The organism is Thermosipho atlanticus DSM 15807 (assembly GCF_900129985.1).
GTDB lineage: Bacteria > Thermotogota > Thermotogae > Thermotogales > Fervidobacteriaceae > Thermosipho_A > Thermosipho_A atlanticus.
The window spans coordinates 1-57,671 of record NZ_FQXN01000003.1 but is presented as its reverse complement, the minus strand read 5'-3'; the positions used below and the strand labels follow the sequence as shown (position 1 = coordinate 57,671).

The 57,671-nt window shown below is 31.6% G+C and carries 60 protein-coding genes, 3 tRNA genes, 1 other RNA gene and 1 riboswitch (1 of these 65 running past the window's edge); of the genes, 37 read left to right on the top strand and 27 right to left on the bottom strand.

The genetic code is table 11. From position 1 onward, the window contains the following. The 21 genes from xseA to BUB65_RS04225 form a co-directional block, all read left to right on the top strand. Positions 1-456: the 3' end of an exodeoxyribonuclease VII large subunit gene (gene xseA, locus BUB65_RS04325; protein ID WP_073072645.1), read on the top strand. 1,002 nt of this gene lie to the left of the window's left edge; the window shows 456 of its 1,458 coding nt (coding positions 1,003-1,458); its start codon lies off the left edge, out of view; it ends in the stop codon at positions 454-456. Further along, a complete protein-coding gene (locus BUB65_RS04320; protein ID WP_073072643.1) occupies positions 428-703 on the top strand; it encodes an exodeoxyribonuclease VII in 276 nt (91 codons plus the stop codon). Before xseA ends, BUB65_RS04320 begins: the two co-directional genes overlap by 29 nt. Beyond that, positions 636-1,217, top strand: a complete 582-nt coding sequence (locus BUB65_RS04315) for a chromate transporter (RefSeq protein ID WP_327192015.1) — start codon at positions 636-638, stop codon at positions 1,215-1,217. The genes BUB65_RS04320 and BUB65_RS04315 overlap by 68 nt, the downstream gene beginning before the upstream one ends. 36 nt (positions 1,218-1,253) lie before the next feature. After that, positions 1,254-2,264 (top strand): lipase family alpha/beta hydrolase, encoded by a 1,011-nt coding sequence (locus BUB65_RS04310; protein WP_073072641.1) that lies wholly within the window; start codon positions 1,254-1,256, stop codon positions 2,262-2,264. Next, a complete protein-coding gene (locus BUB65_RS04305; RefSeq protein WP_073072639.1) occupies positions 2,254-2,730 on the top strand; it encodes a DUF3242 domain-containing protein in 477 nt (158 codons plus the stop codon). Before BUB65_RS04310 ends, BUB65_RS04305 begins: the two co-directional genes overlap by 11 nt. Further along, entirely contained in the window at positions 2,727-3,389 is a 663-nt protein-coding gene (locus BUB65_RS04300) for a ribonuclease HII (protein ID WP_073072636.1), read from the top strand. The genes BUB65_RS04305 and BUB65_RS04300 overlap by 4 nt, the downstream gene beginning before the upstream one ends. Continuing rightward, positions 3,367-4,053, top strand: coding sequence for an FAD-dependent thymidylate synthase (gene thyX, locus BUB65_RS04295; protein ID WP_073072633.1), 687 nt, complete (start codon positions 3,367-3,369; stop codon positions 4,051-4,053). The genes BUB65_RS04300 and thyX overlap by 23 nt, the downstream gene beginning before the upstream one ends. A gap of 5 nt (positions 4,054-4,058) precedes the next feature. Further along, positions 4,059-4,412 carry a DRTGG domain-containing protein gene (locus tag BUB65_RS04290; protein WP_073072631.1) on the top strand — a complete coding sequence of 118 codons (354 nt, stop codon included), beginning with the start codon at positions 4,059-4,061 and terminating at the stop codon, positions 4,410-4,412. Between the two features lie 4 nt (positions 4,413-4,416). Further along, positions 4,417-5,244, top strand: a complete 828-nt coding sequence (locus BUB65_RS04285) for a bifunctional 5,10-methylenetetrahydrofolate dehydrogenase/5,10-methenyltetrahydrofolate cyclohydrolase (RefSeq protein ID WP_073072627.1) — start codon at positions 4,417-4,419, stop codon at positions 5,242-5,244. A gap of 11 nt (positions 5,245-5,255) precedes the next feature. Continuing rightward, entirely contained in the window at positions 5,256-5,636 is a 381-nt protein-coding gene (gene yajC / locus BUB65_RS04280) for a preprotein translocase subunit YajC (protein ID WP_073072625.1), read from the top strand. A 12-nt stretch (positions 5,637-5,648) separates the two neighbouring features. After that, a complete protein-coding gene (secD, locus tag BUB65_RS04275) occupies positions 5,649-7,085 on the top strand; it encodes a protein translocase subunit SecD (RefSeq protein WP_073072623.1) in 1,437 nt (478 codons plus the stop codon). Next, entirely contained in the window at positions 7,082-7,990 is a 909-nt protein-coding gene (gene secF / locus BUB65_RS04270; RefSeq protein ID WP_073072621.1) for a protein translocase subunit SecF, read from the top strand. The genes secD and secF overlap by 4 nt, the downstream gene beginning before the upstream one ends. Positions 7,991-8,077: 87 nt before the next feature. Beyond that, positions 8,078-10,027: a sodium-translocating pyrophosphatase gene (locus tag BUB65_RS04265; protein ID WP_073072619.1), complete on the top strand. Its 1,950-nt coding sequence runs from the start codon at positions 8,078-8,080 to the stop codon at positions 10,025-10,027. A 1-nt stretch (position 10,028) separates the two neighbouring features. After that, entirely contained in the window at positions 10,029-11,039 is a 1,011-nt protein-coding gene (locus BUB65_RS04260; RefSeq protein ID WP_073072617.1) for a 6-phosphofructokinase, read from the top strand. Positions 11,040-11,049: 10 nt separating this feature from the next. Beyond that, positions 11,050-11,808: an SAM hydrolase/SAM-dependent halogenase family protein gene (locus tag BUB65_RS04255; protein WP_073072615.1), complete on the top strand. Its 759-nt coding sequence runs from the start codon at positions 11,050-11,052 to the stop codon at positions 11,806-11,808. After that, positions 11,772-12,512: an energy-coupling factor ABC transporter ATP-binding protein gene (locus BUB65_RS08505; protein WP_327192016.1), complete on the top strand. Its 741-nt coding sequence runs from the start codon at positions 11,772-11,774 to the stop codon at positions 12,510-12,512. Before BUB65_RS04255 ends, BUB65_RS08505 begins: the two co-directional genes overlap by 37 nt. After that, a complete protein-coding gene (locus tag BUB65_RS04245; protein ID WP_234946765.1) occupies positions 12,490-13,326 on the top strand; it encodes a hypothetical protein in 837 nt (278 codons plus the stop codon). Before BUB65_RS08505 ends, BUB65_RS04245 begins: the two co-directional genes overlap by 23 nt. 92 nt (positions 13,327-13,418) lie before the next feature. Next, a complete protein-coding gene (locus BUB65_RS04240) occupies positions 13,419-14,555 on the top strand; it encodes a sodium ion-translocating decarboxylase subunit beta (protein WP_073072607.1) in 1,137 nt (378 codons plus the stop codon). 10 nt (positions 14,556-14,565) lie between these two features. After that, positions 14,566-14,799, top strand: coding sequence for a 4Fe-4S dicluster domain-containing protein (locus tag BUB65_RS04235; RefSeq protein ID WP_073072605.1), 234 nt, complete (start codon positions 14,566-14,568; stop codon positions 14,797-14,799). Continuing rightward, complete coding sequence (locus BUB65_RS04230; protein ID WP_073072603.1) at positions 14,789-15,955, top strand: 2-oxoacid:acceptor oxidoreductase subunit alpha; 1,167 nt, start codon at positions 14,789-14,791, stop codon at positions 15,953-15,955. Before BUB65_RS04235 ends, BUB65_RS04230 begins: the two co-directional genes overlap by 11 nt. Beyond that, entirely contained in the window at positions 15,955-16,254 is a 300-nt protein-coding gene (locus tag BUB65_RS04225) for a hypothetical protein (protein ID WP_073072601.1), read from the top strand. The genes BUB65_RS04230 and BUB65_RS04225 overlap by 1 nt, the downstream gene beginning before the upstream one ends. Before the next feature lie 18 nt (positions 16,255-16,272). Here the strand turns inward: BUB65_RS04225 and BUB65_RS04220 are convergent. From BUB65_RS04220 to BUB65_RS04195, 6 genes are all read right to left on the bottom strand, one after another. Continuing rightward, positions 16,273-16,350: transfer RNA gene (locus tag BUB65_RS04220), tRNA-Asp, on the bottom strand. 85 nt (positions 16,351-16,435) lie between these two features. Further along, the gene (locus tag BUB65_RS04215) at positions 16,436-17,143 is read right to left on the bottom strand and encodes a queuosine precursor transporter (RefSeq protein ID WP_084728030.1); all 708 of its coding nucleotides are present in this window, start codon (positions 17,141-17,143) and stop codon (positions 16,436-16,438) included. Between the two features lie 82 nt (positions 17,144-17,225). Then, the gene (locus BUB65_RS04210; RefSeq protein ID WP_073072597.1) at positions 17,226-18,095 is read right to left on the bottom strand and encodes a DegV family protein; all 870 of its coding nucleotides are present in this window, start codon (positions 18,093-18,095) and stop codon (positions 17,226-17,228) included. A gap of 10 nt (positions 18,096-18,105) precedes the next feature. Then, positions 18,106-19,428 (bottom strand): DNA repair protein RadA, encoded by a 1,323-nt coding sequence (gene radA / locus BUB65_RS04205; protein WP_073072988.1) that lies wholly within the window; start codon positions 19,426-19,428, stop codon positions 18,106-18,108. Beyond that, positions 19,421-21,874 (bottom strand): ATP-dependent Clp protease ATP-binding subunit, encoded by a 2,454-nt coding sequence (locus BUB65_RS04200; RefSeq protein WP_073072595.1) that lies wholly within the window; start codon positions 21,872-21,874, stop codon positions 19,421-19,423. Before BUB65_RS04200 ends, radA begins: the two co-directional genes overlap by 8 nt. A gap of 75 nt (positions 21,875-21,949) precedes the next feature. Next, entirely contained in the window at positions 21,950-24,229 is a 2,280-nt protein-coding gene (locus BUB65_RS04195; protein ID WP_073072593.1) for a DUF4350 domain-containing protein, read from the bottom strand. 89 nt (positions 24,230-24,318) lie between these two features. Here BUB65_RS04195 and BUB65_RS04190 point away from each other — a divergent pair, with 89 nt between their 5' ends. The 4 genes from BUB65_RS04190 (at position 24,319) to BUB65_RS04175 (ending at position 26,803) form a co-directional block, all read left to right on the top strand. After that, positions 24,319-24,588, top strand: a complete 270-nt coding sequence (locus BUB65_RS04190; protein ID WP_073072591.1) for an acylphosphatase — start codon at positions 24,319-24,321, stop codon at positions 24,586-24,588. A 19-nt stretch (positions 24,589-24,607) separates the two neighbouring features. Beyond that, positions 24,608-25,084, top strand: a complete 477-nt coding sequence (locus tag BUB65_RS04185; RefSeq protein ID WP_073072589.1) for a metallophosphoesterase — start codon at positions 24,608-24,610, stop codon at positions 25,082-25,084. Positions 25,085-25,093: 9 nt separating this feature from the next. Continuing rightward, a complete protein-coding gene (locus BUB65_RS04180; RefSeq protein ID WP_073072587.1) occupies positions 25,094-25,741 on the top strand; it encodes a class II glutamine amidotransferase in 648 nt (215 codons plus the stop codon). 135 nt (positions 25,742-25,876) lie between these two features. Next, entirely contained in the window at positions 25,877-26,803 is a 927-nt protein-coding gene (locus BUB65_RS04175) for a magnesium transporter CorA family protein (protein WP_073072585.1), read from the top strand. Between the two features lie 46 nt (positions 26,804-26,849). Here the strand turns inward: BUB65_RS04175 and ltaE are convergent, their stop codons facing one another. Genes ltaE through BUB65_RS04140 form a run of 7 tightly spaced genes read right to left on the bottom strand, consistent with a single transcriptional unit; the run spans position 26,850 to position 34,092 of the window. Next, positions 26,850-27,881, bottom strand: a complete 1,032-nt coding sequence (gene ltaE / locus BUB65_RS04170; RefSeq protein WP_073072583.1) for a low-specificity L-threonine aldolase — start codon at positions 27,879-27,881, stop codon at positions 26,850-26,852. Between the two features lie 11 nt (positions 27,882-27,892). After that, complete coding sequence (locus BUB65_RS04165; RefSeq protein ID WP_073072581.1) at positions 27,893-28,831, bottom strand: radical SAM family protein; 939 nt, start codon at positions 28,829-28,831, stop codon at positions 27,893-27,895. 1 nt (position 28,832) lies between these two features. Beyond that, a complete protein-coding gene (locus tag BUB65_RS04160) occupies positions 28,833-29,618 on the bottom strand; it encodes an NAD(P)/FAD-dependent oxidoreductase (protein WP_073072579.1) in 786 nt (261 codons plus the stop codon). Then, positions 29,603-30,169, bottom strand: coding sequence for a cysteine hydrolase family protein (locus BUB65_RS04155; protein ID WP_073072576.1), 567 nt, complete (start codon positions 30,167-30,169; stop codon positions 29,603-29,605). Before BUB65_RS04155 ends, BUB65_RS04160 begins: the two co-directional genes overlap by 16 nt. Before the next feature lies 1 nt (position 30,170). Continuing rightward, positions 30,171-31,070: a LipS2 family lipoyl synthase gene (locus BUB65_RS04150; protein WP_073072573.1), complete on the bottom strand. Its 900-nt coding sequence runs from the start codon at positions 31,068-31,070 to the stop codon at positions 30,171-30,173. Positions 31,071-31,079: 9 nt separating this feature from the next. After that, complete coding sequence (recG, locus tag BUB65_RS04145; RefSeq protein ID WP_073072571.1) at positions 31,080-33,404, bottom strand: ATP-dependent DNA helicase RecG; 2,325 nt, start codon at positions 33,402-33,404, stop codon at positions 31,080-31,082. Positions 33,405-33,408: 4 nt separating this feature from the next. After that, a complete protein-coding gene (locus BUB65_RS04140) occupies positions 33,409-34,092 on the bottom strand; it encodes an ABC transporter ATP-binding protein (protein WP_073072569.1) in 684 nt (227 codons plus the stop codon). A 60-nt stretch (positions 34,093-34,152) separates the two neighbouring features. On the opposite strand from BUB65_RS04140, the gene BUB65_RS04135 reads away from it, so the two are divergent. The 5 genes from BUB65_RS04135 (at position 34,153) to BUB65_RS04115 (ending at position 38,743) form a co-directional block, all read left to right on the top strand. After that, the gene (locus tag BUB65_RS04135; protein ID WP_073072566.1) at positions 34,153-34,761 is read left to right on the top strand and encodes a thiamine diphosphokinase; all 609 of its coding nucleotides are present in this window, start codon (positions 34,153-34,155) and stop codon (positions 34,759-34,761) included. After that, positions 34,743-35,819, top strand: coding sequence for a 1-deoxy-D-xylulose-5-phosphate reductoisomerase (locus tag BUB65_RS04130; RefSeq protein ID WP_073072564.1), 1,077 nt, complete (start codon positions 34,743-34,745; stop codon positions 35,817-35,819). The genes BUB65_RS04135 and BUB65_RS04130 overlap by 19 nt, the downstream gene beginning before the upstream one ends. After that, a riboswitch (cobalamin riboswitch) is annotated at positions 35,816-36,005 on the top strand. It overlaps the preceding gene by 4 nt. 61 nt (positions 36,006-36,066) lie before the next feature. Next, entirely contained in the window at positions 36,067-36,948 is an 882-nt protein-coding gene (locus BUB65_RS04125) for an ABC transporter substrate-binding protein (protein ID WP_073072986.1), read from the top strand. Next, positions 36,948-37,937, top strand: a complete 990-nt coding sequence (locus tag BUB65_RS04120; RefSeq protein WP_073072562.1) for a FecCD family ABC transporter permease — start codon at positions 36,948-36,950, stop codon at positions 37,935-37,937. The genes BUB65_RS04125 and BUB65_RS04120 overlap by 1 nt, the downstream gene beginning before the upstream one ends. Further along, positions 37,934-38,743: an HAD-IIA family hydrolase gene (locus BUB65_RS04115; RefSeq protein ID WP_073072559.1), complete on the top strand. Its 810-nt coding sequence runs from the start codon at positions 37,934-37,936 to the stop codon at positions 38,741-38,743. Before BUB65_RS04120 ends, BUB65_RS04115 begins: the two co-directional genes overlap by 4 nt. Before the next feature lie 31 nt (positions 38,744-38,774). Here BUB65_RS04115 and ssrA read toward each other — a convergent pair. The 10 genes from ssrA to BUB65_RS04065 all read right to left on the bottom strand — a co-directional run bounded on the left by ssrA (position 38,775) and on the right by BUB65_RS04065 (position 46,677). Continuing rightward, positions 38,775-39,136: a transfer-messenger RNA gene (ssrA, locus tag BUB65_RS04110) on the bottom strand. A gap of 65 nt (positions 39,137-39,201) precedes the next feature. After that, positions 39,202-39,289 (bottom strand) — tRNA-Leu (locus BUB65_RS04105). Positions 39,290-39,426: 137 nt separating this feature from the next. Continuing rightward, positions 39,427-39,831, bottom strand: a complete 405-nt coding sequence (gene sufU, locus BUB65_RS04100) for a Fe-S cluster assembly sulfur transfer protein SufU (protein ID WP_073072557.1) — start codon at positions 39,829-39,831, stop codon at positions 39,427-39,429. Next, entirely contained in the window at positions 39,821-41,068 is a 1,248-nt protein-coding gene (locus tag BUB65_RS04095; protein ID WP_073072554.1) for a SufS family cysteine desulfurase, read from the bottom strand. Before BUB65_RS04095 ends, sufU begins: the two co-directional genes overlap by 11 nt. Beyond that, entirely contained in the window at positions 41,043-42,179 is a 1,137-nt protein-coding gene (locus tag BUB65_RS04090) for a SufD family Fe-S cluster assembly protein (RefSeq protein WP_073072552.1), read from the bottom strand. The genes BUB65_RS04095 and BUB65_RS04090 overlap by 26 nt, the downstream gene beginning before the upstream one ends. An 11-nt stretch (positions 42,180-42,190) precedes the next feature. Continuing rightward, positions 42,191-43,582 carry a Fe-S cluster assembly protein SufB gene (gene sufB / locus BUB65_RS04085; protein ID WP_073072984.1) on the bottom strand — a complete coding sequence of 464 codons (1,392 nt, stop codon included), beginning with the start codon at positions 43,580-43,582 and terminating at the stop codon, positions 42,191-42,193. Positions 43,583-43,586: 4 nt separating this feature from the next. Beyond that, the gene (gene sufC, locus BUB65_RS04080; protein ID WP_073072550.1) at positions 43,587-44,330 is read right to left on the bottom strand and encodes a Fe-S cluster assembly ATPase SufC; all 744 of its coding nucleotides are present in this window, start codon (positions 44,328-44,330) and stop codon (positions 43,587-43,589) included. Positions 44,331-44,471: 141 nt separating this feature from the next. After that, entirely contained in the window at positions 44,472-46,091 is a 1,620-nt protein-coding gene (gene groL / locus BUB65_RS04075) for a chaperonin GroEL (protein WP_073072548.1), read from the bottom strand. Between the two features lie 22 nt (positions 46,092-46,113). Next, positions 46,114-46,386 (bottom strand): co-chaperone GroES, encoded by a 273-nt coding sequence (gene groES, locus BUB65_RS04070; protein WP_073072546.1) that lies wholly within the window; start codon positions 46,384-46,386, stop codon positions 46,114-46,116. A 215-nt stretch (positions 46,387-46,601) separates the two neighbouring features. Further along, positions 46,602-46,677, bottom strand: a tRNA-Ala gene (locus tag BUB65_RS04065). Positions 46,678-46,776: 99 nt separating this feature from the next. Here BUB65_RS04065 and BUB65_RS04060 point away from each other — a divergent pair. From BUB65_RS04060 to BUB65_RS04035, 6 genes are all read left to right on the top strand, one after another. Then, on the top strand, positions 46,777-47,157 hold the full coding sequence (locus BUB65_RS04060; protein WP_073072543.1) for a ribonuclease III domain-containing protein: 381 nt from the start codon (positions 46,777-46,779) through the stop codon (positions 47,155-47,157). Then, positions 47,154-48,881: a hypothetical protein gene (locus BUB65_RS04055; protein WP_073072542.1), complete on the top strand. Its 1,728-nt coding sequence runs from the start codon at positions 47,154-47,156 to the stop codon at positions 48,879-48,881. Before BUB65_RS04060 ends, BUB65_RS04055 begins: the two co-directional genes overlap by 4 nt. Positions 48,882-48,894: 13 nt before the next feature. Beyond that, positions 48,895-50,283: a TldD/PmbA family protein gene (locus BUB65_RS04050; RefSeq protein ID WP_073072541.1), complete on the top strand. Its 1,389-nt coding sequence runs from the start codon at positions 48,895-48,897 to the stop codon at positions 50,281-50,283. Continuing rightward, positions 50,280-51,590, top strand: coding sequence for a TldD/PmbA family protein (locus tag BUB65_RS04045; RefSeq protein WP_073072540.1), 1,311 nt, complete (start codon positions 50,280-50,282; stop codon positions 51,588-51,590). The genes BUB65_RS04050 and BUB65_RS04045 overlap by 4 nt, the downstream gene beginning before the upstream one ends. A 50-nt stretch (positions 51,591-51,640) precedes the next feature. Then, entirely contained in the window at positions 51,641-52,588 is a 948-nt protein-coding gene (locus BUB65_RS04040; protein WP_073072539.1) for a dipeptidase, read from the top strand. A gap of 73 nt (positions 52,589-52,661) precedes the next feature. After that, positions 52,662-53,729 (top strand): alanine/ornithine racemase family PLP-dependent enzyme, encoded by a 1,068-nt coding sequence (locus BUB65_RS04035; protein WP_073072537.1) that lies wholly within the window; start codon positions 52,662-52,664, stop codon positions 53,727-53,729. 32 nt (positions 53,730-53,761) lie between these two features. Here the strand turns inward: BUB65_RS04035 and BUB65_RS04030 are convergent, their stop codons facing one another. From BUB65_RS04030 to rpsO, 3 genes are all read right to left on the bottom strand, one after another. After that, complete coding sequence (locus BUB65_RS04030; protein WP_073072535.1) at positions 53,762-54,862, bottom strand: site-specific integrase; 1,101 nt, start codon at positions 54,860-54,862, stop codon at positions 53,762-53,764. Between the two features lie 211 nt (positions 54,863-55,073). Beyond that, the gene (gene queA / locus BUB65_RS04025; RefSeq protein ID WP_073072533.1) at positions 55,074-56,084 is read right to left on the bottom strand and encodes a tRNA preQ1(34) S-adenosylmethionine ribosyltransferase-isomerase QueA; all 1,011 of its coding nucleotides are present in this window, start codon (positions 56,082-56,084) and stop codon (positions 55,074-55,076) included. Positions 56,085-56,138: 54 nt separating this feature from the next. After that, complete coding sequence (gene rpsO / locus BUB65_RS04020; RefSeq protein ID WP_073072530.1) at positions 56,139-56,393, bottom strand: 30S ribosomal protein S15; 255 nt, start codon at positions 56,391-56,393, stop codon at positions 56,139-56,141. A gap of 179 nt (positions 56,394-56,572) precedes the next feature. Here rpsO and BUB65_RS04015 point away from each other — a divergent pair, with 179 nt between their 5' ends. Then, entirely contained in the window at positions 56,573-57,364 is a 792-nt protein-coding gene (locus BUB65_RS04015) for an FTR1 family iron permease (RefSeq protein ID WP_073072528.1), read from the top strand. Between the two features lie 81 nt (positions 57,365-57,445). Here the strand turns inward: BUB65_RS04015 and BUB65_RS04010 are convergent. Next, positions 57,446-57,671, bottom strand: a 226-nt coding sequence (locus tag BUB65_RS04010) for an integrase core domain-containing protein (RefSeq protein ID WP_143606678.1), incomplete at its 5' end; no start/stop codon positions are given.

Here is a 57,671-nt window from a genome sequence, read left to right as displayed (position 1 = left end):
CTAGACAAAACTTCATTTGAAAATGTGAAAAACATATATCAAATGATAAATTTAGCTTTCACTTCATTTGAAAAAAACATATCTGATGATTTTATTACCTATCTTTCTAACAACATAAATAATGAAATTACTAATAATATACGTTCCTTAGACAATTTTAGAACGATTTTCTTGCAAATCTTGACTTCTGAAATGTCAAAAAAAGAAGAAAAATTAAACGAGATTTTTGATTCTTTGTTAAAAAAGAAAGAATATGCGGCTATTCTTTTCGGGGGTGCAATTCTAAGAAATGATGACAAATTTATAAGGAGTGTGAAAGAAGTTAGAATTGGCGAAAAAATAAAAGCTTACCTAAAAGATGGTTCTCTAAATTTAAAAGTTATCAATGAAAAATCTCATACCAAGAAAAAGGAGGAAATAGATATATATGGAGGAAATACTTTATTTAAGTTATGAGGATATGGAAAAATTAAGTTTTAATGAGTTAGTTGGAAAAATTGAAGAGATTAAAAACTATTTTCATCAAAATGATGTCGATATTGAGTTAGCATTAAAACTATATGGTAAAGCAGTTGATCTTTTGGCAATTGCAAGAGCAAAATTAATTAATTTCAAAAAAGAAAAAGAAGAAATTGATGAAAAATACAAAGAATTTTTGGAAAAACTCGAAAAAACTGAAAATGAAACCGAAAACCTCTTTTAAACTCTTTGAATTTTTCTTTATTTTCTTCACCACCTCGTTATTTACTTTAGGTGGTGGTTATGCTATGGTCCCTGTCTTTCAAAAAAGATTTTCAAAATATATTGAAGAAGAAGAATTTATTAAAATCTTGTCTGTAGCACAATCTATGCCTGGTCCAATTGCAGTAAATATTGCAATAATGTTAGGAGAATTCATTTATGGATTTTGGGGGGCACTATTAGCTGTTCTAGGGGTAATAATTCCCCCAATTGGAGCTATTGTCTTATTTGGAAGTTTTGTAAACAAATATTCTGATAATGTTTATCTCTCAGGTTTTTTTAAAGGGGTTTATGGAGCAATTATTGGTTTGATATTTGGCGTATTCTACGCTATAGTAAAAAGGCAAAAATGGAAATTATTAAAAAGTATCATTTTAATTATCTCGGTAATTGTAGCGATATTTTTTAAAAATTTTATTGTGTTTATTTTTTTAATACTTGTCATATGGTGTTACAATACTAAAAGAAACTGTTAAAGTACTCTAAATCATTTTTTAAAGGAGTTACCCAAATTGAAGAAAATATTTACATATGTTTTTATTATTATTTTATTTACTTACGGCTTCAGCATAAAACTATACGAATATAAACTAAACGGAATAACAATCTATAGAAGCCTAGGATCTCCTGTAGATCCTTTTTTTGATTATGACGAAGTATCAATTGTTAATTGGCCACCTTTTCCCGCAGAATTAATTACTCTTCGCGAAGGCACGCCAACTGTTATAATCATTCACGGTATGTCTCCGTCTGAAATTGATACTAAAATCGATTATTACAAGCAATCAATGATTAACACTTTTAAAGAAATTTTTCCAGATACTGTTGGTTTATATTTCTTTTTATATCCAACTCTTTCAGAAAAACTTGAAAAATCTGCACAAAAACTTATTGAATATACTCAACAATTCGATTCTTTTTACATCTATGCTCATAGTATGGGAGGACTTGTTGTTCAATATGCAATTCAAAATGAAGATTTTAGAAAAAAAATTAAAAAAATAATTTTTGCAGGTACTCCTCATTATGGTTCCCCACTTGCGAATTTTATGATGATTAAGAAAAGTATTTTTAAAGTATCTTTTGGTGACAAAATTGAGCTTATAAAATACGCACTATTAATTTCAAATATTTTAAATGCTTCTATTGAAGCACCAAATTATAAATACTTAATTTTCGGACATAAATTCCCAAAAATTCCAAGTGATCTTGAAAGCTATAACTTTGTTGGAATATTGGATTTCGATTTTAAAAAAGAAGATCTAAAAAAAATACTGACTTCATACACTCCAACATTATTAGGATTAATGCTATTAAAATATGTAATCGAAAATATTTATCCAGAAGAATCAATCTTTTTACTCAACGACGGTATGGTCCCTTTATACAGTGCAACCCAAGATGCAAAGTATACTTATATTTTCCACGCGACAAACCACGCTGATTTAGCTATGAGACGTGATATAATAGAAAAGGCAATGGAAGTTTTTGGTCTTGAGAGGAGGAACAAAGATGCTCAATAAGTTATTCATAGTCCTTGTTGTCATTGTACTATTAACTTCTTGCACTATGATTTTCAAAACTCCGGTTCCAAACGGAAGTGCCTCCCTAAAAAACGCACTTTTTGTTTTAGACGGTAAATATGAGCTCAAAGAATATGGGTATATAAATTCCGTCTTTAATGTAGATTTAGGTGAAGGAATTTATGGCATTTTTAATAATTATGAAGGAATGTTATATATATTCAAATATGATTCACCTGAAATAACAAAGGTTAAATGGAAAACTTTCATAAAGACATTTGGCAATCCTTTAAAAATAAATTATGTTAATCTGAACTTCTTTGATCGCGGATATTTAAAAACCAATTTTGAAGGTATTAAAATCATATCTTGGTGGAAAGATAAATGGATTTTTATCCTTTCAGGAAAAAAGCCTGAAGACTTTCTTGAATATATTAATACAGTTTATGAAATGGTGAACATATGATAATTGTGGGTGTTGATGAAGCAGGGCGTGGTCCTCTTTTCGGACCAGTTGTAGCAGCTGCAGTTGTGTTAAAAGAAGATATAGAAAATCTTGACGACTCAAAAAAGCTTTCATCTAAGCTAAGAGAAGAATTATTTGAAATTTTAAAACAAAAAAGTTATTACGCAATAGGAATTGCGAGTCCAGAAGAAATTGACAAATTAAACATCTTGCATGCAACTGAACTTGCAATGAATAGAGCATTAGAAAGTTTGAAATTGAAAGTAAAATTCGATATTGCATATGTCGATGGTAAAAATTTAAAATTGAAATTTCCTAGTAAATGTTTTGTTAGAGGGGATTCTTATATAAAGGAAATTTCAGCCGCTTCAATAATAGCTAAAGTTGTTAGAGATAAAATAATTGAAGGATATTCAAAAGTTTATAAAATTTATAAATTAGATATTCATAAAGGTTACCCTACAAAAATGCATATTGAGTTAATTAAAAAGTTTGGTATTACTCCTCTTCACAGACTAACTTTTAAACCTGTTATTAAAACTGTATCAATTCAAATACTTGAAGAATGGTATAAAAATGGTATCATAGATGAAGAAAGATATCTCAAAATTATTAAAAAAATGGGGGTGCCTCTTTTTGGAATTCAAAATCTTGGATAAAGGTTTCGTACGTTTAGTTGATCTCATGGGGAATGATTTTTCAGCAGTTAAAGCTGCAAGAGTGTCATACGGCAAGGGATTAAAAACTCCCGAAAAAGATAAAAATTTGATTTTCTATTTGATGGAACACAGGCACGAAACACCATTTGAACACATTGTTTTTACCTTTCATGTAAAATCACCTATTTTTGTTGCTAGACAATGGTTTAGACATAGAATTGGTTCTTTTAACGAAGCTAGCTTAAGATATACAGAATTAAAAGACGAATTTTATTTACCAAATCACATACGTATAAATGACACGAAAGACAAACAAAAGGGCGTTATAATCCAGAATGATGAATTAAAAAACAAAGCTTTAGAACTTATACAAGATTCTTTGGAAAATTCTTATAATGTTTATCAACAACTTCTTAGCATGGGAATCGCAAGAGAAATGGCAAGAATTGTACTTCCAATGTCATCTTATACACAATTTTATTGGACAGTAAATGCTAGAAGTTTAATGAACTTTTTAAATTTACGAGCTGATTCACATGCACAATGGGAGATTCAACAATATGCACTTGCTATTGCAAAAATATTCCAAGAAAAATGTCCTTGGACTTATGAAGCCTTTATTAAATTTAGATATACAGGTGATTTATTAAAAAACAAGGAGTGAAAAACATGAAACTTAAAGAAATCATAGAACTTTTAAATGCCAAGGTTGTTGTCGATAACAACATCGATAAAATAGATATTGAAAAAGTTACCGCTTCTGATCTAATGAGCGACGTTTTAGCATTGGGAGAAGAGGGATCATTACTAGTTACAGGCTTAGCAAGTCCTCAATGTATTAGGACTGCTGCAGTAGTCGGGATTCCTGCTGTTGTTATAGTCAGAAATAGAGATATCATGCCTGAAACTATAAATGCCGCAAAAAATACAGGAATTACACTGTTATCTACAAAATATGGAATGTTTGAAACTTGTGGTATTTTATACTCTAATGGTCTAAAACCAATAAAAATTTTGAGGTGATTTTATGTATATTGATATTAAACCAACAGCTGAGAAAATTACAAACAACATTACTTCAAGAATAAGTAACTTGGACATACAACCAAAATTAGTAGCTGTAACATATAAACCAGACGATTCAACAATTAGTTATTTGAAGAGCCAACAAAAAACATCCAGAAAATTTAATATCAAATACGAAATTTTTGAAGCTATATCACCTCAAAATATTTTCAAATTATTGAATGAATTGTCTAAAGATAATACTGTTCATGGAATTTTTTTAACGCATCCGCTTCCTGATGTCAATGAAATTGAAGCGTTAATTCAAATCAATCCTGACAAAGACGTTGAGGGAAGGCATCCTTATAATCTTGGAATGTTGGCTTATGGTAATGAAAAATTTCCACCATGCACAGCTGAAGCTATTATCAAAATTCTTGAGGATATTACTAACATAACTGGAAAAAATGCTGTAATAATTGGAAGAAGTACTGCAGTTGGGAAACCATTGGCATTAATGTTACTTCGTAAGGACAGGAGTGCAACGGTAACAATTTGTCATACAAAGACACAAAATCTCGAAAACATAACAAAAAATTCTGATATTGTTATTGCAGCCGCAGGAAAGGCAAACCTGATTACTAAAAATATGGTGAAGAAAAATAGCATAGTAATTGACGTAGGAATCAATGTCGTAAACAATAAAATTGTAGGAGACGTATCAAAAGACACTTCTGAAATAGCCGATGTAACACCTGTACCAGGTGGTGTGGGAAAAATTACCACACTTTTATTAATGGAACATGTAGTAAAATCAGTAGAATTAATGTTAAAAAACTCAAATAAATAGGAGGTGTTCATATGAACAATTTAATTTACGCTGGTGTTCCTGAAGGGACAACAAGCGAACCAGTAGCAACTGCTGCACCAAGCGCATCAAGTGGACTTTTTCAAATGCTTTTTTTACTTCTCATTTTCTTTGTAATGATGTACTTCTTAGTTATTCTACCGCAAAAAAGGAGAGAGAAACAGTTTAAACAAATGATAGCTTCAATTAGAAGGGGAGATACTGTTGTTACTTCTGGTGGAGTAGTTGGAAAAGTAATCGACGTTAAAAACGAGACCTTAAAAATTAAAACAGCTAATACTACCGAACTTGAAATTTCCAAGGCTTTTGTTGCAAGAGTATTGAAAAATAAAAATGAGAAAACCGAAAAAAGTGAGAAAAATGAGAAAAAATAAGGAGGAATATAAATGCGTGGAGATAAAACAAGAGGAATAATTTCACTAATAGTAATTGTTCTTGCATTTATTGCCCTCCTGTGGCCAACTCCAGGAGGTAAATATTCTGGTATAGCAAGTATTTTTAACAGAATAAAACTTGGTCTTGATATAAGTGGTGGCGCCAGAATAGAATATCGGGTTGATATTGACAAGTCTGTTGAAAATCCCTCAGCTGTTGTTGAAGATGTCTGGACAGTTCTTAGAAATAGGCTTGATATGGCAAATTATACTGAAGCAGTAGTTAAACAAAGTTTTAGAGAAGACAATACTTTCATTATAGTTGAAATTCCTGGAGCAACTGACACTGCTAAAGCAGAACAATTAATTGGTTCTACCGGTGTGCTTTGGTTTGGTCAGGTAATAGATGAAACTACAACTAATCCTAACATTAACCCAGATTTAATTAACGAAGCAAAAAGAGAAAAAGCCCAATGGCTTTTGGATAGAGAAGGAACTAAATGGTACCTTGTAAGGCAAGAAATTGATAAAATTTCCAATCTCAAACTGATTTCTCCAAAAATTGTTGAAGCTTTACCAGAAGTTGATCGAAATAACGTTGCTGGATATGTGGTTTCATTTACTATGGATAAAAAATACGCTGATATCTTTGAAAAAATAACTGAAAAGTTATATGTACCAGAAGAAATTTTAAATCAGGGAGGTATAGCATATACTCAAGCACTTAAGAAAAGACTAGCAATTGTACTCGATAATAGAGTTCAATTTGCAGGCTTTGTTGTTTCAAAAATTACTGATGGTAGAGCTCAAATTAGAGGTAATTTCAATCTTGAAGAAGCTAAACAACTTGCAGCAATTCTCAAAAGTGGTGCATTACCTGCTAGACTTGAAAAAGTTTCATCAGGATGGGTTGCTCCTCTTTTAGGTGCTGATATAGTTTCAGCCTCTTTAAAAGCAGGAATTTATGGAGTTATTATTGTGTTAATTTACATGATTATTGTTTACCGAGTCATGGGAATTGTTGCTGACATAGCACTTTTGTACAATACCTTTTTACTCCTTGGTATACTTGCGGCCACAGGTACAATATTAACTTTACCAGGTATTGCAGGTATAATTTTAACAATCGGAACAACCGTAGATGGAAATATAATCATATACGAAAGAATCAAAGAAGAGTTAAGGAGAGGAAGTTCAATCAAAGCAGCAATTTCAACAGCATTTTCCAAATCTTTCCTCACTCTATTTGATGCAAATTTAACAACCATTATAGCAGGGTTATTTCTTTATTACTTTGGTACAGGTACAGTTAAAGGATTTGCTGTTACATTAATAATTGGTGTTTTAGGTAGTTTGTTTGTAAACTTGGTAGTTACTAGAACTCTAATCGATCTATTTGCTGGTGGAATAAAAGTCAAAGCAACAAAAGAAGGAGGTGCCAGGGCATGATAGATTTTGTTGGAAAAAAGAATTTATTTCTTATAATTTCAATCATTTTAATTGTGGCATCTCTTATAAGTATATTTAGCAAGGGATTTAATTTGGGTGTAGAATTTTTAGGCGGTTCTGAAATAATACTCAGAGTTGAAGCCAATATTAACGAAGCTGAAGTGAGAAATATAATAAAAGACCTGGCACCTGAATTCGAAAACGCTCGCATTGCAAAAATAAAAAGTGTTGATGATCCGGACAATATTTCAAAATTTTCTATTGTTGTATCGCCTAAAGATGAAAATGGCAATTTAAAAATTTACACTGGTAAGGAAAAAGAGCAAATTTCAAACAAAATAATTCAAAAATTTAATGAAAACGGTTTAAAAGCTATAATAGCTGGTTTTAACGAAACAAGTGGTTACGCTGCACAAGAAATTAAAAACTTAACTTGGAAAGCTATTGTTTTTACTCTTATTGCAATCCTTTTATATATTACTATAAGATTCCAATTTGTATTTGGAGTTGGTGCAGTATTAGCACTCATTCACGATGTAATAATAACACTCGGATTTTTCTCTTTCTTTAATTACGAATTAAATGTAGCTGCTATTGCTGCAATCTTAACTCTTATAGGTTATTCACTAAATGATACCATTGTAGTATATGATAGAATTAGAGAAAATTTAAAAAGACTTCGCGGTAAAAATATATCTAATATAGTAAATGAAAGTATAAACCAGGTTATAAAAAGAACAATAAATACTTCACTTACTACGTTTATTGTAGTGTTTGTTCTCCTCTTATTTTCCGGAAATAGTATAAAACCATTTGCCTATGGTATGTCAATTGGTGTTATTGTAGGTACCTATTCATCACTTTATATAGCTAGTCCTGTTGTAATTAAATGGATTAAGAGATAATTTAAATTAATTAATCAAACAACAATAAGAGGAATTATGTTGAGGGCTTTTTAAAGCCCTCAACAGTTATGAATAGGAGGGAAAATTTTGATATATTTTCTTGTCTTTGGGGGAATTTCAATTTTCTATATATTACTCTTGACTTTTAAAATTCTTGATTACCCATCAGGAAATGAAAAAACTACCGAATTATCTTCTATAATTCAAACTGGTGCTAAATCTTTTCTGTTTCAGGAATACAAAATATTCTTTCCAGTAGTCATTGTAATTTCTTTATTAATAAGTACTACTTTTAACTTTGAGGCAGGAGTTGCTTTGATAATCGGTTCTCTTTTTTCAGTTCTCTCTGGATACATCGGTATGAGTATTGCAACAAAAGCAAACGCACGAACAGCATGGGCAGCAACAAAAAATATGGGAGAGGCATTAAAAGTTTCGTTCTCCGGTGGAGCAATTATGGGATTAACAGTTTCAACACTTGGAATAATTGGTTTGAGTATTACATATTATTTAACAAACAATATCACTTTAATTAGCTTCTATTCGTTAGGAGCTTCACTTGTTGCTTTGTTTGCAAGAGTTGGAGGTGGAATATATACTAAAGCTGCCGACGTAGGAGCAGATATAGTTGGAAAAACCGAAGCCAATCTTCCTGAAGATGATCCCCGCAATCCAGCAGTTATAGCAGACAATGTCGGAGACAATGTCGGAGACGTAGCAGGTATGGGAGCTGACTTATATGAATCATACGTTGGTTCAATTTTTTCAGCTTTGGCCCTAGGAACTTTTTACTATAAAGAAGCAGGTTTTACATCGGTGATATTTATCACGATCTTCGGACTTATTTCGTCTATTTTAGGAATTACTTTTACCTTACTAAAATCTAAAGATTCTACTAATCCTGCTAAAACATTAAGAGCAGGAACTATTTTTGCAAGTATTTTAACTCTTCTTCTTACATTGGTATATAGTATATACATTTCTTGGATAAGTATTTTCTTTGTCGTCTTTTCAGGAATTACCGTTGGTGTTTTAATAGGATTAGTTACCGAATGGTATACTTCTGGAAAAAAAATAATAAAACTAGCAAAAACTGCTACAATGGGGCCAGCAAATGTAATCATAAGTGGTACAGCACTTGGTATGGAATCAACGTTTATTATTACAACCTTCATATCACTGGCAGTAATTTTATCATACAAACTATTAGGCCTCTTCGGTGTTGCACTTTCTGGTGTTGGAATGTTATCAACTATTGGAATAAGCTTATCTGTGGATGCATATGGTCCGATTGCTGATAACGCTGGTGGAATTGCTCAAATGGCTGGTCTAGACCCACAAGTTAGGAATATAACTGATGCTCTTGATGCTGTTGGAAACACTACTGCAGCAATGGGTAAAGGGTTCGCTATTGGTTCTGCTGCACTAACTGCTCTTGCTCTATTCTCAAATTTTAGTAACATAGCAGACTCTGATTCTGTTTTAATAACTAATCCGTATCTATTTTTAGGAGGATTAATAGGAGCAATGTTACCATTCTTCTTTTCAGCATTAACAATGCATGCCGTTGGAAATGCAGCTGATGAAATGGTAAACGAGATCAGGCGACAACTTAAGGAAATACCAGGTATACTAACCGGACAAAATAAGCCTGACTATCAAAAATGTATCCAGATTGCAACTAAGGGAGCTTTAAAAAGAATGGTTGTACCTTCATTGCTTGCAGTTTTTTCTCCAGTAATTATATATTTTTTATTTGGAACAACTGGTATAGCAGGATTGCTGATTGGCGCAACCGTCTCAGGAGTAATGCTTGCAATTTTTATGGCAAATTCTGGTGGTGCGTGGGATAATGCAAAAAAATATATTGAAGAAGGCCATTTTGGCGGAAAAGGATCATTAGCGCACAAAGCTACAGTTGTTGGTGACACAGTTGGTGATCCTTACAAAGATACTTCAGGACCTTCAATAAATATTTTGATAAAGCTTATGGCAATAACATCAATTGTCTTAATAACAGTAATAAGGGGGTTATAAAGTGAAAAGAATCGGAATTTTATGTGTCGGAAATGATTCCCCAGGGATAAATGCTGCTATTCGTTCAGCAGTTGTGAAAAGTCTCGATTTAAACATCGAAATAATAGGGATAAAAGACGGTTTTAATGGGCTACTAAACGATGAACTAGATGTACTATTAAGGCCAAATGTATCAAACATACTTCACCAAGGTGGTACTATTTTAGGAACATCCTTATTTATCCCTGAAGGTGAAAAACTTAAAAAAGTAAAGGAAAAATTTGAACAATACGGTTTAACTTCCTTGATACTACTTGGTGGAAGGCTCGCAGCTAAAGCTGCATTAAACTTAATGAAAGAAAACATACCATCAATTATTATTCCAGCAACTATTGATAACGATTTATCATTTACTGATTTTTCAATTGGTTTTTTTACAGCTGTAGAGCAAGTTAAGAAAGCTCTCGATATATTACATTCGACAGCCGAAGCTCATCATAGAGTTATGATAGTAGAAACAATGGGAAAGCCTAGTGGTTGGATAGCTACTATTGGAGGTTTAGCTGGCGGCGCTGACTATATAATCACTTCTGTAGAAAATTTTGATCTTAAAAAAGTTATTGAAATAATCAAAAAAAGATATGAGGGTAAAAAAAGATTCTCACTTATCGTAGTTGAAAGTGGAGTTCCTATACCTGAAAATATTAAGGAAGAATGTGGTTGTACAACTACCAACAATTCCGCTGAAATAATTGGTAAATATATTGAAAAAAACTTAAAAGATGAATTAGGAATAGAATGGAGATATACAAATCTTGGTTACTTACAAAGAGGAGGTTCTCCAACTGCAATGGACAGAATTATTGCTACACAAATGGCAGCTCATTCAATCGAAATGGTAAAATCAGGTAAAAATTACCATGCCGTGGGCGTAAAAGGATTTTCAATTACAGAGATTCCATATTCTGAAACAATAATTAATTACAGACCAGTAGATTATTATTTGAAAGAACTTACAAAACTTTTCTATTAAGGTGATTCCTATGATTGTCTTTTTAACCGACTGGGGAAACTCACACTATGTTGGCATATGCAAAGGTGTTATCAGACAAATAAGCGATTCAGAAATTATTGATTTAACTCACGAAATAAGTTCATTCAATGCTAGAGAAGCGATGTATATTCTCTATAGATCTTTTTATCATTTCCCAAAAAATACCATTTTTTTAGTAGTTGTTGATTACGGTGTTGGAAGTAGCCGAAAAGCTATTGCAGCTAAGACACGAAATTACTATTTTGTTGGACCAGATAATGGTATTTTCACCCTTGTATTTGAAGAAGAACCTCCCATAGAAATCAGGGAATTAAATAATAAAAAATATCATTATTTAAATTCTCAAACATTCCATGGCCGTGATATTTTTGCTCCAGCAGCTGCATATATAACAAATGGAAAATTCAAGGAGCTAGGGGATCTTCTCCCAAATTATGCAACATTGCCTTATATTAAACCTAAAAAATCTAACAAAAAAATCACAGGAGAAGTTGCATATATTGACAAATTTGGAAATATAGAAACCAACATCCCTTTTGAATGGATTAAAGAATTTGAAACCTTAAAAATTAGGAAAAAGAGGAAATATATCGAAATTCCTGTAGTTAACTACTATTCTGAAGTCTTACCCGGACAATTAATTGCACACAATGATAGTACTGATTATCTGGAAATAGCTATTAACCAAGGAAATGCCGCAAATCTTTTGAAATTAAAATCTGGCGACTTTTTGGAGTTGATATTATAGAACTAATTATTGAAAATCTTTCAGTAAATATTGGTAATAAAAAAATAATTGATTCTATCTCAACCACTTTTAAAACAAAAGAGTTAGTATTATTACTTGGCCGTAATGGAAGCGGCAAATCTACTTTTTTAAAAGCCTTAGCTGGTTTAACAAAATACAGTGGTAAAATCTTTACCTCTACTAACGAAAAACACTACTTAGTTACGGGGTATATTTTTCAAAATCCAGAAACCCAAATTATAGGCTCTACAGTTTGGGAAGATGTAATATTTGGGCTTGAAAACATCGGGCTTGCTAGAGATGAAATCAAAAAAAGAGCGGAAAAAGCTTTAAAAATTGTTGGCTTATATAAATTCAAAGATCTTGATCCTTATGTTTTATCAGGTGGTCAAAAACAAAAACTTGCTATTGCTTCTATTTTATCCATGGAACCATATTTTCTTTTACTTGATGAACCAACAGCAATGCTTGATAAACATGATAGAAAAATTATCAAAATTCTCATAAAAGAACTTAAAAAACTTAATATTGGAGTCATTCTTGCAACTCATCATTCAAATTTTTTCTTCGATATTGCCGATCGAATAATTTTTTTAAGTAACGGAAAGATAGTATTTGATGGAAAAACAAACAACTATACGGAATTAATTGGGAAATTGTTTTCCAAAGAAGGTGATGTATTTGGATTTAATCTCTCACATTAAAAAAATTATTAAAAATTCTAGAGGTTTATCAATCGCAATTACTGGGGATAACGAAAGTTATCTTGAAAGGCTTGTAGTTTCTATGATAAAAGAGATTACAAATGATCAAATTGATAAATATATGATAATTAGCACAAAAGACTCTCCAAACATCAAAATTGATGACATAAGAAATTTACAAGAATTTCTTTCATTTAGAGCTGATAGTGGAAAAAAATTTGTATTATTACTTAATGCTGAAAAACTCTTACCAGAAGCGGAAAATGCTTTGTTAAAAATTCTAGAAGAACCCCCTGAATATGCTGTAATCATTCTTGTAACCACGAGCTGGAATTCTCTCTACCCCACAATTAAAAGTAGGGTCTTTAGATATAACATAAACATTCCAAAAGAAATGTTCAATGAAATAGAGGATTTTTTCGCAAAAAAGTTAATTTGGACTTTTCCTGAGAGAATCGATGAAATAAAAAATAAAAAATTTGAAATAGTAAATTTGAATACATTGAGTAAAGAAAAAAACAAATTAAATATTTATTATACACTCTATACTGAAATTAAAAAAAGTTTAGGTGATTATAAACAATTGAATAATCTTGCAAGAAAAATTTGTAAAAACGAAGATTTTGATATTTTGAAAATAGTTGCAAAAGTATCTCTTTGGATAGCCGAAGAGTTTTCAATGAAAAAGGACATAGATTACTCTCAAATAAAAACCATTGATAAAATTCTTTCTTCAAAAGTTGCTAATTATAACTATGAACTTACGTATTACTTTATATTATTGAGTTTAAACGATGCAATTAATAAAAATTAACTCTAATTTTTATTAAACACATTTTTCCTTTCTTTATTAATTTCAAAAACTAATGTATAATAAGGATGATCTATATAAAAGGAGGAAATAACTTGTTAGAAGCACTAACATCTTTTTTTGAAAATACTGCTTTCTTCAATCTGAGTTTTGGAAACATTTTGATGTTTGTTATAGCAGGATTATTGATTTATATAGCTATTGAAAAGGATGCTGAACCTCTACTTTTAATTCCAATTGCTTTTGGTATTATACTTGCCAACATTCCCCCAAATGTCACAGGAATACTTAATCCTCCTTCTGAAAGAACTCCAGGTGGTCTTTTATGGTATTTACAACAAGGACTAAATCTCGGAATTTATCCACCTCTCATCTTTCTTGGCATTGGTGCATTAACTGATTTCTCATTCATGCTGTCATTTCCTCTTACAATTTTCTTAGGTGGAGCTGCTCAACTTGGTATTTTCCTAACATTCATTCTTGCAAGAATATTTGGTTTTTCACTAAAACAAGCAGCATCAATTGGTATAATTGGTGGTGCTGATGGTCCTACCTCAATTTTTATAGCTTCAAAATTTTCACCAGAATTGTTGTCAATAATTGCTATTTCAGCTTATTCATACATTGCTCTTATCCCTGTTTTACAACCTTTTGTTTCCAAACTCTTAACAACTAAAGAAGAAAGAAAAATAAGGATGAAACCTCCCAGAAAAGTTACGAAAAAGGAAAAAATCCTCTTTCCAATAATTACTACGATTGTAGTTGCATTTATAGTTCCAAAAGCACTTCCATTAATTGGAATGCTTATGTTTGGAAATCTTTTAAAAGAATCTGGAGTTGTTAAAAGGTTAGTTGAAGCTGCAAGTAGATATATACTTGACACTGTCACGATTCTTTTATGTATATCAGTAGGTTCTTCTGCAAGAGCTGACGTCTTTTTAACTTCTCAATCACTTCTTGTTTTTGGCATGGGGGCTTTGGCCTTCGTGTCAGCAATTACCTCGGGAATTCTTTTTGCAAAATTTATGAATTTATTTTTAAAAGACAAAATAAATCCACTTATTGGTGCAGCAGGTGTTTCGGCTGTTCCTGATTCTGCAAGAGTTGCACAACGAATAGCTCAAGAGGAAGATCCTGGCAATTTCATCCTAATGCATGCTATGAGTCCAAACGTAGCTGGTGTTATTGGTTCTGCAGTAGCAGCAGGGATATTTCTATCCTTAATTAAGTGAGGTGAAAACAATGCCGAAAAAATCCTATATAGTTAAAATTAACTACAGTTGGTGTAAAAATTGTGGCAATTGTTATCATGTTTGTCCAACGCATACAATAAAACAAGGAGAATTAAATAGACCTATTGTTGAAGATCATTCTACTTGTATTGGATGTTTGTTGTGTGAAAACTTGTGTCCTGACTTTGCTATTGACATTGTTGAAAATGTACATTTAAAAGAAGGTGAAAAAAATGAGCAATAAAAATATAGTTTTTTGGCAGGGAAACGAAGCCGCCGCATATGGTGCAATTAGAGCTGGATGTAGGTTCTACGCAGGTTATCCTATCACTCCCTCATCGGAAATTGCTGAAACTATGGCCCGCGAACTTCCTAAAGTAGGAGGAGTCTTTATTCAAATGGAGGATGAAATAGCCAGTGCAGCCGCAATAATAGGAGCATCCTTAGCAGGAATCAAGTCAATGACGGCTACTAGTGGTCCAGGTTTTAGTTTAATGCAAGAAGCTTTAGGCTATGCAATTATGACAGAAACTCCATGTGTTTTTGTTAACGTCATGAGGGGAGGACCTTCCACAGGACTTCCAACAAAACCAGCTCAAGGAGATATTATGCAAGCAAGATGGGGAACTCATGGAGATCACGCTATAATCGCATTATATCCTTCCACCGTAGAAGAAGTTTATAAATACATAATCCATGCATTTAATTTAGCGGAAATATATCGTACTCCGGTTATTTTCTTAATGGACGAAACACTTGGTCATATGAGGGAAACATTTGAACTTCCATCGTACAGCGAAATAGAAGTCATAAAAAGAATTTCTGAAAAAGACTTGGAGGAAGAAGAAATTTTCGTACCATATGCTGAAAGTGAGTATGCTGAACCCACTCCAACAGCTTTAATAGAAATGGGAAAGACAAGATTTCATGTTTCTGGACTTGTTCATGATGAATCTGGCTTTCCAAATGCATCATATGAAACTGCAGAAAAATTAATTAAAAGATTAACAAACAAAATAAAACTTCACATTGATGAAATTTCACTTTACGATGAGTATCTAACGGAAGATGCTGAAGTTTTAGTCATTGCATATGGAATTGTTGCAAGAAGTGCAAAAGAGGCTGTCAGAATTGCCAGAGAAGATAGAATGAAAGTTGGATTATTTAAACCTATTACTCTTTGGCCTATTCCAGTTCACGAATTAAAGAAGAGATTGTCAAAAGTTGAGGCAGTAGTTATTCCTGAAATGAATTTAGGTCAATATGGTCGTGAAATATTAAGATTAATAAAACCAGGAACAAAAGTAAAGTTTATAAATAAAGTTGGTGGAGAATTGATTACTCCCGAAGAAATTCTTGACGGAATCAATGAAATATTAACTGAAGGATTTGATTTCTAATGAATTGGGAACAACTTTTTAATGAAATAAAAGAAAAATGTCCTGAATGTGTAAAATGTGGTTTTTGTTGTAAACATACACCGTGTTATTATGGTAAGTGGGATGAAGAACAAAATAAATGCATCTATCTTACCGAAGATAATTTATGTGGAATTTACGATCAAATTATTGAATTAGAAAAAAATAAGCCTTCTATGGAAAGAATGTTTGGTTCAGGTTGCTGTTTGAATTATATGAACCCTGATAGATTAAAAATAATAAGAGAAAAACAAAATGAAAAAAACAAAAGAGGAGCTTGAAGCTCCTCTTTTTTATCTTGGCGGGGACGACGGGATTTGAACCCGCGGCCACCGGTGTGACAGACCGGCGTGATAACCAGGCTTCACCACGTCCCCGACTCTCTCATTCATCGACCAATATATATTGTGCCATAAACTCGTTGAATTGTCAATAGTTTTAAAGTTTAAAAATTGTGTTAATTTATTTATCTGTACTTACTAATTCGTTAATTTTTCCTTTATCATGCATATTTTTTGCCAAATACAAAAATGGTGTATCTGCTGCTGCAACAATCCATTTAAAAATATAAGTTGTCCAAAGAATACTCCAAAATACACTTAATTCAAATACACCCCAAAATGCAATAAAACAAAAAACTACACTATCAATAAATTGTGAAACCATAGTGGAAAAATTATTTCTCATCCATAAAAACTTTTTTTGTGGAAATCTATTTTTCCATAAATGATACGCCCAAATGTCATGAAGTTGTGAAAACCAATATGCAGTTAATGAGGCTATTACTATTCGTGGCATAAACGAAAAAATTGTTGTCAAAGCTTCTTGTGAAAAATCAGAAACATCGGGTTTAAAAACAATTGCTATTTGCATCATTATTGTCATCGTAATTAAACTCATAAATCCAACTACTACTGCTTTTCGAGCATCTTTTTTTCCATAATTTTCCGAAAGAATATCTGTGACCAAAAAAGTTGTACCATATACAATATTACCTAAAGTTGCAACAAAACCAAAAAGTTCAACAGTTTTAACAACTTGAATATTAGCAATTATAGCTGCAATAGCTGTCCAAATATACAATCCTGTTTTTCCCATATATCGGTAAAACACCAAAATGCCAATAAAATTCACAATCATCAAAACAAACCACAGAAATTCGTTAGGCAAAGCACTCACCTCCATCTATTTTAAGATACAAAAAAGATACTGCATTACGCAGTATCTTAAAGAAAACAATTTTTTCTTATTCTTATTTTAAAACTTCTACACCAAACCCAGCCATTCCGAGTCCAACGTGAGTAGATATCACTTTTCCCGTATTTGTATACTCAAAGTATTCAACATCATATCTTTCTTTAATTAGTTTTAACATTTCATCGATATTACTTTTCGCATTGCAATGAACTCCTATTATTCCTATTTTTTGACCTATTTTTATACCTTCCTCTTCCATTTTACTTAATATCATATCATACGCTTTTCTAAAGCCCCTAGCTTTATCAAAAGGTATCATTTCACCTTCATCATTAATAAAAATACCCACTTTTATTTTAAGAAGATTACCAACAAAACCAGTTACTCTGTTCACTCTCCCACCTTTTACAAGAAAATTAAAATCTGAAACATAAAAGATAGCATGAAATCTATCATTTTCACGTTCTTCTCTCACTTTTCTGGCAACTTCCTTCACATCCATTCCTCGTTCTAATAATTCTCTTGCATACCTTGCCATATTGGAGATTATTGCCGACGCCATTTTTGTATCAACAACTTCAATTGGAATATCAAATTCGGATGCAGCAAGACTAGCAGAGTTGAAAGTACCTGACATTTTAGTAGAAATAGTCAAAACTAAAATACTGTCATATCCTTCATTAATCACTCTTTCATATGCCTCTTTAAATTGTAAAACAGAAGGCTGAGAAGTTGTTGGAATCGCTTCAATATTTTCAAGTTTTTTATAAAATTCATTCAACTCACTTTCGCTTCTTACATTATCCGGTTCAGATTCTCCATCTGGCCAAACAATATGAAGCGGTACAACATCAATATCATATTTTTTCAACCAATCAACTGGTATATCGGAAGTACTATCTACAATGATTTTTGTCTTTCCCATTATATCCCTCCTACTCGTCTTCAATTACAAATCTATATAATTCTTTTAAAGTTTTTATTTTAATTATTCCATCACCACTCACTTTGTCATATGGAATTATAATCCTTTTGTATCCTGCCTTCTTGGCATTCTCAATTCTTTTTTTCAAATTTTGCACTTTTCTAATACTTCCATCTAAACCTACTTCTCCTATCAATACCGTTTTTCCTAAATATCTATTAAACAACGAAGATAAAATAGAAGAAGCTATTGCTAAATCACATGCCGGATCTGTTATTTTCAAACCTCCTGAAACATTTACATAAATATCATGCAAATCTATTGGTAGATTTAAATGTTTAGAAATAACAGCAGCAAGTATAATAACCTTTCTTACATCTATTCCATGACTTATCCGTCTTGCTGTAGCTATTTTATCCCTTGAAACCAAACTTTGAACCTGTACTAAAATTGGTTTTGTCCCCTCAAACAGTGAAGCAATAACATTACCGGGCATATTACTTTCTTCAACAAAAATCATTTCTTTTAATTCTTTTAAACCCGTACTTAACATTTGGAAAACGGCTATTTCCCCACTAGGCCCAAACCTATTTTTCATTACTCTTAAAATCCTTAAGTCAGTTGTCTTCTCACCCTCAAAATACACAACAGTGTCTACTATATGCTCTACAAGTTTCGGGCCAGCTATATTTCCTTCTTTATTAACATGTGCTATTAATAATGCAGGTATACCACTCTCTTTAGCAAATTTACGAATTTTTTCTACTACTGTTCTTACTTGAAGAACACCACCTGGAACTCCTTCAACAGAATTTGAATAAATTGTTTGAATAGAATCAAAAACAATAAAAATTGGATTTTGTTTTCTAATTGTTGAAATTAAAGTCTCAACTTCGTTATCACTAGTAACATATATGTTTCTACTACTAATATTCAACCTTTTGGATCTCAAACCTATCTGAGCAATGCTTTCTTCGCCACTTATGTACAAAATGTCGCCATATGAAGATAATCTATCACTTAACTGAAGTGCCAAAGTACTTTTCCCTACTCCAGGCTCTCCACCCAAAAGAATTACTTGCCCGGAAACTATACCTCCACCAAGTAATGTATCTAACTCTTCATAATTCGTCGATAAACGTTCGACATTTTTAATTTTTGATGCTTCCTCTAACAAAAAAAATGAAGGCTTTTTTACATTTAATTTTTCTTTTGTTTCAACACTAATCTCCTTTGCAGAATCCCACTCATTGCAGGCAGGACATTTTCCAAACCATCTAGGAGATTCATACCCACAATTTTCACATACATATACTACTTTTTTTCTAGTCATTTTCCACCCTAACTTTATTTCCCTTTTTTCGTTTAAATACAATCTTACCATTGGAATATGTACACACTATTGTGTCACCTTCGTTAAACTTTCCCTTTAATAATTCTTCGGACAAAGGATCTTCAATAAATCTTTGAATAGTTCTTTTTAAAGGTCTTGCACCAAACGATGGATCAAACCCTTCCTGTACTAAGAAACTTTTTGCTGATTTTGTTAAATCTAATTTGATGCCTTTTTCAGCAAGTCTAGTCCTTATATCCTTCAACAAAATATCAATAATTTGTTTAATATGATTTTCGTTCAATTTATGAAATACAACCACTTCGTCTATTCTATTCAAAAATTCAGGTCTAAACGTCTTTTTCACTTCTTCAAGTACTTTTTCTTTCATTTCTTTAAAATCTACCTCTTCAGTTGAATTTTCAACAAAACCTAACGTTTTTTTCCCAGAAACAATTTGAGCACCACCTATATTACTCGTCATAATTATGATAGTGTTTCTAAAGTCAACAACATGTCCCTGTGAATCAGTAAGTCTACCATCATCCATTATTTGTAATAACAAATTAAAGACATCAGGATGGGCTTTTTCTATTTCATCAAACAATATTACTGAAAATGGTCTCCTTCTTACCTTCTCAGTCAATGTTCCACCTTCTTCATATCCAACATATCCCGGTGGAGCACCAATAAGTCTGGAAACAGAAAATTTTTCCATATATTCACTCATATCAAATCTAATCAAGGCTTTTTCATCACCAAACAAGTATTCAGCAAGTGTCTTTGCCAGTTCAGTCTTTCCTACACCAGTAGGTCCGAGAAACAAAAAGACACCAACTGGTCTTTTTGGATCTTTTAATCCACTTCTTGCCCGTCTAATCGATCTTGCTATTGCTCTCACAGCTTCTTCTTGCCCAACAATTCTATTGTGTAATGCCTTTTCAAGATTAAGTAGTTTTTCACTTTCTTCCTCTTCCAATTTCTTTAAAGGTATTCCTGTCCAATTAGAAACAACTTCTTCTATTTCTGGAACGTCAACTATTATTACATTCGATTCTACTTCATTACGCCACTCATTATACCTTTTATTAAATTCTTGTTTCATTTTCTCTTCTCTTTCTTTCAATTGAGCAGCTTTTTCATAATTTTGACTTGCTACGGCTAGTTCTTTTTCAATTCTAGTATTCTCAATTTCCATTTTGAATAACTGTAATTCCGATGGCATAACAAACGCCTTAAGTCTTGAACGAGCTCCAGCTTCATCAATAACATCAATAGCCTTATCCGGCAAGAAATGGTCTGTAATGTATCTTTGTGATAAATAAACTGCAGCTTCTAAAGCTTTGTCTGAATATTTCACTTTGTGATGTGCTTCATACTTATGTTTTAAACCTTTTAATATATTTAAAGTCATTTCAGTAGAAGGTTCTTGAATATAAATTTTTTGAAATCTTCTTTCAAGTGCTGCATCTTTTTCAATATACTGTCTATATTCATCAGGTGTTGTTGAACCAATACATTTTATTTCACCACGTGCAAGCGATGGTTTTAATATATTAGCAGCATCAACAGCACCTTCTGCTGAACCTGCACCCACTATCATATGTATTTCGTCAATAAAAAGAATAATGTCTTTTTCTTTTCTTAGGATTTGCAATAATTTTTTCATCCGTTTTTCAAATTCACCACGATATTTTGTCCCTGCAACTAATGCTGCAACATCTAATGAAAAAATCGTTTTTCCCTTTAAAGGTTCTGGAACTTCTCCCGCAACTATTTTTTGAGCAAGGCCTTCGACTATGGCAGATTTTCCAACTCCTGGATCACCAATTAACACTGGATTATTCTTTTTTCTTCTAACTAACACTTGCATTAATCTTTCAATTTCCGCTTCCCTACCAATAACTGGATCAAGTTCACCTTTTAAAGCTAATTCTGTTAAATTAACTCCAAAACCTTCTATTTGTCTCGTTCGAACAGCAAATTCACTTTTAGGTTCCTCATATATCTCCTCAGTAGACATCGAACCTGACAACTCCCTTCTTAAATGTTGCAAATCAACACCTATTTTTTTCAAAATATGTACAGCAATTCCTTCTCCTTCTCTTAAAATACCCAGCAAAAGATGTTCTGGTTCAATTTTCTCCTCGCCTAATTTTTTTGCTTCTTCATATGCCAACTCAATTACCCTTTTTGCACGAGGAGTCATTTGCGGAGACATTATAAAGCCCCGCATTCCCATACCAACAATAGAAATTATCTCGTTTCTTATACGCGAATAATTTATTCCATAATTTTCCAATATAGATTTTAATTTTTTATCATTCAATTTTAAAATCGCTAAAAGTATATGCTCAGTACCAACATAGGAATGGCCTAATTCTTTTGCTTCTTCCTGAGCATTAACAAAAACCTCTGCGGACCTTTCAGAAAACTTGTCAAACATAATTACACCACCTTTCTCGTCCGCTACTCAGTCTATAAATATTATACCTTATAAGAGCTAAATAATCAATTTTAATTAATTTAAAATAATTGTTTCAATAAATTTTTTGTTAAAATCAAAATCATAATCTGAGAATATTGACTTTCCAAGTACTATAACTTCACCTTTACCAACTCTTGCTTTGGCTGCTAAGACAACCGTTTTTACAGGAATCGCATCATTGTTTCCATCTCTGTCCTCATTTGTCGCTGTATCAGACTTTAATAAAATTTCGACCTTTTCATCATTAACAAGAATGGAACATGGACTATAAAATCTTAAACCATTTACCAACACTTTATAGTATGCGCCATAATTGTTAACTTTATCAACAACTTGATCATCATTAAACCTAACATTTAAACCTAAAAGTTTTAAAATTTTATTCATATCTTCGGTATTACCACCATCAGAATAATCACTCTTACTTGTAAGTATCAACTTCCCACCCTTATTTACAAAATTTACAATATTTTCCAGTTCCTCTTTAGAATAATTTTTACCATTCTGAATAATTAAAACCTCGCAATCCAAATCTTCTATCTTATTTATATACCTAACAGTTAGACCTTTTGAAACTAAAAATCGTTCCAATTTAGTTAATTTATCTCTGCTATAATCATTCAAATGTCCTATATCTATAAACACAGTTTCTATTTTCTTTTTTTCACTCACAGTCAAATTAAAATATTTTGCTATCTCTTCAATATTTACAATCTTTCCTTTAATCTTTTGTGTAAAAATTTTGAAGTATTCCTCATCACTACCAGGTATTAATACTATTTCTCCATCAAATTCTGCCAGTGCTTTAACCTCTTGAGGTAGTAAATCTTTTGAAAAGCTAAATCCACCTTCTTTTGGGGTGGGAATTATTACTATATCTACATTATCAAATTTATTTAACATCCTTTTTGAAAACAAAACTGTATATCCATTTTCCTCAAACACAGGAACCATAGCTTTTAGTCTATCTAAATAGTCATTTTCATGAAGAATATCAATTAAAACTACCTTGTTTGTTTTTTTACTAACGTTAAATTTATAAGATTGAACAACAACATCGTTAATTAAAAATTTTATTACATGTAGCCCTTCTGACAAATCGTTTATTTTCACATTGTATGCCTTTTTTTCATATGGTGAAAAAGAAATTCTTCTTTCCTCTATCAAAGAATTATTATCTAAAACTTTTAGAAGTACGTTAATATTATCAGCACTTACATTATAAACATCAAAAAACACTTTAACATTATCGCCACTGAACAAATTTAAAGGATTTTGTCTTAAATTGTTAACAAAAACCTTAGAATCAGCTTGGAACCATATCGGTGAAGTAATAATCTCATCTTCATCTTGTTGTTTAGCATAAATAAAATACCACTCAAAACCATCGGGAATTTCAACAGATATATCTGTTGAATATTTACTGACATTTGGTGAAAATTCAACAATTGTTCCACTTTGAGAAATTAATGCAAAATATGAAAGGATATCAGTATCCTCATATTCAAAATGAAGCATGGCTTTTTTTGGCACTTCATTAACTATATCTCCCATAATATAATTTTTATATGAAAACTCGATCTTCACATTATTATCTTCTGAACCAAAAGTATGTCTTTTCCACAGTGCATCCATAATATCTTCGTATGTTAATTCATTTGCTATGATTCCTGTTCTACCTTCATTTGCTCCCCCCCAATTTGGCTTATGATTATCTTGATTTACAGTAGCCCCTAAATGCCAACCTTTATTTAGGGCAACAAAATAATTACCAAACATTTCAGGACTTATAACATCACCTAATGCCCAATTCCCATTACCAACTTCTATCAAATTCATATACAAATCTGCTTCTGGAAAAAATTCAAAATCATTAAAAGTGCCAAATGTATTAATAGGATGATTAAACTGGCCCAGTTTTTTGTGTTCAATTAGCCAATTATATAAACCTTTTACTGAACCATCCATATTCCTTGAAAGCCAATCTAACGTTTCATATACGTTTATATGCCCCATTCCAGATGTCCATTCAAAACCTTGAAGCGCAACAAATTTCCCTGGAACTGTTGCATTTTTAGCAGCCAATTTAGTCAGGTAAGGTTTTTCTTTACCATTAACAAGTTGAGTAAAGTAATATGCATGATCAGTAATTGCCTGAACATCTACATAATTTTTAGCGTATGCATATGCATCTTCTGGATATAAACTTCCATCAGAATAGGAAGTATGAGCATGCAAATTTCCATAAAAAATGTTTGAAAATGCTGAAATAAAAACAAAGAATAAAACAAATATAAATAAAAATTTTTTCATGAAACTCCCTCCTAATGCAATTTTTGTTTTCGTGTTATATAATTATACTACACAAATACTTTATGATAAAATATATTTTGGTGATATTTATGATTTGGAAACAATTTAAAATATTTGGATTAGTACAAGGAGTAGGATTTAGATATTTCATAAAAAATATTGCAAAAAAACTGGGAATTGTCGGATATGTGAAAAATGAACTTGATGGTTCTGTTACAATAATTGCCGGTGGAAGCTCAAATCAATTAGAAATGTTTCGCGAATATATAGTCTCAGGCAATGGTTATAGTAATGTAGAAAAAATTGTCGAAGAAAATATCCCAAAACAAGATTTTGAAAGCTTTTATATCCAATTTTAAAATATCAGGGGGGACAACAATGTGGCTAATTTTAAGTGATTCCCATGATAATTTAATCAAAGCAAAAGAAATCGAAAAAATAATCAAACAATTTAAAATTGAAAAAATTTTTCACTGTGGTGACTTTGTAGCACCATTTATTTTACCCTACTTTTTAAAGGATAATATAGACTTTTATGGAGTATTTGGAAATAATGATGGTGAAAAAATTTTATTATCTAAAAAATCCAACGAAAATATTAAACCTGGTCCATATGAAATAAAATTAGGAAAATTCAAAATTCTAATAATGCATGAACCTTTTACATTAGAATCAGCAAAAAATAGTGAAATGTATGATTTTATATTTTTTGGTCATACTCATGAACTCGTTATTGAAAAATATAAGAATACTTTAATAATAAATCCAGGTGAAGCTTCTGGCTGGCTTACGGGAAAAGCAACAGTAGTAATTTTAGAACCTGTTAGTAAAAAATATCAAATTTTAAACTTATGAGGGAATAAAATGTGTAGAATGATTGGTTTTTCTTTTGAGGACGATACGTCGATAAATGAGTTATTTAAAATGCTTCAAGACATGGCCAAAAATGGAATTAAAAGTCCACATAAACATGGTTTTGGGATATATGCAGAAAACAAAAATAAAGAAATCTTATATCACAAATTCGAAGAACCAATCTACGAATTAAATGTAGACTTCCCAAAATTTAAACTCGGAATTATGCATGCAAGAAAGGCTTCACCGAATTTTCCAATTGGGTATTTGCAAATTCATCCATTTTTTGATGAATATGGAAACGCGTTTTGTCACAATGGAACAATATATACTACTCCCAGAAATAACATATTTAAAAGTGATAGTTATGATTACTTTTTAAAAATTAGAGATTTTAATAGCATCGAAAAACTAGCTAAAAAACTGAAAGATTTTATTAACACCAATGATTTTAGTGGCATTAATTTTTTGTTAATAAAAAAACATAAACTGTATGCTTTTTGTTATTTTAAAAGTGAACCTGAATATTACACTATGTGGTACTCTGACAACATAGTTTCGTCAGAGGCTTTAGGAACTCATTTCAAAAAAGTCAAAAAAGGTGAACTTTTAATTTTTGAAAACGGTAAATTAAGTTTTAAAGAATGTATTATATAAAAAAGTTATAAATGGTATAATTAAAAAAACTAATCTAGGAGGTGAAAAAAGGATGAGTAGTGAAAGTTATACTAGTAGTTATTCAGATGAACCTTTACCACGACCACCGTAAATTTAAAAAAAGGAGGTAAAATTATGGTAAAATTTTACACCACACAAGATAACAAGATAGTGGAAGTTGAAAAATTTGTTCCAAATTCACTAATTAGAGTTATTGATCCTTCCGCAGATGAGATTCACATGCTTTCTAGCCTTTTGCAGTTTGATCCAGATTTTATATATGACTCCCTAGATGATGATGAACGCGCACGTATCGAAATCGATGAAGATACAATTTTAGTAATCCTTAAAATCCCCAAAAAATTCAATGGTGATTCAAAAATTCCATATAGAACTGTCTCAATGGGTATCATCATTGGAAAAAATTATACAATTCTTTCGACCCGGGAACCTATTGACTTTATTGAACATATGATAGAAAAAAGTAAATTTGAAATAAATAAAAGAAGCAGGATGATCTTCCAACTTTTCTTATTAAATGCAAAGGTTTTTTTGGGTTATTTAAAAGAAGTTAATAAAACTATCAGTATAATCGAGGAAGAACTGCATAGATCAATGAAAAACAAAGAACTTGAAGAAATGATGTATCTTGAAAAAAGTCTTGTTTATTTCACTACTTCATTAAGATCAAACGAAATAATGATGGAAAAACTTCTTAGAGGTAATATTTTAAAAATATATGAAGAAGATCAAGACGTTCTTGAAGATGCTATCATTGAAAATAGGCAAGCAATAGAAGTTTCAAATATATATAGCGACATTTTAGCTGGTATGATGGATTCGTATGCATCAGTAATTTCAAACAATTTAAATATAGTTATGAAAATACTAACTGTGGTTACTATTTTGATGCAAATTCCAACTATTATTACAAGTTTTTATGGCATGAATGTTGCCCTCCCCTTACAAAATAATCCTTTCACTTATTTATATGTTATAATTTGGTCTATAAGTACTATAATGCTTACCCTTGCATGGTTTAAAAGAAAAAATTGGATGTAATAAAAAAGCTCCAGTCCACACATGCTGGAGCTTTTTTATATCAATGTTATTCCAAAGCCTCAAAAAATTCTTTCATAAGTTCAATCACTCTATCTATATCTTTCCTTTTTATCCAATAGTGAGTCACAAATCTAAAAATTCCATCCTCAGAAGGGTTTATTTTTATTCCATTCTTATATAAATAATCCAAAAACTTATTTTCATCAAATTTCTTATTTATTCTAAAAAATACCATATTTATATCTACTTGTTCGACAATGTTAATATATCCAAACTCCTCAAGCCTTTTTGCCAAATATTTTGCATTTTCATGATCCTCAACTAATCTAGATCTCATTTTCTCCAGAGCTACGATTCCAGCCGCCGCAATAATTCCAGCTTGTCTCAATCCTCCTCCCATAATCTTTCTTTTTTTCCTGGCATCTTGAATAAATTCTTTGGAACCTACTAACAACGAACCAATTGGAGCACAAAGACCTTTGGACAAACATACACTTACTGAATCAGCATATTTTGCTATCTCTTTTGGTTCAACACCCAAAGCAATTGATGCATTAAAAATTCTTGCTCCGTCAAGATGTATAGGTATGTTATAATCATCAGCAATTTTTCTAATTTTTTCAAAGTTTTCCAAAGGAATTGCTCTGCCATTTGAATGTGCATTTTCAAGACAAATTAATCCTGTTTTTGGAAAATGTATATCCTCTACTTTTCTAATCCTTTCCAATACTTTTTCAGGAGGTAAAACTCCTTTATCAGTCTCAATAGTTCTCAGTTGAACCCCTGCAATTACGGACGCTGCACCTGCTTCATGTTGAACAATATGAGTATCATCTCCTAAAATCACTTCATTTCCCCTCTCACAATGAGTAAATAACGCCAATTGATTTGCAAAAGTTCCACTCGGAACAAATATAGCATCTTCTTTTTCCAATATATCTGCAATCATTCTCTCTAATCTATTTACGGTTGGATCATCTCCATATACATCATCGCCAACGTCGGCATTATACATTGCTTTTCTCATTTCCTCTGTAGGCTTTGTCACTGTATCACTTCTCAAATCAATATAATCCACTTTTTCACCTCCTAATCATCGACATAAGTATATGCAAAATCTATTTTTTGAGTTTCCATCAAATGTTTCTTTATATACTGTCCACAATTGCTCCCAATTTGATTTTCTTGGAGTTCTCCTATGCTAATGATGACTGTAAAACCATAGTTTTTAAGTTTTTCAACAAATCGTTTGTGTTTCTTAGGCATATTTTGCCTAATATCAATATCCGAAGTTAATCCATTCCTAATCGCCGAGTAGGTTGGATTAACAGGAGTTATTTTTATTAAAAATTTATCTGGTGAAAATTTATCTTTTATAACACTTGCATCAACAACATTTTCCGTGGCTAATGCGAAATTTAAGGTAATTTTCCTATCACCATTTTTCACAAATTTTTCTCCATATTCAGATATTTTTTCGAAATTCCACTTTTTTATTGGAATAATTTTATCTCTTTGATTTTCATCAGTTGAATGAATTGAAAACTGCAGTTGAAATCTTCCTCTGTAATATTTTTCCTTTATTCCTAACAATTTTTCAAAAAAGCTATCAGCACCTTTTGGAGCAACTGTCGATATTGAAGGCATCAAACCAGGAGCATCTAGTATTTTTGGGAGATCATTTAATACATCCAAAACATTTTCATTTAAAGCTGGCTCTCCCATTCTAGCAAATTGAATTTTAAACTTTTTCACTGGAACTCTTCTTGAAAATCTATTTTCAACTAAAAATAAAATTTGCTCGATAATTTCATCTTTAGATAATTTTCCTTTATAATAACCTCCAGCATCACACATCAAACAACCAATTGGACAGCCATTTAAAGTTGAAACTATTAAAACCCACTTTTTTTCCCTTGGAATTGGCGGTTGCACAGATTCAACAAATTCTACTATATTTCCTTTCGAAGTTTTACCCAAATATACATACGCTATCTCATCTTTCCCATATTTTTTTAAAATTTCCACTTTAATACCTCCCCTGAATTATCTCCATAGCTGCCCTTATGCCATCACCTACTGCAATCGAAGCTTGTCTGTAATGCGGATGCGCAACATCTCCAACTAAAAATACTTTTTCCGTTTTCAATATTTCCAAATTTATTTTTCTCCCTATTGCAATTAACAAAGCATCGAATTTATATTCCCCTTTTGAAGTTTTAATAACAATATTGGCATTTGTATAATCAACACTTAAAATTGGCTCACTTGGATGATATGGTATTTTCAGAGCATTCGCAATATTAATCAACCTCTTCAAAGCCCTTATCTTATTACTTCTATTAAATATATGAACATCTATTCCTTTTAATTTTGAACTTATTGCTTCATCAAATGCCACATCACCTGCGCCATAAATTGCTAATTTTTTTACATTTTGTGGTAAATCACGAAGTTCATAATAAGTCCTTTCTGTCTCAAATGCTTCTATTCTTTTTGGTTCAGTTCCTATAGCAACTACAATATATTCAAAATGGTAAATTTTATCTTTTGTTTTTACAAAATTACTTCTAATTTCAATAACTTCATCGTAAATCACATCAATTTCATATAATTTTACATATCTTTTCATTAAACTTACAATCTCACTTCCAGAAGATGGTTTAATTAGAGGAATGTTTTCCACCCTCCAAGCATTATTCAATAAACCGCCAAGTTCCTTTTTTTCAAAAATTATTACATCAATTCCATATCTTTTTAAAAAAACTGCTGTAGCTATCCCCCCAGGTCCACCTCCAACTACTCCAACGCGCATAGTACTTCCTCCGTTTTTGAAATTATAGCAAATCCATGCGCAAGAGACTTTAAAGAGTTAAAATGATAAAATTCATCTTTATCCCACAAAGCATCTTCTATCATAATCACATTAAATCCCCTCACAAATGCACTTCTTGCAGTTGTCTCACAACAAAGATGTGTCATTACTCCGGTGATTAAAAGATCAGTTACTTTGTTATTTTTTAAGTATTCCTCTAATTTTGTTTTAAAAAAAGCGTCGTAGGTGTCTTTTGTTATAAATAGGCATCTTCTATCATTAAAATAAGGTTTAGTCCATCTTTCAGAAATAACATTATTCCACCAATTTTTCATCGTATTCGAACCACCAAAATGAATAGTACAAATTACTGGAAAATTCCTTTTTAAAAATTCATCTTTTAATTTAATTAAATTCGGAAATATATTCTCAATACCATTTAAATATGCTTTACTATCAGGAGAAAAAAAATAGTTCTGTACATCAACAATCAATAGTGCAGGAGTATCTAAACTTAAATTATGCTTTACCCTTTCCTTGTAGAAAAACATATTAACCCTCCAAAATTTTTTTAGCCTCAACTTCAAGCTTTTTTGAATAAACAAATTGATTAAAAGGTTCTTCACCAGGTTTTTCATTGTAATATGGTCTAGTACAAAAACTACACCCAGATGTCAAAAATGCTTTCCCAACACCTTCAAAATATCCTACTTCAATTTCCTTTAACATCCCTTGATTATCAAAAATAAATTTTTCTGGTTCTATGTTTTTTTCAAAAATCAAAAATCTTGCAAGTTGTATTCTTCTATATCTTCCTCTTGATGGAGGAGGAAATTTTTCAAGTTTAGTTCCTTTAATCGGTGTAAAAGCAAAAAGTGCTACATTTACATTAAGCTTTTTTGTGTAATAAAAAAAATTAATTAGTTCCTTATCCGTTTCTCCCAAACCTACAATCACATGAGTTGTAATCTTTCCTGGAAATTTTGAGGAGCTTTTTTCAATTAATTCCAAAACTTTATCATAATTCCCTCCTCTAATCATTTTAAAAAGTTTTCGATTCACAATATCTACAGCTAATCCTACGCTATCAACACCTATATCAAAGTACATCTTTACTTCATCAAAAGTTAAAGCCCTAACTGAAACAGAAACTTTGTGATTTTTTAAATGTCTTAAAACTTCAATTAAATCTTCCTTATAACCTGGGTAACTTACTACTTGAATACACACTCTCTTTGCATTTGAAAGCTTCTTTAAATCTTCCATTCTAATTTCTTTCCAAATAATTCTCGAAAGAAACTTATTGTGAGCTACTGAAGATCTCGCATGACTACAAAAATGGCAATCAAACACACATTTTCCATCCAACATAAAATATGCTGTATCCATTCTTATCTTACTTTTAGTCAAACCAAGTAATCCTAATGTTCCATATGAAGCTCTTAAAATCAATTTACCACCTCATCCGATTTCTAATAACTTTAATTTCTCTTTATATATTTCTTTTACTTTATTTAATAAATATTCATAATCTTGGGCATTTTCTATTATATGCTTAGCATCTTCACGTGCAATCGCCATAATTTCAGCATCATTTACTATGTCTGCAATTTTAAATTCTGGAAGTCCGTGTTGTTTTACGCCAAGAAATTCTCCCGGCCCCCTCAACTTAAGATCATACTCTGATATTTTAAAACCATCATTCGTTGAAGCAAAGAATTCCAATCTTTCCCAAGTTTCTCTTGAAACATCACCTACTGTTAGATAACAATACGATTGTTTTGAACCCCTTCCAACTCTTCCTCTAAGCTGATGTAATTGGGCAAGCCCAAATCTCTCTGCATTTTCAATTACTATGACTGTTGCGTTTGGAACATCTATACCAACTTCAATTACTGTCGTTGAAACAAGAATCTTTAACTCACCTTTTGAAAATTTGTACATTATATCATCTTTCTCAGAATCACTCAACTTGCCATGAATTAACCCTATTGGTATATCTTTGAAATAATTGTTTGACAAGGATTCATACATTGTAGTAGCAGCTTTAACTGTTAACTTATCTGAATCATCAACCAAAGGATAAACAATGTATGCCTGGCCACCATTTTCAATTTCGCTCCTTACAAATTTATAAACTTCTTCAATTCTTGATTGATGAACCAAAAACGTTTTAACAGGCTTTCTACCTTGTGGCATTTCATCAATAATCGAAACATCCAAATCACCATATATAGCTAGAGAAAGAGTCCTTGGAATTGGAGTTGCTGTCATTACTAAAGTATCAACAACCTTTCCTTTACTTATTAATTCTTTTCTCTGTTCAACTCCAAATCTATGTTGTTCATCTATTATTACCAATCCCAAATTTCTAAAGTAAACATCTTCTTGAATTAAAGCATGAGTACCTATTACAATATCAAGGTCACCACTTTTTAAAGCATTTTTTATTCTACTTTTCTCAGAAGTAGAAGTTGCACCTATTAAAAGTGCTATTTTAATCCCAAATTTAGCTAAATCGTTATACATTTTTTTATAATGTTGAATAGCTAAAATTGAAGTCGGAGCCATAACCGCAGCCTGAAAACCAGCTTCATAATTATCTAATAAAGTTAATTCAGAAACAATTGTCTTACCCGAGCCTACGTCACCTTGAAGCAATCTGTTCATTGGTTTTTCTGATTTTAAATCATCTTTAATTTCCTCATACACTCTTTTTTGTGCATTTGTCAATGTAAAAGGAAGTTCGGAAATAAGTTGCTGAGAAAATCTTCCGGTAAATCTTTTCGATATACCACCTATTTGTTCTGTCTTCTTTCTTGAATATAAAAATGCAAGCTGCAAATACAAAATTTCTTCGTACGCCAACCTAAACCTCGATTTTTTTCGATGAAACAAACTTTTTGGAAAATGCATACCCGTATATGCTTCATATATATCCAATAATTCCCTTTTGGATTTCAAATCGTCAGGTAAAACATCTTCGTAATTGTACACATGGTGCAAATTATCCTTTATCAGTCCCCTTAACACATTCTGATTAAGTCCTTCCGTTAACGAATATATAGGAAATATTTCTCTTACATTATCTTTTAAGATTTCTATTTCAGGATTTTGGATCTCAAGTGCTCCGTAAAAGCCTCTTTTCACTGTTCCAAAAACATAAACTTCTTTTCTCAAAAAAGTCTTCAAAATATTTTCCATATAATCTTGATTAAACCACTTTAAAAGAAGTTGATAAATGCCATCTGAAAGTACAGCGCTTATAATTGTTAAATTTCCACGTTTTGTTTTTTCAATACTTGTTAACTTTCCTTTTGTTACTACTTTATCTTCTTCTTTTAAAAGAGAGAGAGGTATTAATTTCCTTCTATCTTCATAATCTCTTGGAAAAAATTGAAGTAAATCCTCTAATGTTTCTATACCTAGTTTTTTTAATTTTTGTGATCTTTTCGGCCCAACACCTTTAATATATTTTATTGGAGTATCTAGCGGCTTTAAATTTCCAATTTTTTCTACTTTATATACTAAATGTGCTAATTTAAATCTTTTTATCATTCCTGGAATATATTTCATCCTCTTCATAATTCTCTTTTCTGGTAATTTCCTCATATCAATAATATAATTGTAAAAATCCTGAAGTTTACTTCTAACTTCAGGATCATTCAACAAAGGATCATCTAATCTTTTAAAATTGTCTTCAACAAACTCGATAAGAGCATTGTAGTCATTTAAAAAATGAGAAACTTCATCGATAAAATCTTCGATAAGTAAAGGTATGTACATTAATTCACCCCGATTTTTGGCCACTTATAATTAATCCACTGTCCATTTTTATTATTCTATGTGCTTTTTGAGCCACGTTTGGATCATGAGTCACAATTACAAATGTAGTTCCAAGCTCTCTATTCATTTCCAAAATTATATTCATTATCTCTTCACTATTTTTCGTATCCAGAGCTCCAGTTGGTTCATCCGCCCATACAATTTTTGGATTATTTATTAACGCCCTTGCAATAGCTACTCTTTGTTGCTCACCACCTGACATTTCGTTTGGATAAGCTTTTGCTCTATGACCTATATGAAGTCTTTCAAGCCACTCGTATGCCTTTTTTCTTATTTTATTTACAGGAAATTTTTTAGATATCAAAAGTGGAATTTCGACATTTTCAACAGCAGTTAAAACGGGAATAAGGTTAAAAAATTGAAAGATAAATCCCATATTTTCGGCCCTGAATTTCGTTTTTTCTTCTTCACTCATATTATTCAAATTTTTACCCAAAACAAAAATTTCTCCATCTGTGGGAGTATCAAGTCCTGAAAGACAATTTAAAAGGGTGGTCTTTCCACAACCTGATGGCCCTAAAATTGCTAATATTTCACCTTCATCTACTTCCAATGAAACTCCTTTTAGTGCTTCAAATGGATCCTTTTTTCCATATATTTTCCTTATTTTCACAGCTCTAACTATCATTTTACCAACTCCATGATATAATCTAATTGTATTATATCATGTTATATGGGGGTAAAAAAGTTGAAAGCTTCTATTGTATTAAATGGTGCTTCTAAAGAATTAAATATTTTAAATTCTGATCTTATAATCGCAGTTGATGGTGGAGCAAATCTTCTGAAAGATAAAGGTATATTACCTCATGTGATTATTGGTGATTTAGATTCGATAGATAAGAAAACTTTAGACTATTTTAAAACTAAAAATATTAAAATTTTAAAGTTTCCAGTTGAAAAAGATGAAATTGACTGCGAATTAGCAATTAAGTATGCTATTGACATTGGAGCAGATGAAATTGAAATCCTAAATTTCGATGGTGAAAGATTAGATATGATTCTTGCACTATTTGGATTAATGAAAAAATATAAACACAAAATTGTTGCCCGTTCTAAAAAAGTTGATATTGGAGTTCTAAGAAATTGTTCTGAAATAATAGTCGAAAAAAATGAAGTATGGTCATTTATAGCTCTTTGTAAAGCAAAAATTTCTTTAGACGGATTTAAATACAAATTTAATGGATATATGGATATAACTAACCCCATAGGAGTAAGTAACGTAACTATATCAAAAAAAATAAAAATAAATGTTTCGGATGGTGAGGTGATTTATTTTAGATGGAAAAAAAATCCATAGTAATTTTAGGAGCAACCGGTTCAATTGGAACACAAACTTTAGAAGTAATACGTAACTTGGATGATTTTTACATTGGTGGCATTGTATTTGGAAAAAATATTAATCTCGCAAGAGCTTTAATAAAGGAATATAAAATAGAAAACTATTTTTCTCCGTTCTTTCCAAATTATAAGTTTTCCTCATTAGATGAATTTTTAGAAAAAACCAAACCAGATATAGTTGTTTCAGCAATACCAGGATTCGATGGAATGATTGCAACACTGAAATCTATTAAATATACGAAAAGATTAGCACTTGCAACCAAAGAATCCCTTGTATGTGCCGGTCCTTTTGTGAAAAAGGAATGCAAAAATTACAATACAGAATTGATTCCTATTGACAGTGAGCACTCGGCAATATTCCAATTATATGATAATTTTGTTGAGAAAATCATAATAACCGCTTCTGGAGGAGCTGTAAGAGATAAAAAAATTAGTAAACTAGAAAAGTTATCACCAAAAGATATATTAAAACATCCTGTTTGGAACATGGGAAAGAGAATTACAGTAGATTCTTCAACAATGGTAAATAAAGCCTTCGAAGTTATTGAAGCATACGAATTATTTGGAACTAAAAATATTGACGTATATATTCATCCAACAGGAACAGTTCATGGAGCTGTTTTATTAAAAGATGGCACAATCAAAATACATTTTGGTTATCCTGACATGAAAATACCAATTGCCTATTCTTTAACACATCCTGAAAGAAAATATTCAAATCCAAATTGGCCAAAATTTGACAACAAAAATTTTATCTTTCAGGAAGTTGATAAAGAAAAATATCCCGCTTTTTTCTATGGAAAATCAATAATGGAAAACTTAGCAAAAAGAATAGCATTTAACGCTGCTGACGAAATTGCAGTCGAAAGATTTTTAAAAGATGAAATAAAATTCACAAAAATTTCTGAAATTATCATCGAAACATGCGAAAAAATAGATGGAAAAGTTAATTCAATTGAAGATATAATTGAAATTGATAAATTAGCAAGGGACTTTGCAAGTAATTATAAGGTATGATATAATCTTTTAAAAAGTAAATATACTCCACCTTTTCACAAGAGGGAAGCCGGTGAAAATCCGGCACGGGGACGCCACCGTAACCGGGGACGAAACCTGCATTGTTGCCACTGGGCTTTGCCTGGGAAGGCGCAGGGAGTAGGATGATCCGGAAGTCGGGATACCTTTTGTGAAAAGGACGGAAACCACCTTTACGGTCCCTAAAGGTGGGCGTTTTTCTTTAAAAAAAACTTTTGGAGGTGAAACTATGAAAAAGTTATTTGTTTTATTTGGGTTACTTATGTTAATTTTAAACATTTTTGCCTTAACGATTGTAGATGATGCAGGGAGATTAGTCACAATCAATAAAGTACCACAGAGGGTTGTTTCAGCTGCCCCAAATGCCACAAAATTTTTAATCTCTCTTGGTGTTGAAAACACAATTGTCGGTGTAACTGATTGGGATAGTTTTGAATCTGAAAAAATCGGAAATTTAGTACCACTCAATATCGAAAAAATCTTATCACTCAATCCTGATTTGGTAATTACTTTTGGTGGTTTCCAGTTACCCGAAGTTGAAAAATTAGAAAAGTTTGGTTTAAAAGTTTTAGTATTAAATCCTCTTACTTTAAATGATATTGCTAAAGACATCTCTTTATTGGGGGCAATATTTGATAAAATGCCTGAAGCAAAAGAATTATCAAAAAAAATACAAGAAAAAATTGTAGAATTTGGTGTAAAAAGTTCAAAAATCCCACTTGAAGACAGACCAACTGTATTTTTCACTATAACCACTCCAAATGATGAAGCAAAAGAATTATGGACAGCTGGAACTGGATCGTATATAAATGAATTGATTACAATAGCTGGTGGTGTAAACATCACTGCCCCATACACTGGCAATAATGGATGGTTACCAATAAATTGGGAATTTTTAATCTTTAACGATCCAGATGTAATAATAATTGCTACATATGGAGATCCTGAACAAACATTAAAAATAATTAAAAGTAGTAAAATTTTCGGAACATTAAAAGCTGTAAAAAATGGTAAAATCTTAATTGTTGATGGAAATGAGATTAGCCAAATCTCACCAGATATTATAAAATATCTCGAGATTTTCTACGACTTCTTTTATGGAGGTAACTAATGTTCCAAAAATGGATTTTTAAATACGGAAGAATAATCATTCCTATTCTTTTTGTTTTTTCAATAATACTTAATCTGTCATTTGGTAGTGTAAAAATATCGATTAGTGAAATATTCAAATCTATAACAGTTAACAACCAAATCCATTTTTTAATTTGGAAACTCCGTTTTCCTAGAATTTTAATGGGAATAATTACAGGAGCTGGTTTAGCAACAGTTGGAGCAATTTTTCAGACAATCATGAAAAATCCGCTAGTTGATCCTTACTTAATCGGAACTTCTGCTGGAGCTGGATTTGGTGCAGTCTTAGCAATATATATCGCAACTTCATTTAATAAACTTTTTAGTATAACTTTATTTGCTTTCCTATTTTCATTTCTTGCTTCTTTTCTTACAGTTCTTTTGGCAAAAAGAAAAGGAATTATACCAATAACACATTTAATTTTATCTGGTGTACTTATTAGTACCATTTTTTCCTCTGCAACCATACTTTTAATAAATTTTTCTAGAAGAAATATTACAAATGCATATGTCTGGCTATTTGGAAGTTTATCTGGCATTACGTTTAATGATCTATTAATTCCTTCTATTTCTGTCCTTTCTTTTCTTCTTTTTTCACTATTAAAATCTCGAGAACTTGATACAATAGCATTGGGTGAAGATGAAGCAAAATTATTGGGTGTAGAAGTAGAAAGAGAAAAATGGATTTTTTACCTATTTGGTGCATTTGTTATTTCAACAATAGTTTCAAAAACTGGTATAATTGGTTTTGTAGGTCTTATAATACCTCATGCCGCGAGAATATTAACAGGCAGTAATCATAGATACAGCATCTTGGGTAGTTTTCTACTTGGAGGCATTTTTTTGTCTTTTTCAGATACTATTGCTAGAACAGTAGTATCACCTATCGAAATACCTATTGGAGTAATCACCTCTTTTGTAGGTGCACCTTTAATGTTTATATTATTAAAAAGAGGTGTCACAAAATGATATTTCTAACAGATAATTCAAGAAAAAAGATAAAAAACGTAAAATTATTCATTGTAGATATCGATGGAACATTCTCGTTAAGTGGAAAGCCTTTGCTTGGTTCTGAAAAATTTGCAACAGCCGTTAAAAATGCAAATAAACACTATGTTTTTTTGACCAACAACTCCAATAAGTCTATCGAAGAATATATTAAAGAATTTGAAAAACATAATATTCAAATCTCCCAGAATCAAATTTTTACTGCCGGAATTGAGACGGCAGAGTATATTCTTAAAAAATTTGGAAAAAAGAAGATATATGTAATAGGAACAAAAGCCATCAAAGATATTTTTACAAAATTTGGACATAAAATTGTCGAAGATGAGGAACCAGACATTGTCGTTGTAACTTTTGATAAAGAACTAACATACGAAAAACTTGCAAAAGCATCTATCTTTGTATCAAAAGGAAAATTGTTTGTTTTAACTAACCCAGATCTAAATTGTCCTACAAAAGAAGGACCAATTCCAGATACAGGAGCAATTGCTTCAGTTATTACAAAAACTACTCATAGAAAACCTGATATCATATTTGGAAAACCCGATCCATTAATTTTAGAAATGATAATTGAAAAATTCAAAGTAAAAAAAGAAGAAACGTGTGTTATTGGAGATAGGTTATATACAGACATATTATTAGGTATAAGAGCTGAAGTAATGACAATTCTAGTACTAACAGGTGAAGCAAAAAGAAAAGATGTTGAAAAATCAAACATAAAACCTGACATTATAGCAAATGATTTAGGAGAAATATCAAAATATATTTAAAAAATGGGAGCAAATGCTCCCATTTTTTCTCTGGTGGAGGCGGCGGGAATCGAACCCGCGTCCGAAAGTAGGTACCTCCGAGCTTCTCCGAGCGCAGTCTGTGTTTTAACTTTCGGATTTGAAGCGCCCACAGACAGGCTCTTCAAATCCTATCCTTCCTCAGATTTCACAACTTTGGGCGGAAGGAAAACCCAAAGTTGCTAGGCTGGTTATGTCACGCCCTATCTAGAACCCCAGCCAAGTTCTAGTAGGACGGCAGCTTTTTAATTAAGCTGCAAGAGCAAGTTCTTCGTTGGCACTTATCTTTTCCCTGGACTTTTGATAACAGGGAGTCCAGGCAACCCCGGCTCGCTTCTCGGAGACACCTACCCCCGTCGAAACCAGTTCGCCCCCGTATATATTAGACTAAAAATCTTGTTTCAACGTTCTCAAAAAAAATGGTCCCTACCTGGGACCTTTGGTGCCGAGGGCGGGACTTGAACCCGCACGGGCTATATGCCCACATGGCCCTCAACCATGCGTGTCTGCCAATTCCACCACCTCGGCATCAATTATAATTATACCATATTTCGGAAGTTCCGTCAACGGTCTATTTTACACATTTTACGCAGCAATTTAATTATACCATCCATACAAAATATTTCAATATCTTTTTCAATACTCAATAAAAAAACTTTATTTACCTATTTGGATTTATTTAACAAAAGCTCTAATGTTTTCCAAGAAAGGAGGAAACATTTTATTCTCATTGGATAATTTTTTATATCTGAAAATTCTGAAATCAGACCAAGTTTTTCCTTATCATATTTTTCGCCTTTTGCCATAGCTAAAACATGTTTTTTTATGACCTCAATTTCTTCTAAAGTTTTACCCACAATATTCTCAATCATCAAGTTTGCTGAAGCTTGACTAATTGCACATCCTATTCCTTCAAATTTTGCATCTACAACTTTGTTTCCCTCAATTTTTAAATATAAAATTATTTCATCGCCACAGGACAAATTCTTACCTTCTTGAACTATTGCATCATCAAGTTTTCCTTTATATTTTTGAAGCTTTGAATAATCCATTATAAGTTCATTGTACATCAAACCACTCCTTAATCTTTTTTAAACCTTCAACGAATATTTCAATATCTTCTTTTGTATTGTAGATATAAAAACTTGCTCTACAGGTTCCATTAGGGAATAATGAAAGTTTGCTTTCATTTTTTAACACTGTCATAAGAGGTTGCGCACAATGATGACCACTTCTCACAGCTACTCCAAAGTGTTCATCCAGCAAATGTGCTACATCATGTGGATGAATACCTTCAAGATTAAAACTAATTATTCCTAAATGTCTTTGATCTGTTGGACCATAAATTTCGATACCATTTAGTTGTTTCAATCTCTCCAAAGCATAATTTGTTAAGTCATAAATATGTTTTTTTATTTTTCCAAAATCTAAATTTTCTAAATATTTTATAGCTTCACCAAAACCTACTATTCCAGCAATATTTGGAGTTCCAGCTTCAAACTTGTATGGCAATTCATTAAAACTTACATCTTCAAAACCTACTTTATCTATCATCTCACCACCGTACATAAACGGTTCCATTTCTTCTAAAAATTTTCTTTTACCAAATAATACTCCTACTCCAGAAGGCCCCAACATTTTATGGGCTGAAAAAGCCAAAAAATCTATATCTAAATCTTTAACATCAATCTTATCATGTGGAATCAACTGCGCTCCATCAACTATAAAAATGGATTTTGGAAATAAATTTCTAACCATTTTTAAATTAACTACTTGACCAGTTACATTGGAATGACCAGTGACGCTAACTATTTTTGGACTAGAATTTTTATATTTCAAGAAATCTTTTTCTTCCAACGTACCAAATCTTCCACTAGGCATAATAAACTCTACTTTAAAACCATGTAACTTTGACAATCTTACCCAAGGCACAAAATTTGCATGATGTTCCACTGCGGTAACCAATACAGTATCATCTTTTCTTAAATAGCCACACCGTAACATACTTTCAACAATCGTATTCAAAGACATTGTAGTACCACTGGTAAAAATTATTTCTTCAGGATTTACATTCAAAAAAGACGCAATAATATTTCTAGCTTTCTCAACTCTTTCTGTTGATTCAGAAGACAAAGTATGCACAGCCCTATAAACATTAGAATAATGATTTAAATAAAAATCATGTATTTCATCAATTACCTGTCTTGGTTTTAAGCTACTTGCTGCACTATCCAAATAAACTATTCTATGTCCATTAACTTTTCTAGAAAGCACGGGAAAATCATTTTGTATATTTGTCAAGAACACCCTTGATCAACCCCTCAATGTTAAAATTAGATAATTCAATTATTAATGATTCAAAAATACCGTTAATTATGTACTTTTTAGCTTCCTCTTCAGAAAAACCTCTCGACATCAAATAAAAGATCGATTCACTATCAATCGGTGCTGAACTTGCAGCATGAGATGCAACAATTTCATTCTCGTCAACAAGTAAACTAGGAATTGCTTCCATTGTTGAATCTTTAGACAATAAAACACACTTTTCTTCCTCTTGTGCTTCAACATTTTTTGCTCCTCTTTTAATATCTAGTATACCACGAAATATTATTTTTGCTTTTCCAGATAATGCTCCTTCTGCTTTTACTTTACCTATATTTTCTTGACCTACAAATCTTAAAAGATACAACAAATCAAAAATTGCGTTTCCATCTCCAAGAAAGTAAGGCTTTATATCTATATTAGCTCCCCTACCATTCATTTTCATTCCTAAATAATTTGCCAATTTTCCTTTACCTGCAAAAAAATCTCTTACCTTTACTTTTGCATTATTTTCAGTCCAAATAAACAAATTACTGTTTCCAAACGAATTTTCCTCAGTTAAGTATAAATTATAAAGATTCAAATCTGCACCATCTTTCACAAGAATTCTTACAGTATTATTACTAAAACTTCTATTTCTTATAATTCTTACAAGTGTTAAAGAATCTGAAATCTCGTAGAAATCATTCGTTATTTCATCTGAATACTCACTAATATGCACTTCAGAACTATTTATTTCGTAAAATTTTCCCTTAGAAGAAAACACATCAGAAAGAAGTACATACTTTCTATGACTTCCTTCAAAATCATATTCCAAAATAGTTCGAAGTTGTTTCTCAGTTAACGATTCAAAGTAATTTTCATATTTATAATTTGGCAATTGTATATTATCAATTTTCATTCTTTTCCATATAGGAAAACCATACTTTATATATTCTCCATATTTTTCCACCAAATATTTTTTAGCATAACTATTTTTTAACGATTCAAGTGCATTAATAAAGGTTTTTTCATCATAATCACCATCGAAAACTTCTTTAGGTGGTGTCAATATTGCTTTCTCATGTTCTAAAATAAGTTCAAGATTTTTTTCCATTATATTCCACCTCACCCTATTGATGATTCTATTTCCATTTCAATAAGCCTATTTAACTCTACAGCGTATTCAAATGGTAGGCTCTTCACTATCGGTTCAATAAATCCTTTTACTATAAGACTTTTTGCTTCAGCTTCAGTTAGCCCTCGAGACATCAAGTAAAAAATCTGATCATCTTTTATTCTTCCAATTCTCGCTTCGTGCCCAATATCAGAATTACTGTTATATACCTCTATAATTGGTACTGTATCACTTTTCGACTTATTATCTAACATCAAAGCAGAACATTGAACATGAGATTTACTTTTTTCGGCATCCTTTCCTATTCTAAGTAATCCTCTATAAAATGCCCAACCACCACCAACACTTATACTTCTTGCATCAATTGTGGAACTTGTATATGGAGCCAAATGCACGACTTTTGAACCCGTGTCCATATGTTGGCCAGGTCCAGCATATGTTATTCCTAAACTCTCTGATTTTGCTCCTTTACCTTTTAATATAGTCATGGGATATAACATTGTTTTCATACTGCCAAGTGAACCTGAAACCCAAGACATAACTCCATTTTCTTCAATTATTGCTCTTTTAGTATTCAAATTGTAAGTATTCTTACTCCAATTTTGAATGGTCATATATTTAACTTTTGCATCTTTTTTTACATAAATTTCAACCATTCCAGTGTGAAGGTTGATTACATTATACCTTGGTGCTGAACAACCTTCTATAAACGTCACCTCTGAACCTTCGTCTGCAACAATAATTGTATGTTCGAGTTGACTCATTCCAGGATTACTCATCAAAAAATACGCTTGAAGTGGCAAAGGAACTTTCACACCCTTTGGAACATACAAAAATGTTCCACCACTCCATATTGCCCCATGCAAAGCTGCAAATTTATGATCATGTGGTGGAACCAGCTTCATAAAATATTCTTTTACTAGATCTGGATACTCTTTTACTGCCGTTTCCATATCCAAAAAAATAATTCCAAGTTTTTGAAGTTCTGTTTTTATATTTTGATATACGATTTCCGAATCGAATTGAGCTCCTACTCCTGCAAAATACTTTCTTTCAGCCTCAGGAATCCCCAGCTTATCAAACGCATTTTTTATTTCCTCAGGAACTTCCTCCCAAGTAGCTGTTTTCTTGGCCTTAGGTTTAATGTAAGGAATTATCTTATTTAAGTCAAGTTCTGAAATATCTACCCCAAACCTTGGATCATGCCAAGTTTGAAAAATTTTCAATGATTTTATTCTTAATTCTTTCATCCATTCTGGTTCATTTTTTACATCAGAAATTTCTTCTATAACTTCTTTTGTTAACCCCGGTAAAGTTTTATATTCAATTTCAATATCAGCAATATAATTAAATTTATCATCATTAAACTCTAAATTATTCATTTCATCACCCCTTAACAATTGTATAACCTTTTTCTTCAACTTCATTTGCAAGTTCTAAACCACCAGTCATCACAATTTTACCATCAATATATATATGAACTTTATCAACATCAAGATAATTTAATATTCTTTTGTAATGTGTAATTATAAGAACAGACGTTCCATTTTTTCTTATCTCTTTTATTTGTTCCGCCACAATTCTTAATGCATCAACGTCAAGTCCTGAATCAATTTCATCTAGTATCAAAAGTTTCGGTTTTAAAAAATAAGCTTGCAAAATTTCTGATTTCTTTTTTTCACCACCTGAAAAACCAAAATTTAAGAAACGATCAAGAAAATCTTCCGAAACTGCCAATTTTTCCACTCTATCTTTCAAAATATTATTTAATTCTGCAAATGACTCTTGATCTCCATGAAGCTTTCTATAAGCAGTAATTAAGAATGTACTAAATTTTATACCTTCTATTTCAAAAGGATTTTGAAAAGTCATAAAAATACCTTTTTTAGCCCTTTCATCAGTAGAAAGTTCTTTTATACTTTCACCTTCGAATATAATATCACCACTAGTAACCCTATATTTTGAATTCCCCATAATTACATTAGCTAACGTAGATTTTCCTGAACCATTCGGGCCCATAATAACATGGAGTTCATCTTTATCCATTTCAAGATTAACGCCTTTTAATATTTCCGTGTCATTTTCATTCAATACTGCGTGCAGATTATTTACTTGAAGTAATTTGGACATAATTCCGCCTCCTTAATTAGTTTATCCTAATTATAGTATATCATAATTATTTAAATTGTAAATATTTATTTTGTTAATCCAGTGTAAATAAAAAGAGGGCTGGCACGAGTACCAGCCCTCTTTATTAGTTTTTTACTTTAATTAATATTCTGGCATTTCTGGTGTTGGGGTATTATTTTTTGGTTCTGGTTTTTCAACAACAAGTACTTCTGTTGTTAAGAGCATTCCAGCAATTGAAGCGGCATTTTGAAGAGCGCTTCTTGTAACTTTTGCAGGATCAATTATTCCACGTTCAAACATGTTACAATATTCTCCACGTAATGCGTCAAATCCATATGCAGGTTCATCTTTTTCAAGAACTTTATGAATAATTATTGCACCTTCATAACCTGCATTTTTAGCAATTTGAATGATTGGAGCTGAAAGAGCTTCGTAAACAATTTTTGCACCAATTTTCTCGTCACCATCGAGTTCTTCAACAACTTTTTCTACTGCTTTTCTAGATCTAAGTAAAGTTATTCCTCCACCAGGAACAATTCCTTCTTCAACTGCTGCCCTAGTAGCACTAAGAGCATCTTCAATTCTATGTTTTTTCTCTTTTAATTCTGTTTCAGTTGCAGCACCAACTTTTATAACAGCTACTCCACCAGCTAATTTTGCCATTCTTTCTTGTAAAGTTTCTTTTTCGTATTCTGAAGTTGTTTGTTCAATTTGTGCTTTTATTTGAGAAATTCTCTTCTTAATTTCTTCTTGATCGCCGTGTCCACCAACAATTATTGTTTCATCTTTCTTAACCCTAACAACATCTGCTTTTCCAAGATCTGTAAGTTCTAACTTTTCAAGATCAATTCCTACCTCTTCACTTGCAACAATTCCACCAGTAAGAATTGCAATATCTTGAAGCATTGCCTTTCTCCTATCACCAAAACCAGGTGCTTTTACTGCTACAGTATTGAGTGTTCCTTTAAGTTTATTGAGAACAAGAGTTGTTAATGCTTCACCTTCAACATCTTCAGCAATAATTACTAATGGTTTTCCAGTTTGAGCTACTTTTTCAAGAATTGGAATAAGTGGTTTTATATTTGAAAGTTTTCTGTCAGTAATAAGAATGAATGGTTCATTGTAAACTACTTCCATCTTTTCAGGATCAGTTACAAAATATGGAGATATGTATCCTCTATCAAATTGCATACCTTCGGTAAATTCCACAAAAGTATCAATTGATTTGCTATCTTCAACAGTTATTACACCATCTTCTCCAACTTTTTCCATTGCTTCAGCAATTAACTTTCCAATTTCTTCACTGTTAGCGCTTATAGATGCTACATGAGCAATATCATCGGAACTTGTTAGTTTCTTAGAAATATTCTTGATTTCTTCAACAGCAACTTTTACTGCTTTTTCAATTCCTCTTTTTACAAGTATTGGATTTGCTCCTGCAGTAACATTTTTAATTCCTTCTTTAATCATAGCTTGTGCAAGAACTGTTGCTGTTGTTGTACCATCACCTGCTACATCATTTGTCTTACTTGCAACTTCCTTAACAAGTTGTGCTCCAAGATTTTCAAATTTATCTTCTAATTCAATTTCTTTTGCTATAGAAACACCATCGTTAGTAATTGTTGGACTACCCCATGATTTTTCAATAACTACATTCCTACCTTTGGGGCCCAATGTAATTTTCACTGCATCTGCTACCGCATCAACTCCTCTTTCAAGAGCTCTTCTTGCTTCTTCACTGAATCTTAACAACTTTGCCATATCGCGTCACCTCCTCGGTTTATTAGTCTTCAATTTTTGCTAATATGTCATCTAAATCAATAATAATGTAATCTTCATCTTCAATCTTTATTTCCGTACCCGAATATTTCGAGAATATAACTTTATCCCCAACGTTAATCTCAATATCTGAATCTTCTATGTTACCTACAGCAATAACTTCAGCCTTCATAGGTTTTTCCTTTGCGGTATCTGGAAGAACAATTCCACCTTCTGTTCTTTTTTCTTCCGTTATAGGTTTAATTAAGAGTCTTGAACCCAATGGTCTGACTTTCATAGTCGTACCCCCTTTCAAAATTTTTGTGTTATCACTCTTATTAATCGACTGCTAATTTAAGTTTACCAAAAATATCAAAAATGTGAAGCCCGAATATCTTTGATTATTAGTAATTAACAGATATTATACCTAAATAATACCGTATTTCTTTCGTTTTCTCAATCGTTTAACATGAGATATAAAAAAAGGAAGGGAGGTGTAACCTCCCTTCCTAATGGTGGAGCCGATGGGATTCGAACCCACTGCCTCTACCGTGCCATGGTAGCGCTCTCCCAATTGAGCTACGGCCCCTCTACACAGTTAAATTTATCATATTTTGAAAAAATAGTCAATATTAACACCAAAAAAAATTTTTAAGGTATAATTATAGTAAACTAGGAGGCGAGAAAGTTGAATATTTTTGAGAAAGTTCATCCAAATGTTGATATTAGAGAAATTCCAACTGATTCGTTAGCATATATTGGAGATGCTGTTTTTAACTTGTTCATAAAGTTAAGCTATTTTAAGAAAACCTCTGCTTATAACCTTCATAAAAACACCCACAGTATTGTTAATAGAAAAAACCAAGCAGAGATATTAGATGCTCTCCTTCCACTTTTAAACGAAGAGGAGTTATCATTTGTTAAAAGAGGAATAAACAGCAAAGGAGCAAGTAAATATGGAAACGATCCCGCTTATAGGAAAAGTACTGGGTTTGAAGTATTAGTTGGTTATTTATACTTAATTAACCAAGACAGATTATATAGTTTGTTAAAGGAGGTTTTAAAATGAATCGAACTGTTATTATTGATGGCTCAATTATTTATACGAATTTTAGTCAAATCATGGGACATAGAAAATTTGAAGAATTGATGAAAGAGTTTGTGAATCTGATTGTAGAAAAAAATAGCCCTCTTTTAAAAACTTTAAAACCTTTTCGTATAGGTAATGAAATCGATATAAAAAGATTAATTGAGTACCTTCATCTTTTATCAATGAGGAATATAAAAGACATAACAAACTTACTCGACTACGTAAATCCAGTAGAACTCGAAAAATTTATAGAAAGTTTCTACTCATTCTGGAGAAATAAACATAGATTTATGATCAGGTATGAAAAATATGTAGATGATTACAATAGAAGAGCTAGTTTAGAATATACAATGACAATGGTTGCAGATCAATTCAAAGCAGTAATTAAAAACATGTATAGACAATTAATTACAAATACCACAAATGAATTTCCAAAAGTGATGAGGCAACTTCCAAGTGGAGCCCAAGTAATGTTTTTATATGATTATATAAAATGCGAATGCTTTGATAACCAATTCTTAGGTAAAATTCCAACTATCTGGGGAGCAATTTTTGATCCACCAGCTATTTTTTATACCAAATCTAACAAAAGAAAGGGGATAATCCCAGTAGAATCTGATTCAATTATAGAAAAAATAAAGTTGTCCAAAAATGAATGGTTTAGAATTCCTATTTTGGTTGGAGATTTGTTGTTTTTTAATATCGTACATAAAGAATATTTGGCTCACGGCGCTGGCCTTGCTAATTTGTTTGAAATTGCTTCACCAAAAATTATTAGAATGAAAAAACCCGATGGTATTGTTATATTCGGAGTAAATCCTAAATTAATACCTGGGTTCAAGTTCAACACAAAATGGAAAAATGCTGTAGTTTTTAAAGATTCAATAAATGATATATATGTTGGAATAATTCCGGATTTTGATGAAAACGATTATTTCGGCTATATGAAGAAAACCACATTAACCGTTCATAATCTAATTAAAATTGACAGAAACAAACTCCCTATTCATGGTTCAATGGCAAAAATTACTCTAAAATCGGGAAAAAGTGCTGTCGCAATGTTTGTAGGTGATAGTGGAGCAGGAAAAAGTGAAACATTAGATGCTTTAAATAGACTTGATGAAGTCGCAGAAGTTAACATAATAATTGATGACATGGGTAGTCTAGATATTTTGGACGGAAAAGTTGTAGCATATGGAACAGAAACTGGCGCTTTTGTAAGGCTTGATGATCTTCCACCAGGATATGCGTATCATACGATGGACAGAAGTATATTTATGAATCCGGATAGAATAAATGCAAGAGTTATTGTTCCATTTAATAATTATAAAGACATTATCCAGCCTACACCCATTGACTACTTTTTGTATGCAAACAATTATACAGAAGTAAAAAATGACAGTGAAAGAATTGTATTTTTCAAAACTCCACAAGAAGCTTTAGAGGTTTTTTCCGAAGGAAAACGGATGGCTAAAGGTACAACTTCTGAAGTAGGCATTACCACCTCCTATTTTGCTAATCCATTTGGAGCAGTACAAATGAAAGAAAAACATCATAAGATTGCAAAAATATTTATTGAAAAAATGTTTGAAACTGGTGTAAAAGTCGGTGAAATAAGGACTATGCTTGGAATTGAAGGTTATGAAAAAGACGGAACTTTATTAGCTGCAAAAGCTCTATTAAGATTAATCGAAAAAAACTGAAAGGAGTGATAGAGTGCTTGATAGGAGTATTATTCACGATGTTATTGGAACTGTACTTAAATTTGGAGGAGATTTTGCAGAAGTTTTTGTTGAAAAAAAATATGAAAGCAAATTCGAATTAAAAGACGGAAAATTGGAAAATGCAAGCACTGGCACAATTGTCGGCGTAGGCATAAGAGGATTTTTGAACAACAAAGCTATATATGCATATACTAACGTTCTTGAAAGGGAAAATTTGCTTTCAGTTGCAAAAAGAGTGGGTGAAGCCCTCGGTGAAAGCAAATTAAATGATATTGTACTTGATTTCGATGATAAAAAATTAAAAAACAAGCATATTGTTTATTTTTATCCAAAAGATGTTGAAAAAAATAAAAAAGTAGAAGTAATGAAAAGAGCATATTATTCAGCTAAGAACTTTTCAAAACTAATCAAGCAAGTTGCAATTATGTACTGGGACTATGATCAAGAAATATTAGTTACCAATTCTGAAGGTGTATGGGCCGAAGATAGAAGAATTAGAACAAGGCTAATGATAAGTGCTATAGCAGAGCACAATGGAAATATGGAAAGAGGATTTTACGGTCCAGGTGCAGGAATGGGTTTTGAATTCTTTGATAGATTAAACGTTGAAGATGCAGCAAAAAGGGCTGCAAGAATCGCAGTTAGAATGGTAGATGCTGAACCAGCACCTGCAGGGAAAATGCCTGTTGTAATTTCCAATGAATTTGGTGGTGTCATCTTTCATGAAGCTGTAGGACACGCTTTAGAAGCGACAGCAGTTGCAAAAGGCGCATCTGTTTTTGCAGGAAAATTAGGTCAAAAAGTTGCTGCTGAATGTGTTTCGGCAGTTGACGATGCAACAATTCCAAATGCTTGGGGTTCAGCAAATATTGATGATGAAGGAACTCCTACACAAAGAAATCTGCTAATTGATAAAGGTATATTAGTTGGATATTTGATCGATAAACTCGGTGGAAGAAGAATGGGAATGAAAAGTACAGGAAGTGGGAGAAGACAAGATTACACATTTGCACCTACATCAAGAATGAGTAACACATTTATCCTTCCTGGAGATTACTATCCTGAAGAAATAATCGCTGCAACAGAATATGGCCTTTATGCAAAAACTATGGGAGGTGGTTCGGTAATTCCCGGTACTGGTGAATTTAATTTTGCAGTAATGGAAGCCTATCTAATAGAAAATGGAAGAATAACTAAACCAGTAAAAGGAGCAACTTTAATAGGAAAAGGATATGAAATAATACAAAAAATCGACATGGTGGGAAACGATATAGATAGAGGTCAAGGAATGTGTGGTTCAGTTTCTGGTTCCATTCCTGCAGACGTAGGACAACCTACCATAAGAGTTTCTGAAATAACTGTTGGGGGGCGAAATAAATGACATACAATGAATTCAAAGAAAAAATTTTCACTCTTTCAAAAAAAGAAGGGTTCGAAGCTCAAATAGAATTTAACGACGAACGTGAATTTTCAATAAGATATGCAAATGATGACATTGATCAATACACTGACGCATCTAAATTTTTTGTTGTTTTAAAAGTCCTAAAAAATGGAAAAATTGGAAAATCTACAACTGAAACTTTAGAAAATCCTGAAGAAACATTTTACGAAGCAGTAAGCAATTGGAAAATAATTGATAGTGAAGACGAAAATTTCTTTTATGATGGTAAAGGAAATTATTTAAAAATACAAACCTACTCAGGAAAATTTGAAAAACTTACTGTTAAAGAAAAAATTGAGTTCGTAAAAAAACTTTATGCATCAGCAAAATGTGACAAAAAGATAGTTATGGTTCCTTACGCCCTTTTTCAACATTTTACATTCACCAAAAAACTCTCTAACACATTAGGACTTGACTTAGAAACTAAATCCGATGGAGCATATAGTTTCGCAATGGCAATATCTCAAGATAGTAGTAATCATTCTGGTTTTTGGATGAAAGTTGGAAAAAATCCTGAAGATTTAGATCCAGAAGAAATAGGGAAAAAAGCTTGTAATGAAGCTCTATCACTTTTGGGAGCTAAAACTGTTAAAAGCGGAAAATACAGAGTCATTATCAGAAACACTGCCTTTGACAGTATGCTAGGGCTTTTTAAATCAATGATTTCTGCTGAGAATGTTCAAAAAAATATGTCACCTTTGAAAGGAAAATTAAATAAAAAGATTTCAAACGATGTGCTAACCATTATAGATACTCCGTATCATCCCCTAAGCATTACAAATAGATCTTTTGATGATGAGGGAGTTCCTACAAAAGAAAAAGCTATAATTGAGAATGGTGTTTTGAAAACTTTTCTTCACAATTTAAAAACTGCTAAAAAGGATAAAGTTGAACCCACAGGAAACGCAATTGGACGGACAGGAATCGGACCAATTAACCTTATGGTACAACCTGGAAATAGCTCGTTCGACGACCTTGTTAAAAAACTTGATAACGGACTAATTATAACAAGTGTAGATGGTATGCATTCGGGAGCAAACCCTATATCAGGTGATTTTTCTCTTGGAGCTAGGGGATACAAAGTTGATAACGGTAAAATCATTGGAGCGGTAGAACAAATAACCATCTCAGGGAATTTCCTTGAACTTATTAAAAAAATCGAAGATGTTGGTAATGATATTCTCGTAACTCTAGGGACTATAACGCCGAGTGTTTTAATAGAAGAAATAGATATTGCCGGAAAATAAGAAGGTGGGAATGTCCCACCTTTTTTATTTTTACTAAAAGGAGTGATGACATGGTAATAATTGATGGTCATTTTGACCTCCTTCCTCTTGTTTTCGAGCGCAGAAGAAAAGGTGAAAGTAATATCATCAAAAAGTATTTTCTAAATGATATAAAAGAGGGTGGTGTAAATATAATTGTTTCCTCCCTTTACATCATGAATGAATATATTCCCGAAATGTCACTTAGAATTGCACTTGATCAAATTAGTTCACTTTACTATGAAATTGAAGAAAATGAAAATAAATATATTTTATGCAAAAATTATGAAGATGTAAAATACGCAATTGATAATAACTTATTGGGAATTATGCTTTCATTCGAAGGTTCAGAACCAATTTATGAAGATATTTATCTATTAAGAATTTTTTTTAATTTGGGAGTACGTTTTTTAGGCTTAACATGGAATAGAAGAACTTATGTTGCCGATGGTATAGAAACAAACTCAAATGGAGGACTTACAAATTTCGGCAAGAAAGTCGTCAAAGAAGCCCAAAAACTTGGAATGTTAATTGATGTAAGTCATTTAAATGAAACCGGATTCTGGGATGTTTTGAAACTTTCAAACAGGCCAGTAATTGCTTCACATTCAAATGCAAGAAAAATTTATGATTCTCCACGTAACTTAACTGATGAACAAATCAAAGCTATTGCTCAAACTGGGGGAATAATAGGTATAAATGCTAACGGAATGTTCGTGACTGAGAAAGAAGAAGAAAATAATGAAATTGGTCTTTCAAAACATATAGAGCATATTTCTAAACTAGTTGGTGTTGAATACATAGCATTGGGTCTTGATTTTTGTGATGCATTTAGAAATTCTCCTAAGGATTCTTTATCAGGTTATAGATCTCTCTTCAAGCTTCGCGAAATCCTTATTAAGAAAGGTTTCTCACCAAAAGAAATTGAAATGATTTTCGGAGGAAATTACATAAACCTTTATAAAAACTTTTTAAATTAATTTTTTTGATATATTTACAAAAAATTATTTTTCAATTAAAATACTTATAGAACATACTCAAGGAGGCGATTATGTGTCCTACCCCCGATTAATAATAGATTTAGAAAAAATTTACCAAAATGCTTTAACATTACAAAATTTATGTGGAAAAAATAATATTGAACTTGTAGGAGTCACAAAACTCGTTCTTGGAGATCCAAAAATTGCTTGGGTATTAAAAAAAGCAGGTATAAAAATTTTGGGAGATTCAAGACTTTCAAATATCAAAAGAATGGTTCAAAATAATATCCCCGGCCCTTTTCAATTACTCAGAATCCCTATGCTTTCAGAAATTGAAGAAGTAGTTAACTATGTTGATGAAATATTGGTGTCAGAAGAAGAAACCGTGCTTAAAGTTGAAGAGGTTGCAAAAAAATATGATAAAAATATTCAAATTATATATATGATAGATGTTGGAGATTTAAGAGAAGGAATTTGGTATGAAGAAGCCCCGGAAAAGATTTTAAATTTATCTAAAAGATTGTCGACTGTTACCATTAGAGGAATTGGAACAAATCTTGGATGTTTCGGAGGAGTTCTTCCTACAAAAGAAAATATGAATATACTGGTAAAGATTAAAAAATATCTTGAAAAAAAATTAGGTAAAAAGTTGATAGTTTCTGGTGGTAATACAGTTGCCTTAAAATTAGTTGAATCTGGTGAACTACCGAGTGAAATCAATCAGTTCAGAATTGGGGAAGCACTTTTACTAGGAACTGATGCAACTGGACATCGGGAAATTTCCTACCTTTCACAAGATACTGTTATCTTAGAAGCTGAAATTATCGAAATTGATTATAAACCATCGATTCCTGTAGGAAAAATTGGGAGAGATTCGATGGGAAGAATTCCACACTTTGAAGACAAAGGCTGGAGAAAACGATTGATCCTTGCTATGGGTGAACAAGATATCGATCCTACTGGATTAAAACCTTTTGATAAAGAGCTTGAAATACTTCACGCTTCTAGTGATCATACAATTGTAGATATTACAAATTCTTCACAACAATATAAGCTTGGAGACATTGTAAAATTCCGCATGTCATATGGATGCGCACTCCGAGCTTTTACAAGCCCTTATATTGAAAAAATCTATAAATAAAACCTCCCATAGACGTGGGAGGTTTTCATACATCAAATTTCTGGATATTCGTAAAATGCTACTCTCAATCTTCCAACCAAAAAGATAAAGTAGTTTTCACCTTTTCTCCTTTTAACTTCATAACCAAGTTTTTCAATAAAACTTTGCCATTCATCAAGTTTCCTAACAACAAAAATTGTATTAAGCCTAGAAAATTTTTCCCCTCTTTTGATATAAGCTGTTCTGGAAACGATATAAGCGTTTTCAACTTTTCTAACTGGTATAGCTAATTTACTGAAAAATTCTAAAATTGGATTTAAATCTTCAACCACTTCTACCGATAAAATAGTTCTCAAATCTCCTCTTTCGGCAATATATCTTGCTATATCTTCTATTGTTTTTGTAGAATTATATTTAAAAAGATCCATGACATATGGAAGCGAAGGTTGCGAAATTACCTGCCTACCAACAGCGACATTTCTCAAAATTTCAACTGACAAGGGCTTTGAGAAACTTATCTCGACTTTTTTTTGCAAACCTCTTAACATTAAAGCTAAATAGGAGGGTTTTACAGGTTTACCCTCAGAAGTTGAAATCAAATAAACATCTTTTCCTTCATACTTCTTCAACCATTCATTTATAGGAGGAACAATTTGATAAGTTATAATATTAGTTCCTTTAACAAATAACTTGTCACCCTGAATATCTGTACCCTTTAAATTAACAATTTCTCCAGATTTCAAGCCAATAATACCTGCAAGTCCCACAAGTAAAACATACTTTTCGTTACCTCTTTTAGCCATTTTTTCTGCTTCCTCATACAATTTCCAGAAATCCAAAATAGAAATCATTTCGTAATCTGCTTTTTTGTAAGGCACTTTTAAATCTTCTACAACTTCAGAAAAAATCAAAGGATAAAATCTTTGCAGAAATGAACGCAATGGAACAAAATATTGTCTCCATGCAGTATGTTTATAACTACTTCTTATCTTATCAAGCCATCTTTTCACGTTATTAACTGTAACTTCACCATCTACAAAATCTAAAAAGGATTCAACCATTGATATATAATTTTTTTTAGTATTCTCAGAGATGTTTTGAACGTTTAAATATTCTATAAACTTTTTTAGGTCATCATTATTAACCTTTTTCATTACAACACCTCCATTTTTATTTATCACTGTTATCATTATAACATATTTACTTATATTTAACATGTGACTTACTCGTTTCAAAAGTTACAGTTAATATTGTTTTTTTTCTAAATTGTAACATTTAAATAAGTTTCTTTATTCATTTTAAAATATAGATTAATTAACTTTTAAAGATATAATTTGTTTTACTAAATATTCTAAATTGTAAAATTTAATAAATAAAACAAGCATCACCAAATGAAAAAAATCTGTATTTTTCTTGCACAGCAATTTTATATGCTTCTAATATAAATTCTCTACCCGCAAATGCTGAAACCAACATTAATAATGTCGATTTTGGAAGATGAAAATTTGTTATAATTGCGTCGGTTAATCTAAATTCAAACGGTGGATAAATAAAAATATCTGTTTTTCCATGATAATGTTCTTGCTCAGGAAGCCTAGCTATTGTTTCGAGAGTTCTCACACTAGTAGTACCAACCGCAATAATTCTTCCTTTATTTTTTTTAAATTCTTTTATCTTTTTTACCGTTTCTTTTGGCACATAATAAGTTTCTGAATGCATTTTATGATTTTCAATATTTTCCACTTTAACAGGTCTAAAAGTTCCAAGTCCAACATGCAACACTACATCAGCAAACACAACTCCTTTACTTTTTAATTTTTGCAATAATCCCTTAGTAAAGTGCAATCCTGCCGTGGGAGCAGCTACTGAACCAATTTCTTTTGAATATACTGTTTGGTATCTCTCAAAAGAAATATTCTCATTTTTTATATAATGAGGAAAAGGTGCCTTACCATATTTAAAAATATCTTCTTCATTATCAGTATTAAATTCTATAATTCTTGAACCTTCTTCACCCCAACCTCTACAAATTGCTTCTAAATCTTCACCAAAAATTATTTTAGTACCCTTTTTAACTTTACTACCAGGTTTCACCAACGCTTCCCAAATTCCCTTATCAATCTTTTCTAAAAGGAGGAGCTCTATTTTTGCACCCGTTATTTTTCTACCGTATAACCGTGCCGGAATTACCTTAGTTACATTTCTAATCAAAAGGTCACCTTCACCCAAATAATTTATGATATCCCTAAATATTTTGTGCTCTATAACTCTTTTTTCTCTATTCAAAACCATTAATCTGGAAGAATCCCTTGGTTCAATTGGTTTTTGAGCAATTAATTCTTCAGGTAACAAATAATCAAAATCTTTTATATTCAATCTTTTATGTCCCTCCTTAAAAATTTGGGGAGGTTTTAAAACCTCCCCCGTTAATTATTTTCTTAATCCTAGTTTCTGAATTACTGTTTTGTAAGCTTCTGGATTCTTGTTTCTTAAATATTTCAAAATCTTTCTTCTTCTACCAACTAATTTCATAAGTCCTCTTCTAGAATGAAAATCCTTTGGATGCTTTTTTAGATGTTCTGTCAAGTGCCTAATTCTAGCAGTTAAAAGGGCAATTTGAACTTCTGTGCTTCCCGTGTCACCTTCATGAATTTGAAATTCTTTAATGATTTCTTTTTTGTCCATCTTTTCTACACCTCCACAATTTATTCCCTCTACCAAGTAGGGGCTTCGCCCACAACCGAGTAGGGGTCAATAATATATTAACCTAAAAACTTTTTTTAGTCAATAGCTTGACTAAAATTTCATCTATGAGATAATAATATTGCAACTGAGTCTCAATAACATTTTGGGGAGGTGAATCTATGGCAGTATTTTTGATCACTTTTAGAGAAACGCTTGAAGCAGCACTCATAGTTGGTATACTTTTTGCATTTCTCAATAAAAATAAGGCAAATAAATTCAAAAAGAACGTATGGTTTGGTGTATTTTCTGGTATTATCCTGAGTTTAATTTTCGGCTTCTTTTTCAAACTTCTTAATGAAAACCTCGGTGATCGTGCTTCTGAAATATTTGAAGGATTTGTTGCACTTATTGGTGCTTTACTTATTTCTAGCCTTATTCTTTGGATTAACACAAAGGAAAATTTCATTTTGAATATAACCAACCAATTAAAGAAAAATTTTAATACTAAAAACTTTTCTTTAATTCTTATGCTCGTAACTTTAGTAAATATATTACGTGAAGGAGTCGAAACAGTAATTTTTCTTGCGGCAATTCCAGGTGATAACTCATTGGATATAGTATTTGGCTTTACAGGAATTTTATTTGCTATTTTCATAGGCTATTCTTTTTATAAAGGTATATTGAAAATTAATATTTCAACTTTTTTCAAAATAACAAACATTCTTTTAATCTTATTCGCCTCGGGTTTAATCGCATATGGTATTCATGAACTTCAAGAAGCATATATCATACCAATAATAATTGAACATATCTATGATATTAACTCTTTTATAAATGAAAATGGACCTTTAGGAAGCATTTTGAAAGGATTATTCGGATACAATGGTAATCCTTCTCTTATTGAAACAATCGCATACTGGACATATCTCATCCCTACAATGTATCTAACCCTTAAAAAAAATAATTCCTAACATTAATAAAGAAATAAGCCCCTATTTATGGACTTACCCCCGGAAGTGGGACAAATAAAAAAAAATCAATTTATTAATTTTTCAAACAGCATGGCTTCGGTACTCCACCGGAGCCATGTTGTTTAGTCTTTTTTGATACCTCTCTTCATTGTAAAATCTTATATATTCTGATATCAACCTCTTGTATTCTTCTTTTGTTTTTTCCACATGTATCTTTACCAATTCTTCTTTAAAATGACTAAAGAAGCTTTCTACAGGTCCATTGTCTTGTGGTATTCCCTTTCTTGACATGCTTTGAATTATTCCC

What these genes read in the sequence shown, in the direction of transcription:
- BUB65_RS04230 (WP_073072603.1), top strand. Translation starts at nt 14,789, where the DNA reads ATGAGCAATAAAAATATAGTTTTTTGGCAGGGAAACGAAGCCGCCGCA.
- BUB65_RS04285 (WP_073072627.1), top strand. Translation starts at nt 4,417, where the DNA reads ATGTATATTGATATTAAACCAACAGCTGAGAAAATTACAAACAACATT.
- BUB65_RS04290 (WP_073072631.1), top strand. Translation starts at nt 4,059, where the DNA reads ATGAAACTTAAAGAAATCATAGAACTTTTAAATGCCAAGGTTGTTGTC.
- secD (WP_073072623.1), top strand. Translation starts at nt 5,649, where the DNA reads ATGCGTGGAGATAAAACAAGAGGAATAATTTCACTAATAGTAATTGTT.
- BUB65_RS04315 (WP_327192015.1), top strand. Translation starts at nt 636, where the DNA reads ATGAAAAATACAAAGAATTTTTGGAAAAACTCGAAAAAACTGAAAATG.
- BUB65_RS04190 (WP_073072591.1), top strand. Translation starts at nt 24,319, where the DNA reads ATGATTTGGAAACAATTTAAAATATTTGGATTAGTACAAGGAGTAGGA.
- BUB65_RS04045 (WP_073072540.1), top strand. Translation starts at nt 50,280, where the DNA reads ATGACATACAATGAATTCAAAGAAAAAATTTTCACTCTTTCAAAAAAA.
- BUB65_RS04210 (WP_073072597.1), bottom strand. Translation starts at nt 18,095, where the DNA reads ATGGGAAAGACAAAAATCATTGTAGATAGTACTTCCGATATACCAGTT.
- BUB65_RS04125 (WP_073072986.1), top strand. Translation starts at nt 36,067, where the DNA reads ATGAAAAAGTTATTTGTTTTATTTGGGTTACTTATGTTAATTTTAAAC.
- BUB65_RS04160 (WP_073072579.1), bottom strand. Translation starts at nt 29,618, where the DNA reads ATGCGCGTTGGAGTAGTTGGAGGTGGACCTGGGGGGATAGCTACAGCA.
- BUB65_RS04175 (WP_073072585.1), top strand. Translation starts at nt 25,877, where the DNA reads ATGGTAAAATTTTACACCACACAAGATAACAAGATAGTGGAAGTTGAA.
- BUB65_RS04255 (WP_073072615.1), top strand. Translation starts at nt 11,050, where the DNA reads ATGATTGTCTTTTTAACCGACTGGGGAAACTCACACTATGTTGGCATA.
- sufC (WP_073072550.1), bottom strand. Translation starts at nt 44,330, where the DNA reads ATGTCCAAATTACTTCAAGTAAATAATCTGCACGCAGTATTGAATGAA.
- BUB65_RS04195 (WP_073072593.1), bottom strand. Translation starts at nt 24,229, where the DNA reads ATGAAAAAATTTTTATTTATATTTGTTTTATTCTTTGTTTTTATTTCA.
- BUB65_RS04015 (WP_073072528.1), top strand. Translation starts at nt 56,573, where the DNA reads ATGGCAGTATTTTTGATCACTTTTAGAGAAACGCTTGAAGCAGCACTC.
- BUB65_RS04320 (WP_073072643.1), top strand. Translation starts at nt 428, where the DNA reads ATGGAGGAAATACTTTATTTAAGTTATGAGGATATGGAAAAATTAAGT.
- BUB65_RS04030 (WP_073072535.1), bottom strand. Translation starts at nt 54,862, where the DNA reads ATGAAAAAGGTTAATAATGATGACCTAAAAAAGTTTATAGAATATTTA.
- secF (WP_073072621.1), top strand. Translation starts at nt 7,082, where the DNA reads ATGATAGATTTTGTTGGAAAAAAGAATTTATTTCTTATAATTTCAATC.
- recG (WP_073072571.1), bottom strand. Translation starts at nt 33,404, where the DNA reads ATGTACATACCTTTACTTATCGAAGATTTTATCGATGAAGTTTCTCAT.
- BUB65_RS04235 (WP_073072605.1), top strand. Translation starts at nt 14,566, where the DNA reads ATGCCGAAAAAATCCTATATAGTTAAAATTAACTACAGTTGGTGTAAA.
- groES (WP_073072546.1), bottom strand. Translation starts at nt 46,386, where the DNA reads ATGAAAGTCAGACCATTGGGTTCAAGACTCTTAATTAAACCTATAACG.
- BUB65_RS04155 (WP_073072576.1), bottom strand. Translation starts at nt 30,169, where the DNA reads ATGTTTTTCTACAAGGAAAGGGTAAAGCATAATTTAAGTTTAGATACT.
- BUB65_RS04090 (WP_073072552.1), bottom strand. Translation starts at nt 42,179, where the DNA reads ATGGAAAAAAATCTTGAACTTATTTTAGAACATGAGAAAGCAATATTG.
- groL (WP_073072548.1), bottom strand. Translation starts at nt 46,091, where the DNA reads ATGGCAAAGTTGTTAAGATTCAGTGAAGAAGCAAGAAGAGCTCTTGAA.
- BUB65_RS04225 (WP_073072601.1), top strand. Translation starts at nt 15,955, where the DNA reads ATGAATTGGGAACAACTTTTTAATGAAATAAAAGAAAAATGTCCTGAA.
- BUB65_RS04185 (WP_073072589.1), top strand. Translation starts at nt 24,608, where the DNA reads ATGTGGCTAATTTTAAGTGATTCCCATGATAATTTAATCAAAGCAAAA.
- BUB65_RS04055 (WP_073072542.1), top strand. Translation starts at nt 47,154, where the DNA reads ATGAATCGAACTGTTATTATTGATGGCTCAATTATTTATACGAATTTT.
- radA (WP_073072988.1), bottom strand. Translation starts at nt 19,428, where the DNA reads ATGACTAGAAAAAAAGTAGTATATGTATGTGAAAATTGTGGGTATGAA.
- rpsO (WP_073072530.1), bottom strand. Translation starts at nt 56,393, where the DNA reads ATGGACAAAAAAGAAATCATTAAAGAATTTCAAATTCATGAAGGTGAC.
- BUB65_RS04120 (WP_073072562.1), top strand. Translation starts at nt 36,948, where the DNA reads ATGTTCCAAAAATGGATTTTTAAATACGGAAGAATAATCATTCCTATT.
- BUB65_RS04200 (WP_073072595.1), bottom strand. Translation starts at nt 21,874, where the DNA reads ATGTTTGACAAGTTTTCTGAAAGGTCCGCAGAGGTTTTTGTTAATGCT.
- BUB65_RS04300 (WP_073072636.1), top strand. Translation starts at nt 2,727, where the DNA reads ATGATAATTGTGGGTGTTGATGAAGCAGGGCGTGGTCCTCTTTTCGGA.
- BUB65_RS04040 (WP_073072539.1), top strand. Translation starts at nt 51,641, where the DNA reads ATGGTAATAATTGATGGTCATTTTGACCTCCTTCCTCTTGTTTTCGAG.
- BUB65_RS04115 (WP_073072559.1), top strand. Translation starts at nt 37,934, where the DNA reads ATGATATTTCTAACAGATAATTCAAGAAAAAAGATAAAAAACGTAAAA.
- BUB65_RS04305 (WP_073072639.1), top strand. Translation starts at nt 2,254, where the DNA reads ATGCTCAATAAGTTATTCATAGTCCTTGTTGTCATTGTACTATTAACT.
- BUB65_RS04180 (WP_073072587.1), top strand. Translation starts at nt 25,094, where the DNA reads ATGTGTAGAATGATTGGTTTTTCTTTTGAGGACGATACGTCGATAAAT.
- BUB65_RS04140 (WP_073072569.1), bottom strand. Translation starts at nt 34,092, where the DNA reads ATGATAGTTAGAGCTGTGAAAATAAGGAAAATATATGGAAAAAAGGAT.
- yajC (WP_073072625.1), top strand. Translation starts at nt 5,256, where the DNA reads ATGAACAATTTAATTTACGCTGGTGTTCCTGAAGGGACAACAAGCGAA.
- sufB (WP_073072984.1), bottom strand. Translation starts at nt 43,582, where the DNA reads ATGAATAATTTAGAGTTTAATGATGATAAATTTAATTATATTGCTGAT.
- BUB65_RS04130 (WP_073072564.1), top strand. Translation starts at nt 34,743, where the DNA reads ATGGAAAAAAAATCCATAGTAATTTTAGGAGCAACCGGTTCAATTGGA.
- sufU (WP_073072557.1), bottom strand. Translation starts at nt 39,831, where the DNA reads ATGTACAATGAACTTATAATGGATTATTCAAAGCTTCAAAAATATAAA.